Origin of the sequence: Enterobacter sp. BNK-22 (assembly GCF_048684805.1) — a bacterium.
GTDB classification, from domain to species: domain Bacteria; phylum Pseudomonadota; class Gammaproteobacteria; order Enterobacterales; family Enterobacteriaceae; genus Enterobacter; species Enterobacter quasiroggenkampii.
The window spans coordinates 2,404,536-2,461,221 of the sequence record NZ_JBLQTT010000001.1 but is presented as its reverse complement, the minus strand read 5'-3'; the positions used below and the strand labels follow the sequence as shown (position 1 = coordinate 2,461,221).

Annotated in this window: 52 protein-coding genes, 1 tRNA gene and 1 pseudogene (1 of these 54 running past the window's edge); 26 read left to right on the top strand and 28 right to left on the bottom strand. The window is 56.1% G+C overall.

The window, feature by feature from the left end; genetic code table 11:
* Positions 1-101, top strand: the 3' portion of a protein-coding gene (gene hemH / locus ACMGGE_RS11660) for a ferrochelatase (protein WP_032646187.1). 862 nt of this gene lie to the left of the window's left edge; 101 of the gene's 963 nt are visible here — the last part of the coding sequence; its start codon lies beyond the left edge, outside the window; it ends in the stop codon at positions 99-101.
* A 62-nt stretch (positions 102-163) separates the two neighbouring features.
* A complete protein-coding gene (locus tag ACMGGE_RS11655) occupies positions 164-1,468 on the top strand; it encodes an inosine/guanosine kinase (protein WP_047716279.1) in 1,305 nt (434 codons plus the stop codon).
* A gap of 92 nt (positions 1,469-1,560) precedes the next feature.
* On the opposite strand, the gene ybaL is transcribed toward ACMGGE_RS11655, so the two are convergent.
* A complete protein-coding gene (gene ybaL, locus ACMGGE_RS11650) occupies positions 1,561-3,237 on the bottom strand; it encodes a YbaL family putative K(+) efflux transporter (RefSeq protein ID WP_045909744.1) in 1,677 nt (558 codons plus the stop codon).
* Positions 3,238-3,467: 230 nt separating this feature from the next.
* Positions 3,468-4,676 carry an MFS transporter gene (locus tag ACMGGE_RS11645; protein WP_021241625.1) on the bottom strand — a complete coding sequence of 403 codons (1,209 nt, stop codon included), beginning with the start codon at positions 4,674-4,676 and terminating at the stop codon, positions 3,468-3,470.
* A gap of 161 nt (positions 4,677-4,837) precedes the next feature.
* Here ACMGGE_RS11645 and ushA point away from each other — a divergent pair, with 161 nt between their 5' ends.
* A complete protein-coding gene (gene ushA / locus ACMGGE_RS11640; protein WP_196364935.1) occupies positions 4,838-6,490 on the top strand; it encodes a bifunctional UDP-sugar hydrolase/5'-nucleotidase UshA in 1,653 nt (550 codons plus the stop codon).
* Positions 6,491-6,580: 90 nt separating this feature from the next.
* Here the strand turns inward: ushA and ybaK are convergent, their stop codons facing one another.
* The 3 genes from ybaK to copA form a co-directional block, all read right to left on the bottom strand.
* The gene (gene ybaK, locus ACMGGE_RS11635) at positions 6,581-7,060 is read right to left on the bottom strand and encodes a Cys-tRNA(Pro)/Cys-tRNA(Cys) deacylase YbaK (RefSeq protein ID WP_059311188.1); all 480 of its coding nucleotides are present in this window, start codon (positions 7,058-7,060) and stop codon (positions 6,581-6,583) included.
* A 199-nt stretch (positions 7,061-7,259) separates the two neighbouring features.
* Complete coding sequence (locus tag ACMGGE_RS11630; protein WP_111967311.1) at positions 7,260-8,054, bottom strand: TraB/GumN family protein; 795 nt, start codon at positions 8,052-8,054, stop codon at positions 7,260-7,262.
* Positions 8,055-8,104: 50 nt separating this feature from the next.
* A complete protein-coding gene (gene copA / locus ACMGGE_RS11625; RefSeq protein WP_420293779.1) occupies positions 8,105-10,603 on the bottom strand; it encodes a copper-exporting P-type ATPase CopA in 2,499 nt (832 codons plus the stop codon).
* Between the two features lie 108 nt (positions 10,604-10,711).
* On the opposite strand from copA, the gene cueR reads away from it, so the two are divergent.
* Positions 10,712-11,122, top strand: a complete 411-nt coding sequence (gene cueR, locus ACMGGE_RS11620) for a Cu(I)-responsive transcriptional regulator (RefSeq protein WP_045909739.1) — start codon at positions 10,712-10,714, stop codon at positions 11,120-11,122.
* Here the strand turns inward: cueR and ACMGGE_RS11615 are convergent.
* From ACMGGE_RS11615 to ACMGGE_RS11605, 3 genes are read right to left on the bottom strand one after another with little or no spacing between them, the layout of a single operon-like run.
* Positions 11,119-11,571 (bottom strand): NfeD family protein, encoded by a 453-nt coding sequence (locus ACMGGE_RS11615; protein WP_048225940.1) that lies wholly within the window; start codon positions 11,569-11,571, stop codon positions 11,119-11,121. The genes cueR and ACMGGE_RS11615 overlap by 4 nt on opposite strands.
* A complete protein-coding gene (locus ACMGGE_RS11610) occupies positions 11,568-12,482 on the bottom strand; it encodes an SPFH domain-containing protein (protein WP_008499312.1) in 915 nt (304 codons plus the stop codon). The genes ACMGGE_RS11615 and ACMGGE_RS11610 overlap by 4 nt, the downstream gene beginning before the upstream one ends.
* Positions 12,483-12,526: 44 nt before the next feature.
* On the bottom strand, positions 12,527-13,378 hold the full coding sequence (locus tag ACMGGE_RS11605; protein ID WP_045909737.1) for a hypothetical protein: 852 nt from the start codon (positions 13,376-13,378) through the stop codon (positions 12,527-12,529).
* Between the two features lie 143 nt (positions 13,379-13,521).
* Here ACMGGE_RS11605 and fetA point away from each other — a divergent pair, with 143 nt between their 5' ends.
* Positions 13,522-14,193: an iron efflux ABC transporter ATP-binding subunit FetA gene (fetA, locus tag ACMGGE_RS11600; protein ID WP_048030129.1), complete on the top strand. Its 672-nt coding sequence runs from the start codon at positions 13,522-13,524 to the stop codon at positions 14,191-14,193.
* The gene (fetB, locus tag ACMGGE_RS11595; protein WP_023617520.1) at positions 14,186-14,968 is read left to right on the top strand and encodes an iron efflux ABC transporter permease subunit FetB; all 783 of its coding nucleotides are present in this window, start codon (positions 14,186-14,188) and stop codon (positions 14,966-14,968) included. Before fetA ends, fetB begins: the two co-directional genes overlap by 8 nt.
* 87 nt (positions 14,969-15,055) lie before the next feature.
* Here fetB and ACMGGE_RS11590 read toward each other — a convergent pair whose 3' ends face one another.
* Genes ACMGGE_RS11590 through tesA form a run of 3 tightly spaced genes read right to left on the bottom strand, consistent with a single transcriptional unit; the run spans position 15,056 to position 17,391 of the window.
* Complete coding sequence (locus ACMGGE_RS11590; RefSeq protein ID WP_023293125.1) at positions 15,056-15,910, bottom strand: co-chaperone YbbN; 855 nt, start codon at positions 15,908-15,910, stop codon at positions 15,056-15,058.
* A 58-nt stretch (positions 15,911-15,968) separates the two neighbouring features.
* Positions 15,969-16,739, bottom strand: coding sequence for an SDR family oxidoreductase (locus ACMGGE_RS11585; protein WP_023617270.1), 771 nt, complete (start codon positions 16,737-16,739; stop codon positions 15,969-15,971).
* A gap of 28 nt (positions 16,740-16,767) precedes the next feature.
* Positions 16,768-17,391, bottom strand: a complete 624-nt coding sequence (gene tesA, locus ACMGGE_RS11580) for a multifunctional acyl-CoA thioesterase I/protease I/lysophospholipase L1 (protein ID WP_028015818.1) — start codon at positions 17,389-17,391, stop codon at positions 16,768-16,770.
* Here tesA and ybbA point away from each other — a divergent pair.
* The 3 genes from ybbA to ACMGGE_RS11565 all read left to right on the top strand — a co-directional run bounded on the left by ybbA (position 17,362) and on the right by ACMGGE_RS11565 (position 21,788).
* Positions 17,362-18,048, top strand: a complete 687-nt coding sequence (gene ybbA, locus ACMGGE_RS11575; protein ID WP_008499319.1) for a putative ABC transporter ATP-binding protein YbbA — start codon at positions 17,362-17,364, stop codon at positions 18,046-18,048. The two genes, tesA and ybbA, sit on opposite strands and share 30 nt — an antisense overlap.
* A complete protein-coding gene (gene ybbP / locus ACMGGE_RS11570) occupies positions 18,045-20,459 on the top strand; it encodes a putative ABC transporter permease subunit YbbP (protein WP_420293778.1) in 2,415 nt (804 codons plus the stop codon). The genes ybbA and ybbP overlap by 4 nt, the downstream gene beginning before the upstream one ends.
* Positions 20,460-20,642: 183 nt before the next feature.
* Positions 20,643-21,788, top strand: coding sequence for a porin (locus ACMGGE_RS11565; protein WP_048030137.1), 1,146 nt, complete (start codon positions 20,643-20,645; stop codon positions 21,786-21,788).
* Between the two features lie 90 nt (positions 21,789-21,878).
* Here the strand turns inward: ACMGGE_RS11565 and mnmH are convergent, their stop codons facing one another.
* The 6 genes and pseudogenes from mnmH to ppiB form a co-directional block, all read right to left on the bottom strand.
* Positions 21,879-22,949 carry a tRNA 2-selenouridine(34) synthase MnmH gene (gene mnmH, locus ACMGGE_RS11560; RefSeq protein WP_262822757.1) on the bottom strand — a complete coding sequence of 357 codons (1,071 nt, stop codon included), beginning with the start codon at positions 22,947-22,949 and terminating at the stop codon, positions 21,879-21,881.
* A gap of 85 nt (positions 22,950-23,034) precedes the next feature.
* Positions 23,035-24,102, bottom strand: a complete 1,068-nt coding sequence (purK, locus tag ACMGGE_RS11555; RefSeq protein ID WP_048030139.1) for a 5-(carboxyamino)imidazole ribonucleotide synthase — start codon at positions 24,100-24,102, stop codon at positions 23,035-23,037.
* Positions 24,099-24,608 (bottom strand): 5-(carboxyamino)imidazole ribonucleotide mutase, encoded by a 510-nt coding sequence (gene purE, locus ACMGGE_RS11550; RefSeq protein WP_420293777.1) that lies wholly within the window; start codon positions 24,606-24,608, stop codon positions 24,099-24,101. The genes purK and purE overlap by 4 nt, the downstream gene beginning before the upstream one ends.
* A 171-nt stretch (positions 24,609-24,779) precedes the next feature.
* Positions 24,780-24,989, bottom strand: a complete 210-nt coding sequence (locus tag ACMGGE_RS11545) for a YdgH/BhsA/McbA-like domain containing protein (RefSeq protein ID WP_008499325.1) — start codon at positions 24,987-24,989, stop codon at positions 24,780-24,782.
* 137 nt (positions 24,990-25,126) lie between these two features.
* Positions 25,127-25,848, bottom strand: a pseudogene (gene lpxH / locus ACMGGE_RS11540) (UDP-2,3-diacylglucosamine diphosphatase).
* 3 nt (positions 25,849-25,851) lie between these two features.
* Positions 25,852-26,346, bottom strand: coding sequence for a peptidylprolyl isomerase B (ppiB, locus tag ACMGGE_RS11535; RefSeq protein WP_008499327.1), 495 nt, complete (start codon positions 26,344-26,346; stop codon positions 25,852-25,854).
* A gap of 174 nt (positions 26,347-26,520) precedes the next feature.
* On the opposite strand from ppiB, the gene cysS reads away from it, so the two are divergent.
* Entirely contained in the window at positions 26,521-27,906 is a 1,386-nt protein-coding gene (cysS, locus tag ACMGGE_RS11530) for a cysteine--tRNA ligase (RefSeq protein ID WP_045909729.1), read from the top strand.
* Positions 27,907-27,993: 87 nt separating this feature from the next.
* Here cysS and ACMGGE_RS11525 read toward each other — a convergent pair whose 3' ends face one another.
* The 5 genes from ACMGGE_RS11525 to folD form a co-directional block, all read right to left on the bottom strand.
* On the bottom strand, positions 27,994-28,515 hold the full coding sequence (locus ACMGGE_RS11525; protein WP_023326825.1) for a metal-dependent hydrolase: 522 nt from the start codon (positions 28,513-28,515) through the stop codon (positions 27,994-27,996).
* 73 nt (positions 28,516-28,588) lie between these two features.
* On the bottom strand, positions 28,589-29,605 hold the full coding sequence (malI, locus tag ACMGGE_RS11520; protein WP_395299854.1) for a Mal regulon transcriptional regulator MalI: 1,017 nt from the start codon (positions 29,603-29,605) through the stop codon (positions 28,589-28,591).
* Positions 29,606-29,688: 83 nt separating this feature from the next.
* Positions 29,689-31,188, bottom strand: a complete 1,500-nt coding sequence (locus tag ACMGGE_RS11515) for a PTS transporter subunit EIIC (RefSeq protein ID WP_045909726.1) — start codon at positions 31,186-31,188, stop codon at positions 29,689-29,691.
* A 285-nt stretch (positions 31,189-31,473) separates the two neighbouring features.
* Positions 31,474-31,686 carry a ribosome-associated protein YbcJ gene (gene ybcJ, locus ACMGGE_RS11510; RefSeq protein WP_028012224.1) on the bottom strand — a complete coding sequence of 71 codons (213 nt, stop codon included), beginning with the start codon at positions 31,684-31,686 and terminating at the stop codon, positions 31,474-31,476.
* 1 nt (position 31,687) lies between these two features.
* Positions 31,688-32,554, bottom strand: coding sequence for a bifunctional methylenetetrahydrofolate dehydrogenase/methenyltetrahydrofolate cyclohydrolase FolD (gene folD, locus ACMGGE_RS11505; protein WP_008499332.1), 867 nt, complete (start codon positions 32,552-32,554; stop codon positions 31,688-31,690).
* A 310-nt stretch (positions 32,555-32,864) separates the two neighbouring features.
* Here folD and fimA point away from each other — a divergent pair, with 310 nt between their 5' ends.
* The 6 genes from fimA (at position 32,865) to sfmF (ending at position 38,876) form a co-directional block, all read left to right on the top strand.
* Entirely contained in the window at positions 32,865-33,428 is a 564-nt protein-coding gene (gene fimA, locus ACMGGE_RS11500; RefSeq protein WP_008499333.1) for a type 1 fimbrial major subunit FimA, read from the top strand.
* 68 nt (positions 33,429-33,496) lie between these two features.
* Positions 33,497-34,042: a type 1 fimbrial protein subunit FimI gene (gene fimI / locus ACMGGE_RS11495; protein ID WP_023310642.1), complete on the top strand. Its 546-nt coding sequence runs from the start codon at positions 33,497-33,499 to the stop codon at positions 34,040-34,042.
* A 34-nt stretch (positions 34,043-34,076) separates the two neighbouring features.
* Entirely contained in the window at positions 34,077-34,769 is a 693-nt protein-coding gene (gene fimC / locus ACMGGE_RS11490) for a type 1 fimbria chaperone FimC (protein WP_048030144.1), read from the top strand.
* A gap of 14 nt (positions 34,770-34,783) precedes the next feature.
* The gene (locus ACMGGE_RS11485; RefSeq protein WP_126534553.1) at positions 34,784-37,345 is read left to right on the top strand and encodes a fimbrial biogenesis usher protein; all 2,562 of its coding nucleotides are present in this window, start codon (positions 34,784-34,786) and stop codon (positions 37,343-37,345) included.
* A complete protein-coding gene (gene fimH, locus ACMGGE_RS11480; protein WP_045909723.1) occupies positions 37,338-38,345 on the top strand; it encodes a type 1 fimbria D-mannose specific adhesin FimH in 1,008 nt (335 codons plus the stop codon). Before ACMGGE_RS11485 ends, fimH begins: the two co-directional genes overlap by 8 nt.
* 9 nt (positions 38,346-38,354) lie before the next feature.
* The gene (sfmF, locus tag ACMGGE_RS11475) at positions 38,355-38,876 is read left to right on the top strand and encodes a fimbria assembly protein (protein WP_420293776.1); all 522 of its coding nucleotides are present in this window, start codon (positions 38,355-38,357) and stop codon (positions 38,874-38,876) included.
* Between the two features lie 51 nt (positions 38,877-38,927).
* Here the strand turns inward: sfmF and fimZ are convergent, their stop codons facing one another.
* The 3 genes from fimZ to ACMGGE_RS11460 all read right to left on the bottom strand — a co-directional run bounded on the left by fimZ (position 38,928) and on the right by ACMGGE_RS11460 (position 41,812).
* Entirely contained in the window at positions 38,928-39,560 is a 633-nt protein-coding gene (gene fimZ / locus ACMGGE_RS11470) for a fimbria biosynthesis transcriptional regulator FimZ (RefSeq protein WP_008499339.1), read from the bottom strand.
* An 800-nt stretch (positions 39,561-40,360) separates the two neighbouring features.
* On the bottom strand, positions 40,361-41,089 hold the full coding sequence (locus ACMGGE_RS11465; protein ID WP_045909721.1) for a helix-turn-helix transcriptional regulator: 729 nt from the start codon (positions 41,087-41,089) through the stop codon (positions 40,361-40,363).
* Between the two features lie 24 nt (positions 41,090-41,113).
* Entirely contained in the window at positions 41,114-41,812 is a 699-nt protein-coding gene (locus tag ACMGGE_RS11460) for an EAL domain-containing protein (protein WP_420293775.1), read from the bottom strand.
* Positions 41,813-42,090: 278 nt separating this feature from the next.
* Here ACMGGE_RS11460 and ACMGGE_RS11455 point away from each other — a divergent pair.
* The 6 genes from ACMGGE_RS11455 to yahO all read left to right on the top strand — a co-directional run bounded on the left by ACMGGE_RS11455 (position 42,091) and on the right by yahO (position 47,533).
* Positions 42,091-42,167 (top strand) — tRNA-Arg (locus ACMGGE_RS11455).
* A 102-nt stretch (positions 42,168-42,269) separates the two neighbouring features.
* Complete coding sequence (locus tag ACMGGE_RS11450; RefSeq protein ID WP_229225384.1) at positions 42,270-43,100, top strand: CPBP family intramembrane glutamic endopeptidase; 831 nt, start codon at positions 42,270-42,272, stop codon at positions 43,098-43,100.
* A 358-nt stretch (positions 43,101-43,458) separates the two neighbouring features.
* Complete coding sequence (locus ACMGGE_RS11445) at positions 43,459-44,475, top strand: iron ABC transporter substrate-binding protein (protein WP_048026887.1); 1,017 nt, start codon at positions 43,459-43,461, stop codon at positions 44,473-44,475.
* Positions 44,476-44,500: 25 nt separating this feature from the next.
* Positions 44,501-46,075 carry an ABC transporter permease gene (locus ACMGGE_RS11440; protein WP_181575563.1) on the top strand — a complete coding sequence of 525 codons (1,575 nt, stop codon included), beginning with the start codon at positions 44,501-44,503 and terminating at the stop codon, positions 46,073-46,075.
* 1 nt (position 46,076) lies between these two features.
* Positions 46,077-47,108 carry an ABC transporter ATP-binding protein gene (locus tag ACMGGE_RS11435; protein WP_196364922.1) on the top strand — a complete coding sequence of 344 codons (1,032 nt, stop codon included), beginning with the start codon at positions 46,077-46,079 and terminating at the stop codon, positions 47,106-47,108.
* A 149-nt stretch (positions 47,109-47,257) separates the two neighbouring features.
* Positions 47,258-47,533, top strand: coding sequence for a DUF1471 family periplasmic protein YahO (gene yahO / locus ACMGGE_RS11430; protein WP_021241596.1), 276 nt, complete (start codon positions 47,258-47,260; stop codon positions 47,531-47,533).
* Between the two features lie 2 nt (positions 47,534-47,535).
* Here yahO and ACMGGE_RS11425 read toward each other — a convergent pair whose 3' ends face one another.
* The 3 genes from ACMGGE_RS11425 to ACMGGE_RS11415 form a co-directional block, all read right to left on the bottom strand.
* Positions 47,536-48,399: an EAL domain-containing protein gene (locus ACMGGE_RS11425; protein ID WP_048225979.1), complete on the bottom strand. Its 864-nt coding sequence runs from the start codon at positions 48,397-48,399 to the stop codon at positions 47,536-47,538.
* A gap of 53 nt (positions 48,400-48,452) precedes the next feature.
* A complete protein-coding gene (locus ACMGGE_RS11420; protein ID WP_420293774.1) occupies positions 48,453-50,390 on the bottom strand; it encodes a methyl-accepting chemotaxis protein in 1,938 nt (645 codons plus the stop codon).
* 129 nt (positions 50,391-50,519) lie between these two features.
* Positions 50,520-50,960, bottom strand: a complete 441-nt coding sequence (locus ACMGGE_RS11415; protein WP_045416609.1) for a winged helix-turn-helix domain-containing protein — start codon at positions 50,958-50,960, stop codon at positions 50,520-50,522.
* Between the two features lie 569 nt (positions 50,961-51,529).
* Here ACMGGE_RS11415 and ACMGGE_RS11410 point away from each other — a divergent pair.
* From ACMGGE_RS11410 to pheP, 4 genes are all read left to right on the top strand, one after another.
* Complete coding sequence (locus ACMGGE_RS11410; RefSeq protein ID WP_167214585.1) at positions 51,530-52,321, top strand: winged helix-turn-helix domain-containing protein; 792 nt, start codon at positions 51,530-51,532, stop codon at positions 52,319-52,321.
* Positions 52,308-52,772: a hypothetical protein gene (locus tag ACMGGE_RS11405; protein WP_048026892.1), complete on the top strand. Its 465-nt coding sequence runs from the start codon at positions 52,308-52,310 to the stop codon at positions 52,770-52,772. The genes ACMGGE_RS11410 and ACMGGE_RS11405 overlap by 14 nt, the downstream gene beginning before the upstream one ends.
* 166 nt (positions 52,773-52,938) lie before the next feature.
* Entirely contained in the window at positions 52,939-55,122 is a 2,184-nt protein-coding gene (locus ACMGGE_RS11400; RefSeq protein WP_420293773.1) for a TonB-dependent receptor, read from the top strand.
* A gap of 103 nt (positions 55,123-55,225) precedes the next feature.
* Entirely contained in the window at positions 55,226-56,614 is a 1,389-nt protein-coding gene (gene pheP, locus ACMGGE_RS11395) for a phenylalanine transporter (RefSeq protein ID WP_045909674.1), read from the top strand.
* Positions 56,615-56,686 lie beyond the last annotated feature (72 nt).

Genomic DNA, 56,686 nt, shown 5'->3' with positions numbered 1-56,686 from the left:
TCCTGGAGGCTGGCGGCGAAAAGTACGAATACATTCCGGCGCTTAACGACTCGCCTGAGCATATCGACATGATGGTCTCGCTGGTGACGAACAGCCGCTGATCGCACTCCGGGTCGGGTTTGTGCTACCATTCCCGGCCCATATTCTTCGTACAGTTCAGACCATGAAATTTCCCGGTAAACGCAAATCCAAACACTACTTCCCCGTCGATGCCCGCGATCCGCTCCTGCAGCAAATCCAGCCAGAAAATGAAACCAGCGCGGCGTGGGTCGTCGGTATCGATCAGACGCTGGTGGACATTGAAGCCAAAGTGGATGATGCGTTTGTCGCCCGTTACGGTCTGAGCGCCGGACATTCGCTGGTGATTGAAGACGACGTTGCCGAAGCGCTGTACCAGGAGCTGGTGCGCGAAAACCTGATTACCCATCAGTTCGCCGGTGGCACCATCGGCAATACCATGCATAACTACTCCGTGCTGGCCGACGACCGTTCGGTACTGCTCGGCGTGATGTGCAGCAACATTGAAATTGGCGGCTACGCTTACCGCTATCTGTGCAACACCTCCAGCCGTACCGATCTGAACTATCTTCAGGGCGTCGACGGCCCGATTGGCCGCTGCTTTACGCTGATCGGCGAATCCGGCGAGCGGACCTTTGCCATCAGTCCTGGGCATATGAACAAGCTGCGCGCGGAAAGCATTCCCGAAGAGGTGATTGCGGGCGCCTCGGCGCTGGTGCTGACCTCCTACCTGGTGCGATGCAAGCCGGGCGAGCCGATGCCGGAAGCGACCATGAAGGCGATTGAGTACGCGAAGAAGTACGACGTGCCGGTCGTTCTGACGCTGGGCACCAAATTCGTGATTGCCGATAACCCAGAGTGGTGGCAGGCGTTCCTGAAAGAGCACGTCTCGATTCTGGCGATGAACGAAGAGGAGGCCGAAGCGCTGACCGGTGAAAGCGATCCGCTGCTGGCGTCCGATAAAGCGCTGGACTGGGTGGATCTGGTGCTCTGCACCGCGGGCCCTGTCGGACTGTATATGGCCGGCTTCACGGAGGAAGAGAGCAAACGCAAAACCCAGCATCCGCTGCTGCCCGGCGCGATTGCCGAGTTTAACCAGTACGAGTTCAGCCGCGGCATGCGTTACAAGGATTGCGTGAATCCGCTGCGTATTTATTCTCACATCGCCCCCTACATGGGCGGTCCGGAGAAGATCATGAACACCAACGGCGCAGGCGACGGCGCCCTGGCCGCGCTGCTGCACGACATTACCGCCAATGCCTACCACAAAACCAACGTGCCGAATTCCAGCAAGCATAAGTTCAGCTGGCTGACCTATTCGTCGCTGGCGCAGGTGTGCAAGTACGCCAACCGCGTAAGCTATCAGGTGCTGAACCAGCACTCACCGCGCTTAACGCGTGGCCTGCCGGAACGGGAAGACAGCCTCGAAGAGGCGTATTGGGATCGGTAAATGTAAAAAGGCAACGTAAGTTGCCTTTTTTAATGTTTGTTCCCTCTCCCCGTGGGAGAGGGCCAGGGTGAGGGCATCAGGCCGCACCAAACCTACCCCGTCACCGCCTCTTCAACCGGCGGTTTCTCCAGTAGCGTCAGCATGGTGTTAGCAATCTCGCGCTCGCCCATCACCACCTTATCTGCACCGCGCTCGGTAATGTACTCCACCTCGTCGTCATAGTGCGCCCGGGCGATAATCTCAATCGTTGGGCACTTCGCGCGCGCGGAAGCCACAATCTCACCCGCTTCATAGCCGTTGGGTATGGTGAGCAGCAGCCAGCGGGCGCAGTCCAGATGCGCCAGATTCATGATCTCTTCGTTCGCCGCGTTGCCCAGCACCGCGCGAATACCGCGCTCGCGCAGCTCGTCGACGCGGGTGCGTGAGGTTTCAATCACCACCAGCGGAATACCCTGCGCCATCAGCTTCTCGCCGAGCAGGCTGCCCACGCGGCCAAAGCCGACCAGCAGGGCGTGATTGCAAATATCCACCGGGATCTGCTTCTCTTCTTCGATGGCCTCTTCGAGCGTCTGCTCTTCCAGCGTTTCGGTTTTGTCGAGGTATTTTTCCAGCAGGGCAAACAGGACCGGGTTCAGCATAATCGACAGGATCGCCCCCGCCAGCACCAGGTTTTGTCCCGCCTGCGGCAGCAGGTTCAGGGCCATGCCCAGACCGGCCAGAATAAAGGCGAACTCGCCAATCTGCGCCAGGCTGGCGGCAATGGTCAGCGCCGTCCGCGGGGAGTGACCGAACATTCGCACCAGGAAGAAGGCGGCGAGCGACTTACCAAAAATAATGATCGCCAGCGTGCCCAGCACGGCCAGCGGCTGCTGGATCAGCACCAGCGGGTCAAACAGCATCCCGACGGAGACGAAGAACAGCACGGCAAACGCATCGCGCAGCGGCAGCGTATCGTGCGCCGCACGGTGGCTCAGCTCGGATTCGTTCAGCACCATCCCGGCGAAGAACGCGCCCAGGGCAAAGGAGACATCAAACAGCTCAACGGCACCAAAGGCGATGCCCAGCGCCAGCGCCAGCACGGAGAGGGTGAACAGCTCGCGGGAGCCGGTCGCCGCGCTGCGGGACATGATCCACGGTACCAGACGGCGGCCCACCAGCATCATGATGGCGATAAACGCCACCACTTTACCGATGGTGATGCTCATATCCAGCGCCAGCGAGGCGAAGCCGACGTTGTCTTTTTCCATCATCCCGGCGACGGCGGGCAGCAGCACCAGCGTCAGGACCATGACCAGATCTTCAACAATCAGCCAGCCAATCGCGATCTGCCCGCGCTGGCTGTCAATCAGCTGTCTCTCCTCAAGCGCGCGCAGCAGCACCACGGTACTGGCGGTTGAGAGACACAGCCCAAATACGATACCGGTCATTAACGACCAGCCCAGCACGGCCGAAAGCGCCATCCCAAGCAGCGTCGCCACCCCTATCTGGGCGATCGCTCCCGGTATGGCAATCGACTTTACCGCCATCAAATCCTTCAGGGAAAAGTGCAGACCGACGCCAAACATCAGCAGAATCACGCCCAATTCCGCCAGTTCAGGGGCCAGTTTGGTATCCGCAACGAAACCTGGCGTAAACGGTCCCGCCAGCACACCTGCCAGCAGATAGCCGACAAGAGGAGAAATACGCAGTTTATTGGCAATCATGCCGAGGATAAAAGCGAGCACAAGTCCACCAACAATGGTGGTGATAAGCGGTGTGGCGTGGTGCATTCCGTCTCCTTTCGTTGTGGGTGTTCCTTTTTGGTGAAAAACCAAAAAACCGAGTAATAGTTTATGACAATTTTTACTCTTATGTTTATGAATAATTGTTGAAGTTTGAATAAAACAGCAATATGCGCGTAAAAAAGCGCATTTTGATAAATTCAGCGAGAGGAGAAAGAAGAAACCCTTATGGCATCAGGGTGTCAGGCAGCCAATGTCACACTTTGGCTGCCCGTAATTCACGCTTTGTGGCGGTTATCAGGCAGGAATATGGTCAACATCCCAAGAAGTGGCAGGAAAGCGCAGATTTTATAAACCAGGAAGATGCTGGTGTGATCCGCAACCATCCCTAACACCGCTGCACCCAGCCCGCCCATGCCGAAGGCAAAACCGAAAAAGAGTCCGGAAACCATACCGATACGGCCAGGCAGCAGCTCCTGAGCATAGACCAGAATGGCGGAAAACGCGGAAGCGAGGATAAAACCAATAATCACGGTTAAAATTCCCGTCCATTCAAGGCTGGCGTACGGCAAAATGAGGGTAAAGGGCGCCACACCGAGGATAGAGCCCCAAATGACATATTTACGCCCAATCTTATCCCCCACAGGCCCGCCAATGACCGTGCCGGCCGCAACGGCGAACAGGAAGGCAAACAGGTGAATCTGCGCATTTTGTACCGATAATCCGAATTTTTGCATCAGATAAAAGGTGTAATAGCTGCTGATGCTCGCCATATAGAAGTATTTCGAGAAAATCAGCACCAGCAGGACGGCTACCGCCAGGATAACCTTATTGCGCGGCAGGGGATTGATAACCTTCGCTTTAGGTTTTCCTTTATTGACGCGATGCTGAGCGGCATACCAGCGGCTAATCTGCGCCAGCACAATAATCGCCAGCAGCGCGGCCAGCACAAACCACGCCACGTTGCCTTTACCGTAAGGGGCAATGATTACTGCGGCCAGCAGCGGGCCGAGAGAGCTACCAAAGTTACCGCCCACCTGGAAAAGTGACTGCGCCAGGCCGTGACGACCACCGGACGCCATCCGCGCCACGCGGGAGGACTCCGGATGGAACACGGACGAGCCGGTACCCACCAGCGCGGCGGCGATCAGCACGGCTTCAAAACTCCCGGCCATGGCGAGCAGCACCAGACCGCTTAGGGTAAAGCACATGCCGATCGGCAGCGACCACGGCATCGGGTATTTATCCGTCCAGTAGCCCACCACCGGCTGCAGCAGCGAGGAAGCTAGCTGGAAGGTCAGGGTGATCATCCCGATCTGCACGAAGGTTAACGAAAACTCGGACTGCAGCAGCGGATAAATTGCCAGAATCAACGACTGGATCATGTCGTTGAGCAGGTGTGAAAGACTGATTGCACCTAAGACTTTAAAGGAGGTGCGCGACGCCGGCGCGCCCGGAACGGGCTGGGTTGATTCACTGATTGCCATAAATACCACGTTTTGTTAGCAGAAGTGCAGGGAGTAATTATTATCCGACTAACATACCCGCCTGCGACATTTGAAGAAAGTCGCAATTATGAAAACTTATTTGTCTATTCTTATTAGTCACTGTAATTTCTGCCTTTGTCTATTGGTCAGGGAGAGAGAAGATGAAGTTAATGAAGCGGGGCGTCGCGCTGGCGCTCATCGCGGCGTGGGGGCTGGTAAGCCTGCCCGCGCAGGCGTATGAAAAAGACAAAACCTATAAAATTACCATTCTGCATACCAACGACCACCACGGTCATTTCTGGCGCAGTGAATACGGCGAATATGGCCTCTCGGCACAAAAAACGCTGGTGGACGGCATTCGTAAAGAGGTCGCAGCCCAGGGCGGCAGCGTGTTGCTGCTCTCAGGCGGCGATATCAACACCGGCGTGCCGGAATCCGATTTGCAGGACGCCGAACCCGACTTTCGCGGCATGAATCTGATTGGCTACGACGCGATGGCCGTCGGTAACCATGAATTTGATAATCCGCTGACCGTACTCCGTCAGCAGGAAAAATGGGCCAAATTCCCGTTCCTCTCCGCCAATATTTACCAAAAAAGTACCGGCGAGCGCCTGTTTAAGCCGTGGGCACTGTTTAAGCGTCAGGATCTGAAGATCGCGGTCATCGGCTTAACCACCGACGATACGGCGAAAATTGGCAACCCTGAGTTCTTCACCGATATCGAATTCCGCAAACCGGCGGACGAAGCGAAGCTGGTGATTCAGGAGCTGCAGCAAAACGAAAAGCCGGACGTCATTATCGCCACCACGCACATGGGGCACTACGACAACGGTGAGCACGGCTCTAACGCGCCCGGTGACGTGGAGATGGCGCGCAGCCTGCCTGCGGGCTCGCTGGCAATGATTGTGGGTGGTCACTCACAGGATCCAGTGTGTATGGCATCCGAGAACAAAAAGCAGGTGGACTACGTCCCGGGCACACCGTGTGCGCCAGACCGTCAAAACGGTATCTGGATTGTGCAGGCGCACGAGTGGGGCAAATACGTGGGTCGGGCAGACTTTGAGTTCCGTAACGGCGAGATGAAGCTGGTTCATTATCAGCTCATTCCGGTCAACCTGAAGAAGAAAGTCACTTACCCTGACGGGAAAAGCGAGCGCGTACTTTACACGCCAGAGATCGCTGAAAACCAGCAGATGCTCTCCCTGCTGACGCCGTTCCAGAACAAAGGCAAGGCGCAGCTGGATGTGAAAATCGGTACGCTGAACGGTCGTCTGGAGGGGGACCGCAGTAAAGTTCGCTTCGTGCAGACCAACATGGGCCACCTGGTGCTCGCGGCGCAAATGGCGCGCACCGGGGCTGATTTTGGCGTAATGAGCGGCGGCGGCATTCGTGATTCCATCGAAGGCGGAAACATCACCTATAAAGACGTCCTGAAGGTGCAGCCGTTCGGTAACGTGGTGGTCTATGCCGACATGAGCGGGAAAGAGGTCATTGACTACCTGACCGCCGTGGCGCAGATGAAGCCGGATTCCGGAGCCTATCCGCAGTTTGCCAACGTGAGCTTCGTAGCGAAAGACGGCAAGCTTAACGACCTGAAGATCAAAGGCGAACCGATTGACCCGGCAAAAACCTACCGTCTGGCGACGTTAAGCTTTAACGCTACCGGCGGCGACGGCTATCCGCATATTGATAATAAACCGGGATACGTGAACACCGGCTTTATCGACGCGGAAGTGCTGAAGCAGTATATCGAGCAGAATTCGCCGATTGACGTGAATGCGTATGAGCCGAAAGGTGAGGTGAGCTGGCAGTAGTGCCGTTGTGTTGCCCGGTGGCGCTGCGCTTACCGGGCCTACGGGTGCAAAATGTAGGCCGGGTAAGGCGTAGCCGCCACCCGGCTTTTTTTACTCCCGGCGGGCAATATCCGCAAACTTCGCGTCCAGCATTTTTGCCAGATCGCCCGCGGCCAGCTCAATATCCAGCCCGCGTTTGCCGCCGGAGATAAAGATGGTCTCAAACTCCTGTGAAGGGGCATCGATCAGCGTCGGCAGGCGTTTTTTCTGCCCGAGTGGACTGATGCCGCCCACCAGGTAGCCCGTGGTGCGCTGCGCCACCATCGGATCCGCCATATCCACCTTCTTCGCCCCCAGCGCTTTGGCGACTTTCTTAAGGTCCAGCTGTCCTGCCACGGGCGTCACCGCCACGGCGAGGTGCTTCATATCGCCATTCACCGCCACCAGCAGCGTTTTATAAACCTGGTCAGCGTTCAGCCCCAGCTTACGCACCACTTCATCACCAAAGTTGGTTTCATTCGGATCGTGATCGTAGGTGTGGATCCGGAAAGAAATGTTGTTTTTTTCGAGTAATTTAACGGCGGGAGTCATAGCTATCCTTCTTACGACAGACAAATCATGCCAACAGCATACGCCTGACGTTTGTCTAAAAAATAGCACCATCTTGCGCAATAGTGTTGGCAGTGATGGTCACTTTGAGCGACAATCGGCTCAACCGAAGGTCTCCTTCGGCATAATAAAAACGATGAAATTCCTCTTTGACGGGCCAATAGAAATATTGGCCATTTTTTTATTTCAGCAACGACGGCAAGTTCCCTTCTCCGTACAAATGTAACGCCCCGACCGCCACCACGTAACGCCCCGCAGGTAAGGCATGCAACGTCTGCCGCCAGGCTTTATTGCGCGCATTCATCAGCACATCATACAGCGATTCGCTGAACGTCGACGGTAACGCCAGCCTGCCGTCCGCGGGCGGTGCATCCAGCCACCAGCCAATCATGGTCTGCAGCAGGCGCGCGTTGGTGTGCCAGTGGGTCAGTGTATCATCCAGCAACATCAGACCGTCGTCGGGAAGCTGTCGCAGGAGCGCAATCTGACTGTCCGTTCCTTCCAGCTCGATGATGGGCAAACTGCGCGCCCTTGCCGCGTTCAGCAGCTGGTAATCAATGCCGTAATCACCCCGCAGCCCCAGACGCTGCGCCTGCGTAGCCTGCAGTACCATCGCGATTTGCCACAGCGGCAGGGTGTCAATCATGGAGAGCGAGACGCCGGTTTCCTCGGCGACGCGCGTCAGTTCCGCAAGCTGGGCTTCATCCAGGCGCTCCGCCAGGGTGAGATCGCTCTCGAGCCCGGCAAACGGTGACTCCTGACCCGAAATGTCCGCCTCAACGACCAGCGCATCGGCGTGTTTCAGCAGTTTAATCAGGCCGGGAGGCAGGGGAGACATATCCTGCGTGCCCATATGGATGCTGCCAACCAGGTGCAGGTGTTGCCCGCCGGGAAGCGAAATATCCAGACCGGGCCAGGCGTAACGGCGAGGGAAAAGGGCGCGAAACGATGTTTTTATACGATGAAACAGACCCATACGCGCTCCATAAACGGAAAGGTTCATGCTAGCGCGTACGGGTACAAGGTTCAATCCTTCGGTTTAAACCGCAACAGCCGGTTGGCGTTGCTGACCACGGTGATGGAGGAGAGCGCCATCGCCGCACCCGCGACGACCGGATTAAGCAGCGTACCGGTCAGCGGCCACAAAATACCGGCAGCAATCGGGATGCCGAGCGAGTTGTAGATAAACGCCCCCAGCAGGTTCTGCTTCATGTTGCGCAGCGTAGCTTTCGAAATGGCCAGCGCATCGGCCACGCCCATCAGGCTGTGGCGCATCAGCGTGATGGCCGCGGTTTCGATGGCCACGTCACTGCCGCCGCCCATTGCGATCCCCACATCCGCCTGGGCCAGCGCCGGGGCATCGTTGATGCCGTCGCCGACCATTGCCACCTGACGGCCCTGGCGTTGCAGGTTTTTAATGGCGTCCGCTTTGCCATCCGGCAGTACGCCCGCAATCACCTCGTCAATACCGGCTTCTTTCGCGATGGCGTTGGCAGTGGTTGGGTTATCCCCGGTCAACATCACCAGACGATATCCCGCACGGTGCAGACGCTGTAAGGCATCCACGCTGTCCTGGCGAAGCGGATCGCGCACGGCCAGCAGCGCGGCGGCTTTGCCATCCACCGCCAGCAGAACCGGGGTGGCGCCCTGTGACGCCTGCGCCTTGAGCTCACTGTCCAGCGCGGCGGTATCAATGCCGTTTTCATTGAGCAATGCCTGGTTGCCCAGCAGCAGCGCGTGGCCTTCTGCTTCACCGCTCACGCCGAGCCCGCGCAGGGTGCGGAACTGATTCACCTGCGGCAGGGCAGACGCATTGGCTTTATCAAGAATGGCGCGCGCCAGCGGATGGCTGGAGCCTTGCTCCAGCGCGGCGGCAAGACGCAGCGCGTCCTCTTCCGTAATGCTCACGGTGTGGACGGCGACCACCTGCGGTTTACCTTCCGTCAGTGTGCCGGTTTTATCAAACACCAGCGTGTCCAGGGTGCTGGCCCGCTGCAGCGCGTCCGCGTCCCGCACCAGCACGCCAAATTCGGCCGCGCGGCCTACGCCGGAGATAATCGACATTGGCGTCGCCAGACCAAGGGCGCAAGGGCAGGCGATGATCAGCACCGTGGTGGCGATCACCAGGGTATACACAATCTGCGGCGCCGGGCCGAAGAAGTACCAGATCGCCGCACTCAGCAGGGCAATGCCGACCACCACCGGCACAAAAATGGCCGAGATTTTATCAGCAAGCTGGCCAATTTCTGGTTTACTGCTCTGCGCCTGGCGCACCATGCGAATAATACGCGACAGCGTCGTGTGGCTGCCGACGGCGCTGGCGGTGAACAGCACGCTGCCGTCCTGCACGACCGTACCGGCATGCACGGCGTCGCCGTCTGATTTCTGCTGAGGGATAGGCTCCCCGGTCAGCATCGCTTCATCCAGCCAGGCTTCGCCCTGGGTTATCTTGCCGTCAACGGGAACCCGGTCGCCGGTGGTCAGACGCAGCGTCATGCCGGGCTGAACCTCGGCCAGCGGAACGCTTTTTTCCCCTTCGTCCGTGACCACGCGGGCCGTCGGTGGGGTTAAATCAAGCAATCTTTCCAGCGCTTTCGAGGAGCGCTGGCGGGCGCGGGCTTCCAGCATATGGCCTAAGTTAATCAGGCCGATAATCATCGCGCTCGCTTCATAATAGAGATGCCGCGCTTCCATCGGGAACCACTGGGGCCAGACGTTCACGCTCATCGAATAGAGCCACGCCGCGCCGGTACCGAGGGCGACCAGGGTATCCATCGTCGCGGTACGATTTTTCAGGCTCTTCCAGGCGCTGGTATAGAAATGTCCGCCTGCGAACACCATCACCGCAAGGGTAATCAAACCAATCACCAGCCACAGCGTGCGGTTGTCGTCGGTGACCATCATGTTGTCGCCGAGCATGCCCCACACCATCACCGGAATACCGACCAGCAGGGCGACAATCGCCTGCCAGCGGAAGCGCTTCATGGTGGCGATAGCCGTTTCCTGCTGGCGCTCGCGGCGTTCGGCATCATCTTCGATGGCCTCCGCGCCGTAGCCCGCTTTCTCAACGGCCTGCACTAACTCTGCGGCGGAGGCGTTGCCCATTACCATCGCAGTACGCTCCGCAAGATTGACCCGTGCCTGCGCGACACCCGGTACCGCCTGCAGGGCGTTTTGTACCCGGGAGACGCAGCTGGCGCAGCTCATGCCGTTGATCAGCAGCTGTTGGCTGTCATCAATATCATCCGCTGCCGGAAGCTCAGGAGTGGCCGCTGTCAGTGCTTCCGACGGGGATGATGACTCTGCCAGCGGTTTAGCCTTTGGGTGGCTTAACTCCGCCCCGTAACCGGCCTGCTTGATGGTATCAATCAGCGCATCCGCGCTGGCGCTGCCGGTCACGGCGGCATGATCGATAGTCACGTCAGCGCTTTCCACATCAGGGCGCTGTTCCAGGCTTTCTTTAACGCGTTTGACGCAGTGGCCGCAGGAGAGACCGTCCAGCGTCAGGTCAATAGTGTGAGACATAACAAAACTCCCGTATAATATTTTGGTCAGTTGTTGACCGGAGTAACGCTTTTCACTAACTGTTATGAAGGTTAAACCTTCCATCAAGGGGAAGGTCAAGGGGGAAATGTGAATATCAGTGATGTGGCAAAAAAAACCGGCTTAACCAGCAAAGCGATTCGCTTTTATGAAGAGAAGGGGCTGGTGACGCCGCCGCTGCGCAGTGAAAACGGCTACCGTAGCTACACGCAGCTGCATCTGGATGAACTGACGCTGCTGCGCCAGGCAAGACAGGTCGGTTTTAATCTGGAAGAGTGCGGCGAGCTGGTTAACCTGTTCAACGATCCAAAGCGTCACAGCGCCGACGTGAAAAAACGCACACTGGAAAAGGTGGCCGAAATTGAACGCCACATCGTCGAGCTACAGGCGATGCGCGAACAGCTGCTGCAGCTCGCGGCGTCCTGTCCGGGGGATGACAGCGCCGACTGCCCGATTATCGATAACCTTGCCGGCTGCTGCCACCGCAAAACCCACGCTTAGCAGGCTTTTACCCGCAGGGTAATGCCCTCCACCGCGATGACCTCCACCCGCGTGCCGGCGCTGAGGTCATCGTCGGCCACCACCGGCCACGAACTGTCACCTACCCGCATGTGCCCACGTCCGTTCACCAGCGTGCTGTCGAGCGTAAAACGCTTGCCGACAATCTGCTGTCCGCGCTGGTTAAGGTGGGCGTCCACCGGTTTCTGCTCGTTAACCCGCCGGTTGAGCCAGCGCCACCACAGCCAGGCGGCCACCAGCGTCAGCACGGCAAACAGCGCGCCCTGCCACGCCCACTCCAGGGGAAGGATCCAGACCAGAAGACCGGTAATGACGGCGGCAACACCGCTCCAGAGCAGGTAGCCGTTGCCGCCCAGCATCTCCGCCGCCAGCAATAAGCCGCCGAGGCTTAGCCAGAAGGCATGAGGATGTGCAACGATCAGCTCAATCATTTTTTACGCTCGTTTCCGCTGTCCTTGATCAGTTCGGCTATGCCCGCGATAGAGCCCATCAGGCTGCTGGCATCCAGCGGCATCATCACCACTTTGCTGTTGTTCGCCGAGCCAATCTCTTTCAGCGCGTCGGTATATTTTTGCGCGACAAAGTAGTTCACGGCCTGAATATCACCGGCGGCAATCGCCTCGGACACCATTTGCGTTGCGCGGGCTTCCGCTTCGGCGGAACGCTCGCGGGCTTCCGCCTGTAAGAACGCGGACTGACGATCACCTTCCGCTTTCAGGATCTGCGACTGTTTTTCCCCTTCCGCTTTGAGGATCTCCGCCTGACGTACCCCTTCGGCTTCTAGAATATAGGCGCGCTTGGTTCGCTCGGCTTTCATCTGGGCGTTCATGGAGGCGATCAGCTCCGCCGGCGGGCGCACGTCGCGGATCTCGATGCGGGTAACTTTGATCCCCCACGGGTTGGTAGCCTCGTCAACAATGTGCAGCAGGCGGGTGTTGATGCTGTCGCGCTGGGAAAGCATCTCGTCCAGCTCCATCGAGCCGAGCACGGTACGGATGTTGGTCATCGTCAGGTTGACGATCGCCAGCTCCAGGTTGCTGACCTCATAGGCCGCTTTCGGCGCGTCAATCACCTGAATAAAGCAGACAGCGTCGATGGTGACGTTGGCGTTATCCTTGGAGATCACTTCCTGGGACGGAATGTCCAGAACCTGCTCCATCATGTTGATCTTGCGACCAATTCTGTCCATGAAGGGAACAATCAGGCTTAAGCCTGGCTGGAGTGTGTTGGTGTATCGGCCGAAACGCTCGACGGTCCACTGATAACCCTGAGGGACAATTTTGACGCCGGCGCCTACGATAACCAGCGCAACGAAAATAAGGACGGGAACAACGATAAGCATAAAAACCTCCTGTTTTGCATGCTGTGGCGAGTGAAAGTGTGTGTTTATTGCTCGTAAGTATAGGTAAAGTCAGAGATGAATCCATCACCCGCTTCAGCAATGGCTTTCGATAATCCCTGGTAGTAATTCTCCAGCCCCAGCGCTTCGATACGCTGGATCTGTTCACGAATGGGGGCGCAGAACAGAACGGCATTCCCCGCTTCAACGCGTTTGTTATTCGGTGGAAGGTCGCCCGCGATGGCTTTAAACCAGGTTCTGATGCCCTGCTTTAAATTATGCGGCGCTTTTGCCAGGTTATCCATGCCCGTCAGGATCTGCAGAGTCGGGAACTCATCAGCCAGCACGGCGGTTTTCATGCGCGCAAAGAACTGGCTGAACAGCTCGAACGAGCCCAGATCGGTGACGCGGGGCTTGGTGGTTTTACCGTTTTTATTGCCGATTTTACCTGCCGCTGACGCCGCGGCCGGAACCGCGTTCACCTTTTCCAGCTCCAGTCCGAACAGCAAATTGCAATGCGCGCGGCGCGCTTTCAGCGGGTAGGACATCAGGACGTCAATGAACTGTGTGGCTTTCACATCCGCAAGATTGTGGTTGATAAGCCACTGGGTGCGTGAAAATTCCGCCGGAGAGACGAACCAGTCCGGCACCTCATTGAAGCGTTTTGATTTGCCTTCACCGTCAAATTCAAGGAAGTGTGTTCCGTTGTCGAAGGCGAAATAGCAATTTTTGAAGCTGCCGATCGTGGTGTTCACGATGAGTGCCTTCTTAACAAAGTCCACCACCTCTGCACCTATCACAAAACGCGTGAGCTCCGACGATTTGATGACTTCCATTAATGTTTCGACATCAGGAACACCAGGCTTCAGGGAGGGAAACTCATAAAAGATATGTGCCATGTCGCATACTTCCTGTAGTGATGAAGGTGACAATTTGCAAACAAAAAGTTTAACACTTGCTTCAGCGTGAGGCTATTCGCGCTGTGCGGGCGAAAGGATTATGCTACAGGCGGTTATTACACGAAGCGGTCAATGGAAGCGCGATGAACGATAAAAGAAACGTATTACTGCTCAGGGATGTCGGATTTCGAGTCGGGGAAAACACGATCCTGCAGCACGTCGGGTTTAGCCTGTCGCCGGGCGAGTTTAAATTAATCACGGGTCCCTCAGGCTGTGGTAAAAGCACGCTGCTGAAGATTGTGGCGTCACTCCTCAGCCCGACGGAGGGCGCCATTCTGTTTGAAGGCGAGGATATCGCCTCGCTTTCTCCGGAAAGCTATCGCCAGCAGGTCTCGTACTGCGTGCAAACGCCCGTGCTTTTTGGCGATACGGTCTATGACAACCTGATTTTCCCGTGGCAAATCCGCAATAAAACGCCGGAGCCGGAAAAGTTTATCCAGGATCTGGCCCGCTTTGGCCTGGCGCAGGAGACGCTGAGCAAATCCATCAACGCGCTGTCGGGCGGCGAAAAGCAGCGGGTCTCGCTGATCCGCAACCTGCAGTTTTTACCGAAGGTGTTGTTGCTGGACGAAATTACCAGCGCGCTCGATGACGTCAACAAGCGCAACGTTAACGAGATTATTCATCGTTACGCCCGTGAGCAAAATATTGCCGTGCTGTGGGTGACGCACGACGCTAACGAAATAACCCATGCGGATGACGTTATTACGCTCCAGCCGCACGGCGGGAAAATGCAGGAGGCAAACCGTGGGTGAACACAACATTACCAACGAATCGCTGGCCTTTTCGATGGTGCTGGTGCTGATTGCGATCGTGGTCAGCTACCGCGAAAAGCTGGGGCTGGAAAAAGATATCGTATGGAGTATCTGCCGCGCGGTGATTCAGCTCATCATCGTCGGCTATGTGCTGAAGTATATCTTCAACGTTAACCACGCGGTGCTGACGCTGCTGATGGTGCTCTTTATCTGCTTTAACGCGGCGTGGAATGCGCAAAAGCGCAGTAAATACATCGATAAGGCGTTTGTTTCATCGTTTATCGCGATTACCACCGGAACGGCGCTCACGCTGGCGGTGCTGGTACTTTCCGGCTCGATTGAGTTTACGCCGATGCAGGTTATCCCTATTTCCGGGATGATTGCGGGGAACGCGATGGTGGCCGTTGGGCTCTGTTATAACAACCTCGGCCAGCGTTTCAGCAGCGAACAACAGCAGCTGCAGGAGAAACTGAGCCTGGGGGCAACGCCAAAAGTGGCCTCGGCGCGGCTGATTCGCGAGAGCATTCGCTCATCGCTGATCCCTACGGTAGATTCCGCCAAAACGGTGGGGCTGGTGAGCCTGCCGGGCATGATGTCGGGGCTGATTTTTGCCGGTATCGATCCGGTAAAAGCGATTAAGTACCAGATCATGGTGACGTTTATGCTGCTTTCCACGGCAAGCCTGTCCACCATCATTGCCTGCTACCTGACCTATCGGAAGTTCTACAACGCGCGTCACCAGCTGGTGGTGACGCAGTTGAAAAAGGTGCGGTGATTGTGCCGGGCGGCACTGCGTTTGCCCGGCCTACGATTCGTGCTTTTGTAGGCCCGGTAAGGTGAAGCCGTCACCGGGCAAAGTGCATCAATACAACAACGCGTAAAGCTGACGGCGATATTTCGACGCCAGCGCGTCTCCGGTGCCCAGCGCGGCCAGGATCTCCTGGAACATCTTGCGCGCCTGACCGTCTGCGGCGGCTAAATCTTTTTGCAGATGGCTGAAGAGCAGCTCAAGCGCCTCTTCGTTACGCCCCACCTGATGCAGTTGCAGCGCCAGCTGGCTTGCCAGCGCGGCGTCCGCCGGGTTGTCGGCAACCTGCTGCTGCAGCTGCTGAATCTCCGGGGTATCCGCCGCCTGCTTAAGCAGCTCAATTTGTGCAACCAGCCCCTGATAGCGGGTGTCCTGATCCTGCAGCGGAACCGTCTTGAGTACGGCTTCCGCGTCTTCTGAGCGGTGCAGGGCGATCTGCGTTTCCGCCAGCAGCAGGCCAATCTGACTGTTCTGTTTTGACAGCTGCCATGCCTCTTTGAGCAGCGGCAGCGCCTCGTCGTATTTGCCTTCCTGCATCAGCGCCATGCCTTCCTGCGCTTTCAGCTCTTCTTCGCGCGGCAGCACTTTATCCAGCAGGGCACGGATTGCCTCTTCCGGCTGTGGCCCCTGGAAGCCATCAACAGGCTGGCCGTTCTGGAACAGATAGACGGTAGGAATGGCGCGCAGACCAAACTGAGACGCGACCATCGGCTCGGCGTCACAATCCAGCTTCGCGAGAATGAACTGACCGTTGTACTGGGCGGCAAGGCTTTCCAGCACCGGCGTCAGCTGCAGACAGTGTTGGCTACGTTCAGACCAGAAGTAGAACAGGACCGGTTTGGTCATCGACTGTTCAAGCGTCTGTTGCAGGTTAGCTTCTGTGATATTGACGATATTCTGTACGGACATGCGGCTTTCTCTTTTGTCGGTTTGTTCTTTACATGGGGTTGCGCGTCGGCGCTTCAACTCAACCGTGTAAAATTTTGTCCATTATCCGGCCCGGCAGCAGGCGTTTTAACCAGCCGACGGCATGGGTGACCAGCGTCACCGGATAGCGCATTTTGGGATGTTCACTCTCAAAAGCATGGCGCACTTTGGCCACCACCGCCTCTGGCCCGAGGGTAAAACGTGCGGCGATGCCGGGGTTCTCGACCGGTTTATCCGCCTGCGTCTGGTTTACGTTTTCGGTAAAGCGGGTGCGGATCGGGCCGGGTTCAATCAGGCTGACCTTGATACCGCTGTGGCGTAACTCCATGCGCAGGGCGTCGGACCAGGCCTCAAGCGCATATTTGCTGGCGGCGTAGGCGCCGCGGCCCGGGGTGGAAATTAGCCCCATCACCGACGACGTCATCACGATGCGCCCTTCACCGTGCGGCAGCATCGCGGGGAGCAGACGCATGGTGAGCTGATGCACGCCGAAGAAGTTGGTCGAAAACTGCTTCTCCAGCGTTTCGCGGGAGAGGGTGTCCAGCGGGCCATACACGCCGTAGCCGGCATTATTAAACAGGCCGTACAGACGATTACCGGTCAGTGCGATCACCTCATCGGCGGCGCGCTCAACGCTCTCCGGCGAGTCCATATCCAGCAGCACGCCGGTAAAGCCCAGACCGTTCATGCGTTCGACATCGTCGGGTTTGCGGCAGGCCGCCAGAACCCGAAACCCCTGGCGCTTTAATTCGAGCGCGCTTTCCAGGCCGATTCCGCTAGAACATCCTGTAATTAAGACCGATTTTTGCATAACTTTACCTGTCAGGATCTCCGCTTAATCAGGAGTCATGTTTAACTAAAGGAGCCAGCCGCGTTGCCATCCAGTCGGCAATAAACGGCTGCGCATCGCGATTGGGGTGGATCCCGTCGTCTTGCATCCACTGGGGTTTGAGATAGACCTCTTCCATGAAAAATGGCAGCAGCGGAATATCAAACTCTTTGGCAAGCTTGGGGTAGATCGCGCTAAAGGCCTCATTATACCGACGACCGTAGTTGGCGGGCAGGCGAATTTGCATCAGCAGCGGCTGGGCGTTTGCCGCCCTGATGTCCTGCAAAATGGTGCGCAGTGTATTCTCCGTTTGCTGAGGCTGGAAACCGCGCAGGCCATCATTACCGCCAAGCTCAACCAGCACCCACCGTGGCTGATGCTGTTTGAGCAGCGCAGGCAGGCGCGACAGCCCCTGCTGCGAGGTGTCGCCGCTGATGCTGGCGTTGATTACAGCCGTTTTGCTCTGCCATTTGTCATTAAGCAGAGCGGGCCAGGCCGCGCTGGCCGCCATGCGATAGCCAGCGCTCAGGCTGTCGCCGAGAACCAGTAACGTGTCCGCTGCCGCCGCGCGGAAAGTCATCAGAATCAAAAACAGGAAGGGCAAATGCCAGCGGAAAACAGTGTTGAAGTTCATCATCTTAAGAAGTCCGTCGGTCAGGGGGAGCACGAGCTTTCCATCCTTACCGGAGTTGAACTCGTTGTCAAACGCGCTGAAACCATTGCGCTGATTGGCGAATCCGGTTCCGGTAAGTCCACGCTGCTGGCGATTTTAGCCGGTCTGGACGACGGCAGCAGCGGTGAGGTCCACCTTGTCGGGCAGCCGCTGCATCAGCTTGATGAAGAGGCGCGGGCCGCGCTGCGCGCGCGTCACGTTGGTTTTGTCTTTCAGTCCTTTATGCTGATCCCGACCCTGAACGCACTGGAGAACGTCGAGCTCCCGGCGCTGCTGCGCGGTGAAAATAGCCGTGAAAGCCGCGCTCACGCGAAGGCGCTGCTGGAACAGCTCGGTCTGGGGAAACGTCTCGACCATCTTCCCGCCCAGCTTTCCGGCGGTGAGCAGCAGCGCGTGGCGCTGGCCCGCGCGTTTAACGGCCGCCCTGAGGTGCTGTTTGCCGATGAGCCTACCGGCAACCTTGACCGTAAAACCGGCGACAGGATTGCCGACCTGCTGTTTTCGCTCAACCGCGAGCACGGCACTACGCTTATCCTCGTGACCCACGATCCGCAGCTCGCGGCGCGCTGCGACCGTCGCCTGCGGCTGGTCAACGGTGTTCTGCAGGAGGAAGCATGATTACCCGCTGGTTCTGGCGCGAGTGGCGCTCGCCCTCGCTGCTGATTGTCTGGCTGGCGCTCAGCCTGGCGGTGGCCTGCGTGCTGGCGCTCGGCAGCGTCAGCGACCGCATGGAAAAAGGGCTCAGCCAGCAGAGCCGGGAGTTTATGGCGGGGGACAGGGCGCTGGAAAGCTCCCGCCCCGTGCCGCCGGGCTGGATTGAAGCAGCGCGCAAAGAAGGGCTGAAGGTGGGGGAGCAGCTCACCTTCCAGACCATGACCTTCGCGGGCGACACGCCGCAGCTGGCGAGCGTCAAGGCCGTCGATAATATCTACCCGATGTACGGTGACTTGCAGACCCGCCCGCCGGGATTAAAGCCGACGCCCGGTACGGTGCTGCTGGCATCGCGTCTGATGGCGCTGCTGAACCTGAAACCCGGCGACAGTATCGACGTCGGTGACGCTACCCTCAGGATTGCCGGGGAAGTGGTGCAGGAGCCCGACGGCGGATTTAACCCGTTCCAGCTTGCGCCGCGTCTGCTGATGAACACCGCGGATGTCGCGGCCACCCATGCGGTACAGCCGGGCAGCCGCGTTACCTGGCGCTATAAATTTGGCGGCACGCCCGCCCAGCTTGACGCGTATGAAAAATGGCTTCTGCCGCAGCTCAAACCGGAACATCGCTGGTACGGGCTGGAGCAGGACGAGGGGGCACTCGGTAAATCTCTGGAGCGCTCTCAGCAGTTCCTGCTGCTGTCGGCCCTGTTGACCCTGCTGCTGGCGGTGGCGGCGGTGGCCGTGGCGATGGGGCACTACTGCCGCAGCCGCTACGACCTGGTGGCGATCCTCAAAACCCTGGGGGCGGGGCGGGCGCAGCTGCGCAAGCTGATCGTCGGCCAGTGGCTGATGCTGCTGGTCCTGTCGGCGCTGACCGGCGGAATAATGGGGCTGCTGTTTGAAAAACTGCTGATGGTGATGCTAAAACCGGTGCTCCCGGCCGCATTGCCGCCGGCCAGCCTCTGGCCGTGGCTGTGGGCGATGGGCGTGATGACGGTGATCTCGGTGCTGGTGGGGCTCCGGCCTTACCGCCTGCTGCTCGCCACGCAGCCGCTGCGCGTGCTTCGCAACGATGTCGTGGCGAACGTCTGGCCGCTGAAGTTCTACCTTCCGGTGATTATTGCGGTGGCGGTGGGGCTGCTGGCGTGGCTGATGGGCGGCAGCACGCTGCTGTGGGCGGTGCTGGCCGGGGCGGTTGTGCTGGCGCTGCTGTGCGGCGTGCTGGGCTGGATACTGCTTAACCTCCTGAAAAGGGTGACGGTAAAATCCCTGCCCGTGCGCCTGGCGGTCAACCGTCTGCTGCACCAGCCCTGGTCTACGCTCAGCCAGCTGTCGGCGTTCTCGCTGTCGTTTATGCTGCTGGCACTGCTGCTGGTGCTGCGCGGCGATCTGCTCGATCGCTGGCAGCAGCAGCTTCCGCCGGAAAGCCCGAACTATTTCCTGATCAATATCGCCCCTGAGCAGGTTACGCCGCTGAAGGGCTTCCTGGCGGAGCATCACATCATCCCCGAGTCGTTCTATCCCATCGTTCGCGCGCGTCTGACGCAGATCAACGGGCAGCCAACGGAGGGGAACAAGGACGAGTCGCTTAACCGCGAGCTGAACCTCACCTGGCAGGAGAAACGCCCTGACCACAACCCGATAACCGCCGGCACCTGGCCGCCGAAAGTGGGAGAGGTGTCGATGGAGGAGGGGCTGGCGACGCGCTTGAACGTGAAGCTGGGAGACAGCGTTACCTTCACAGGGGATACCCAGGATTTCACCGCGAAAGTGACCAGCCTGCGTAAAGTGGACTGGGAAAGCCTGCGGCCCAACTTCTTCTTTATCTTCCCGCCGGGGGCGCTGGACGGGCAGCCCCAGAGCTGGCTGACCAGCTTCCGCTGGGAAAACGGCAACGGCATGCTGACCCAGCTTAACCGGGAGTTTCCAACGGTCAGCCTGCTGGATATTGGGGCGATCCTGAAGCAGGTGGGGCAGGTGCTGGAGCAGGTGAGCCGCGCGCTGGAGGTCATGGTGGTGCTGGTGACGATCTGCGGCGTGCTGTTGCTGCTGGCCCAGGTGCAGGTGGGCATGCGCCAGCGCCATCAGGAGCTGGTGGTATACCGCACGCTGGGGGCCGGTAAGCGGCTGCTGCGAATGACGCTCTGGAGCGAGTTTGCGCTGCTGGGGCTGGTGGCCGGTCTGGTGGCCGCCATTGGCGCAGAGACGGCGCTGGCGGTGCTGCAGACAAAGGTCTTCGACTTCCCGTGGGAGCCTGACTGGCGTCTTTGGTTGATCCTGCCTCTGTGCGGCGCTGCGCTACTTTCTCTCTGCGGAGGCTGGCTCGGCACGCGGCTGTTAAAGGGCAAAGCCCTGTTCCGTCAGTTTGCGAGTTGATTTAGTATGGTGATAATTACGCACCGGATTTTTATGCCGGTGCGTAGTGTTTAAATAGCACAAAGTGATAATACCCACTCATTTAGTAGCACAAAACATTAAAAACCCAACCACACAGCCCGATTATTTCCAGTTAATATTCACCCGCTAAATATTTAGCAGCGTGTCTATTAAGGAAAAATAATGACTATAAAAAAATCAGCGCTGGCGGCAACGATCGGCGCGGCAGTGGCATTAACGACCTTCGCTTCTCAGGCGGAAATCACCGTTCTTAAGCAGGATCCTCAGGCGGGTAACCCGCTGAGCCGCCTGAACTTCACCGTTGGCGGCAGTATTCGTCCTCAGTTCCAGAACATGACCGGCGACGACGGTAAAAACAGCTACAAGCGTAACGGCTTTGACGGCGGCACCCGCTTCCGTTTCGCTGCAGATTACTACCTGTTTGATGACATCAGCTGGATCAGCTACTACGAGCTGGGTGTGAACATTCCTGCGCAGTTTAACTGGGATCACCACTACGCCGAAGGCGCACACGACACCACGCGTCGTATGCTCTACACCGGTCTGAAGAGCGACACCTGGGGTACGCTGACCTTCGGTCAACAGAACAGCGTTTACTATGATGTGGTGGGCGCGAAAACCGATATCTGGGACTACGACATGATCGCTCAGGCGCCAGGTAACGGGATCAACGGCGACTACGACGGTTCTTACCGTTCACGCCAGATGCTGAAATATAAGAAAACCGTGGGCGATGCTGATATTTATGCATCCTACCTGTTTGAAGACAGTGAATACCTGCCGGGCAACGGCCTGCGCTACAAGCGTAAAGGCGGCGGTTCACTGGGCCTGGATTACCACCTGACTACCGACCTGACCTGGGGCGCCGCGTGGAACTACACCCGCGCCGACATGCGTAACCCGGACAACGGCGACAGCAAAACCTACGACCAGAATATCCTCGGTACCGCGCTGAGCTGGACCCCGGACAACTGGACCTTCTCCGCAGGCGGCGGCTGGTACCAGAACTTCCTGACCACCAAAAAAGTGTCTGTTAACGATTACTTTGCGGGCGACGCGTGGGGTATTGAGTACTTCGCAGGTTATAAATTCCCAATCGGTCAGTATGCGGTTAAATCCATCCAGCCTTACTTCATGGGTGACCGCATTGAGTACGTGAACGGCCGTAACTACCAGCGCATCGACAACGGCGTGGGTATTAGCTTCCAGCTGGATTACGGTTTCCGCGTGGATTACGAACACGTGTTCACCTCCAGCACCGACAACCTGGGCGACATGAACCTGGTGCGTCTGCGTTACGACTTCTAAGCCGTCTGTTCCCCGGTGGCGCTGCGCTTACCGGGGCTACAACAGTACGCGTAGGCCGGGTAAGGCGTAGCCGCCACCCGGCTTTATTTTTCAGCGATCAAGCCACTCAGCAATTTCTTCGTACGTCCCGCGATACACAATCTTTTCCGCCTTTTTCTCCAGCTGATAGCCGTACATTGGGTCGTAATAGTCCTTCAGGAGCGGCGCAAGCCAGCTGAAGTGCGCGTCCGTGCGGCCAGATCGTTGCTGTTCCAACAGCGCGGAATCTAACAGCGCGGTAAATTCCGCAAAGCGCTGCAGCCCCAAGCGGCGACGAATGGCGAACAGGCCGTGATGCAGGTACTGGCTGTATTCTTTCCAGCCTGCTTCCTCGCCGTAGGCGGCAGAAAAATCCGCCCACATATGGTCGAAATACTCTTCGCGCAGGCGTTCAAGACGGATCTCAAACGGATCCTCTACCACCACGATAGGGGCTTCAACCATGCGGTCGCGCAGGCAGGCTGGCAGGTGGTTAGAGCCAATCATCCGACCTTCATCTTCCAGTACCCAGCGCGCGGCGTCTTTTTTCAATAGCTCAACCGCAAGGTGATTTTCAAAGCTGGCCTGGGAAAGCTGCGGCGTCAGCGTGCGACCAAACGATGAACCGCGATGGTGTGCCAGTCCTTCCAGATCGATACCCTGTGCATGCTGCTTCACCAGCAGGGTTTTACCGTTCCCGGTACAGCCGCCAATAAGCACCATCGGCTTTTGCGACTGCTCAATGGTCACCTGAATTGCCGTCTGGCGCAGGGCCTTATAGCCACCGCGGATCAGCGGGTAGTCGATACCCGCCTCTTTCAGCCAGGCCTGCGAGATATGCGAGCGCTGGCCGCCGCGCGCGCAGCAGAGAAAGCCCGCAGGATGGGCAAGGCTGGCTTCGCGCCAGGCGTTGATGCGGGCCTCACGCGTGTCGCCGCTCACCAGGCGATGGCCGAGCGCCAGCGCGGCGTCTGGTCCCTGACGTTTATAACAGGTGCCGACGGCGGCGCGCTCGTCATCATTCATTAAAGGCAGGTTGACTGCCGCTGGCATCGCGCCCTGGGCAAATTCGATCGGCGCGCGAACGTCGATTAAAGGGGTATCGGACGCGAGGATCGCGCGATAGTCCATTCCATCGTTCATGGTTATTCCAGAAGAAAGCTAAGCAGCAATGGGCGGGAATTGTACGCCGGGGAAAGAGGAGGTCAACTCCCCGGCGGAGGGATAACTATTTAAGCTTTGACTGTGCCCAGACAATACCGCTCGCGTATTCCGGCGGCAGGAGCGGGATCATGGCTTCCAGCGTGGCGCTCAGACGGCCCGTGTCGCTGTCGTTGAGGTTCAGGTGGCCAACCTTACGACCCGGACGAACCTCTTTGTCATACCAGTGCAGATGCACCAGCGGCAGCTTCAGCCAGTCGTAGTTCAGATCGGTTCCGATCAGGTTGATCATCACCGACGGGCTGTTCACCACCGGCTGCGGCAGCGGCAGGTCGGTAATCGCGCGCAGGTGCAGCTCGAACTGGCTGATGGAGGCGCCGTTTTGCGTCCAGTGGCCGCTGTTGTGCACGCGCGGTGCCAGCTCGTTGATCAGCAGACCAGACGGGGTGATAAAGCACTCCATCGCCATCACACCCACGTACCCGAGCTCGTGCATGATGGCAGAGAGCATCTCTTCCGCCTGCGCCTGGTGGTCAGCATTGGCCTGCGGGAAGGCCACGCTGGTGCGCAGAATGCCGTCCTGATGGAGGTTATGCGTCAGCGGATAAAACACGGTATGTCCGTCATGACCGCGCGCGCCAACCAGCGACACTTCACCGCTAAAGTTGATGCCCTGCTCAACAATGCACTCGCCGTAGCAATCATCCGGCAGCTCGGCGGTATCGCCTGCGCGCAGGCGCCACTGGCCGCGGCCGTCGTAGCCACCTACGCGGCGCTTCACGATCGCCAGCTCGCCCAGCATGGCGAAGACGTCGTTCCACTCGCTTTTATCAGACAGGAGCTGCCACGGTGCGGTTGCGAGACCCAGCTTGTCGAAAAGCTGCTTTTGCGTCAGACGGTCGGCAATGATCGGGAACACGTCGCGGTTAACGAAGGCGTTATGACGCGCCAGCTCGCGGGTCAGGGCGGTCTCCGGCCAGCGTTCGATCTCAGCGGTAATGACGCTCTGGTGGAACGGTACCGCTTCCGGCTCGGCGTCCAGGCCGACGGGCCAGACGGAAATCGCCAGCGGTTCGCCAGCCTGACGCAGCATGCGGCCTAGCTGGCCGTTACCGAGAACGCAAACCTGCTTCATGCGGCACCCCGCGGGTCTGGATTGTCCAGCACCTCGTCGGTCTGGGCTTTACGCCACGCCGCCAGACGCTGCTGTAAGTCTTTATCGTGCGTCGCCAGGATCTGCGCGGCCAGCAGGGCGGCATTGGCGGCACCCGCTTTACCAATCGCCAGCGTGCCGACGGGAATGCCACGCGGCATCTGAACGATGGAGTAGAGGCTGTCCACACCGCTTAACGCGGCGCTTTGTACCGGGACGCCCAGCACCGGCACCAGGGTTTTGGCGGCAATCATGCCCGGCAGATGTGCTGCGCCGCCCGCACCGGCAATGATCACCTCATAACCGTTCTCTTCGGCGCTTTCGGCGAAGCTAAACAGTTTGTCCGGTGTACGGTGCGCGGAGACCACTTCAACGTGGTGCGGAACATTCAGGATGTCAAAGATTTCGGCGGCGAACTGCATGGTAGCCCAGTCGCTTTTGGACCCCATCACGATGGCGACACGCGCCGGATTATTGCGGGAAGACATGCGTCTTAAAACTCCTGTGGTGCGAAACACACTGCTTTCGAGGGCACAGAGAATAGCATGTTATACGGGCAAGGAAAACGGTTGCGCGGTTAAATCTTGAGCCGTTGTTGCCATCAATTCATAACAAAACAGACCGCATTCTGGCGGTCTGTTTTTGTCGAAGGGCAATCATTATTTCGTCAGTTCTGCGGTCATATAGACGCGGTTGTCGACCTTCGCGCTGGTGATTTTGTAAGACGCGCCCTGTTCAGCAGCCTGTGCAGCGATTTTCGCTTCTGCGCGGTCAAGGGTAGAGGCGGTTGCACTCACGCTCTGCGCGAAAGAACCGAAAGAAACCAGGGAGAGAGCCGCAACTGCAACGAAAGTTTTGATGGATTTCATGGTCGTATTCCTTAAGTTTTTTGTCTGGGATAGGGCGTGTTGCCCTGATGTGATAAATAATAGGCCGACCACGGGCTGATTAAAATCGAAACAATTTGCCGTTATTGTTCAAAAAAATAGAATGATATGAAGAGGGCTTAAAACGGAAACGCGATCAGCTCCACACCCTCAGGCGTGACTTTGACCATAGAGCCTTCGGTGTGCCAGGCACCCAACACCACGCGGTGTGCGGACTGGCCGTTGGCGATAAGGGAATGCACGTCAGGACGATGGGTATGACCGTGGATGAGCCACTGAACGTCATGCTTTTCCATCACCCGCACGACCGCCTGTGGATTGACGTCCATGATGGTCATGGATTTGCTGCTGTTGGCGGCTTTACTGCCTGCGCGCATTCTGGCGGCGATGCGGTTGCGGATAAACAGCGGCAGGGCAAGGAACACCTTCTGGATCCACGGGGTGTGGACTTTGGCGCGAAACGCCAGGTAGCCGGTATCGTCGGTGCAGAGCGTGTCGCCGTGCATGATCAGCACCTTGCGGCCGTAGAGGTTGAGCACCTGTTCTTCCGGCAGCAGCGTCATGCCGCTTTCACGGGCGTAGCGCTTGCCGATCAGGAAATCACGGTTGCCGTGAATGAAGTAGCAGGGGACGCCGGAATCCACCAGCGCGTGAATGGCGGCGGCCATTTCACGGTGCAGCGGGTTAGGATCATCGTCGCCAATCCAGGCTTCAAAGAGGTCGCCCAGGATGTACAGCGCATCGGCGCTTTTCGCTTCACCGCGTAAAAAACGCAGAAAACCGGCGGTTATCGCCGGTTCTCTGTTTGCAGATGAAGATCCGCAATAAAGAGTGTCGCCACCAATTACTCGCTGACGGTCACGCTTGTAATCACAACGTCTTCTTTTGGAACGTCCTGGTGCATACCGCTGCGGCCAGTAGAGACGGCTTTGATCTTGTCAACCACGTCCATACCTTCAACCACTTCTGCGAATACGCAGTAGCCCCAACCCTGCAGGCTTTCGCCGGAGAAGTTCAGGAAGTCGTTGTCCGCCACGTTAATGAAAAACTGTGCAGTAGCAGAGTGAGGCGCCTGAGTACGTGCCATCGCCAGCGTGCCGCGGGTGTTTTTCAGGCCGTTGTTCGCTTCGTTCTTGATCGGCTCTTTAGTGGCTTTCTGGTTCATGCCAGGTTCGAAACCGCCGCCCTGGATCATAAAACCGTTGATCACGCGGTGGAAAATGGTGTTGTTGTAGAAACCTTCGCGGCAGTAGTCCAGGAAGTTTTTAACTGTTTCAGGCGCTTTGTCATCAAAGGTTTTGATTACGATATCGCCATGATTAGTGTGGAAAGTAACCATTTTTGCATCCTGTTCCGTTATTGTGGTACGTCGACCCGCCTTCGGGTCATCTATAGGGGCTTGTTATAGCATAACCACAGGATGCGATCACCTTGCATTGTGTGCTGCTTCGGGTTTGAATTACGGGTAGAATAGCCGGTTTTCAACCACACACGTGTTTACATGGAATCTTCGATGTTAAAAATCTTTAATACAATGACGCGCCAAAAAGAGGAATTTAAACCTATCCATGCCGGGGAAGTCGGCATGTACGTGTGTGGTATTACGGTTTACGATCTCTGTCACATTGGCCATGGCCGTACCTTTGTCGCCTTCGACGTGGTGTCACGCTACCTGCGTTTTCTGGGGTACAATCTGAAATACGTGCGCAACATCACCGACATCGACGATAAGATCATCAAGCGCGCGAATGAAAATGGCGAAAGCTTTGTCGCGCTGGTGGATCGCATGATCGCTGAGATGCACAAAGACTTCGACGCCCTGAATATTCTGCGTCCGGACAGCGAGCCGCGCGCGACCCACCATATTCACGAAATCATCGAGATCACTGAAAAGCTGATCGCCCGCGGTCATGCGTATGTTGCCGACAACGGCGATGTGATGTTCTCCGTGCCGACGGACCCAACCTACGGTGCGCTTTCCCGTCAGGATCTGGATCAGCTCCAGGCCGGTGCCCGTGTCGACGTGGTTGACGTGAAGCGTAACCCGATGGACTTCGTGCTGTGGAAGATGTCCAAAGAGGGTGAGCCAAGCTGGCCATCCCCGTGGGGCGAAGGCCGTCCGGGCTGGCACATTGAATGTTCTGCGATGAACTGCAAGCAGCTGGGCAAGCACTTCGACATTCACGGCGGCGGCTCAGACCTGATGTTCCCGCACCACGAAAACGAAATCGCGCAGTCCACCTGCGCCCACGGCGGCGAGTACGTGAATTACTGGATGCACTCCGGGATGGTAATGGTTGACCGCGAGAAGATGTCGAAATCGCTGGGTAACTTCTTTACCGTGCGCGACGTGCTGAAATACTACGACGCGGAAACCGTGCGCTACTTCCTGATGTCCGGCCACTATCGCAGCCAGCTGAACTACAGCGAAGAGAACCTGAAGCAGGCGCGCTCGGCGCTGGAGCGTCTCTACACCGCGCTGCGCGGAACCGACAAGTCTGTTCCGGCGGCAGGCGGCGAAGCGTTCGAAGCGCGCTTTGTTGAGGTGATGAACGACGACTTCAACACCCCGGAAGCCTACTCCGTGCTGTTCGACATGGCGCGCGAAGTGAACCGCCTGAAGTCAGAAGATATGGCCGCGGCGAATGCGCTGGCGTCCCATCTGCGTAAGCTCTCTGCCGTGCTTGGCCTGCTGGAGCAGGAGCCGGACGCGTTCCTGCAGAGCGGTGCGCAGGCGGATGACGGTGAAGTGGCGGAAATTGAAGCGTTGATCAAAGCGCGTCTGGAAGCGCGTCAGGCGAAGGACTGGGCGGCGGCAGATGCGGCGCGTAACCGTCTGACCGAGATGGGTATTATTCTGGAAGACGGCCCACAGGGCACCACCTGGCGCCGTAAGTAAGTCTGTAACGCCCGGAGGCGCTCACGCTTGCCGGGCCTACAGGCAAAAGTAGGCCGGGTAAGGCGCAGCCGCCACCCGGCTTTTTTTTTACCTTCTTTTCCACCACAACATTCCCATCAGCACGACCCCCGGCAGCCACACCCACAGCAGTTCTGAAATAATCACCTGATGCCCGTACGGCGTGGTATAGCGTGAGAGCGCAAACGGCGCGACCTTAATCACCTGCCACGGCGCAAAGAAGCGTTCATCCGACCACGGCCACAGCCAGCCGACGCCTTTCCCGCCTGTGGTAATCGAATCCAGCAGGCTGTGCGACAGCAGTGACACGGTTAAAAACAGCCAGCACCGCGTCAGGCTGGCCCTGAACCACCGTCGGCCAGTCAGTACGCAAAGTATCGGCACCACGAAGGCAAACAGCAGGGAGTGGGTAAAGCCGCGATGGCCGAAAACGTTGCCATACGCGACGCCGAACTTAAACGCCAGCACGTCGGCGTCCGGCAGCATGGCGAGAACAATGCCGGCAAACAGCAGGCGGGGTGGGATAACTTTTGTCCCCAGGCCTAAGCCCAGGCAAAGCGGAACAGCAGCGTGTGTAATGACGGTAGGCATTGTGATTATCCATGGCAAATCATGGAAATATAGCAGTCATTCCACGCTAAAAAACCTGTGCGAAATTCTGATTTTACGCCGACTCGCGTGCGATAAGCTGCCCGGAAAGCGTAATGCGCTGGGTTTGCAGCGTCGGCTCCTTCAGCGTGCGAATAATCAGCCCGGCCGCCTGACGCCCCGTCTCTTCGCTGGCGGACGAAACGTAGGTAAACGAGGGCGAGGTGAGGTTAACGTGGAGCATATCTTCGAAACCGACCAGAGCGACCTGCTGCGTCAGAAACACATCTTTACCCACCGTACGCCCGACTTGATGAATACCGGAGATGGAGCCGATCATGGCATCCGGCGAGTGGCAGAGCAGGGCGGTGATGGTATTGTTTTTTTCCAGCAGCTGGCGGGTCGCGAAACCCGCGGCCAGCGTGTCATCGCTGCAGGCCGGAGAGTATTCATCGCGCCAGACCAGCCCGTTTTGCGTCATCGCGCTGCGAAAACCGAGCAGGCGCTGTTCGCGGATAAGGCAGCCTTCGCGTCCGCCAATGTAGGCGATATTACGATGACCGCGCTCGATAAGATAACGCACCGCCAGACTGGCCGCCTGTCGGTTATCGCGCATCACCAGATTGCATTTTTCATCCAGCAGCGACTGCGAGACCACCACCAGCGGCAGCGGGCAGTGGCGAATCTTTTCCGGGAGGGTGGCGGTGCGGGTATCCGAGGCCAGATAAATCACCCCTGCGACGCCCTGCTGCTTAAACGACAGCAGGCAGCGCTCAAGATGGTCATGGTCGTTCTGGGGCTGACCGAGAAAAACCATATACCCCTGTTTTTCAAGATCCTGAACGATGCTCGCCATCACCTTGATGGAGAAACTGTCGCTAAAGTCACGGAGGATCAGGCCAATCAGGTTGGAGGTATTGGCGCGAAGGTTGGCAGCGGCAACGTTATGAACATAGCCCAGGGTATTGATGGCAGCGTTGACCTTCTCGATCGTTGCCTCTGAGATTTTCCCTTTCTGGCGCAGCACCAGCGAGACGGTGGAAACCGACACGCCCGCGTGCTTCGCGACATCAATAATGCTGACTTTCTTCAAAACCGCTCCCTGAAATTTACCGATTATCAGCCAGATAAAACACGTCTCCCAGCGTACAGGAGACGTGTCGTTCAGGCATCTTATTATTTGCCGATCATGGTGGACATGGTCTGGGCGATAAACTGTGCTCTGGCACCGAAAATCACCTGAATACCGTTGTCGCCGACAAACACCACGCCGCGCGCGCCGAGCCCGTTCAGGCCGTCTTTATCCACCGCCTCGCTTTTTGTGACTTCCAGGCGAAGACGAGTGATACAGGCGCCGACGGAGTCGATGTTATGCGCGCCGCCCAGCAGGGTGATGATCTCGGTCGCGAGTTCGGAATCCGATTTCTCATCCGCGTTGGCGGTTACTTCAGTGCGGCCCGGCGTTTTCACGTCGAAACGACGGATCACAAAGCGGAACGTGAAGTAATAAATCAGGCCCATTGGAATGCCGATGATAATGGCGCTCAGGAAGTGGGTCTGGTAGCCGTTAAACGACGGCAGGATCCCGAATGACAGATAGTCGATAAAGCCCGCAGAGAACGACTTGGCGATATGCGCATGCAGCAGGTACATGGTCATGTAGGCCAGGCCCGCCATGATGGCGTTAAAGACGTACAGAATCGGTGCCACGAAGATAAAGGTAAACTCAACCGGTTCGGTGATCCCCGTCAGGAAGCAGGTGAGCGCCGCAGAGAACAGAATACCGGCCGCGATTTTTTTATTCTTCGTATGGGCTTCGTGATACATCGCCAGGCACGCCGCAGGCAGCGCGAACAGCATCAACGGGAATTCACCCTGCATGAACTTGCCGGCGTTCTGGTAGGTGTCGCTGCTGAAGGATTTCACCCCTTCTTCCAGCATCTTGAACCAGATGGTCTGGTCGCCGTGGATCACCTGGCCTGCCTGGGTGGTGTAATCCCCAAACGAATACCAGAACGACGGATACCAGATATGGTGCAGACCGAGCGGGATCAGCGCGCGTTCCACCAGACCGAAGATAAAGGTCGAGGCCGCCTGATTATCGCCGTTAACGACCACGGAGAGGGCGTCTATACCGGCCTGGATATGCTGCCAGACATACGGCAGCAGCAGCCCCATCAGGAACGAGAGGAACGCCGTTGCAATCGCCACAAAGCGCTTGCCGGAGAAGAAGCCCAGGAATTCCGGAAGCTGCATGGTGTGGAAGCGGTTGTAGCACCAGGCCGCGAGAATACCGCAGATCAGGCCGCCAAAGACGCCCATCTGCAGCGTCGGAATGCCCACTACCATGGCGTATTTCCCGCCCTGGGAGGCCATTTCCGGCGTGATGCTCAGCACGGTGCTGATGGTGATATTGGTGACAAACACCGAGACCGCCGCGGACAGCGCGGCAATACCGGATTCTGACGCCAGGCCCACGGCAGAACCAATGGCAAACAGCATCGGCAGGTTATCAAAAATAACCCCGCCCGCGTTCATCATCAGCGGCAGATGGAACTTATCGCCAAAGGCCAGCAGCAGGCCCGCAGCGGGAAGCAGTGAAATTGGCAGCATTAAGGCGCGACCAATCATCGATAACTTAGACAGCGATTTAACAAACCCTGATATCAGACTCATGCTGATTTCCCCCGAGTAGCGCTTTTTTTGGCGCTGTTATTGTAAGTAGAACGTTTTAGTAGAACGTTCTACTTATCGTGGGCAAAGAGTGAAAAACGCGCAACTGAATTTTCGCTTTTCAACAGATGAAATAGTGATTATTTGAAGTGGATCGATAAATAACCGTGATGGGTGTGAGGGGATGGTGAGAGACATTGCCGGGTGGCGGCTTCGCCTTACCCGGCCTGGAAACGGCGTTCGGACTGTTCCCTCTCCCCGTTGGGGAGAGGGTTAGGGTGAGGGGACTCAGGCCGTAACGGTTACGCTCTGGCCTTCAAAGCTCACGGTCTGCCCCGCGACAATCTTGCAGCGCTTGCGGGTTTCCACCACGCCGTCGACTTTTACCTGCCCGTCGGCGATGACGATTTTCGCCTGCGCACCGCTTTCGCTCCAGCCTTCCAGCTTGAGCAGATCGCACAACTCAACGTGCGGGTGTTTGCCTAATGAAAATGTGGCCATCTTACGCGTCCTCTACGTCGTGATATTCTTCGCATGCCTGCAGGGTATTCTGAATCAGCGTTGCGACGGTCATCGGGCCTACGCCGCCCGGTACTGGGGTAATGTAAGAGGCACGCGCGGCGGCATCTTCATACACCACGTCGCCGACCACTTTGCCGTTTTCCAGACGGTTAATCCCGACGTCCACGACAATCGCACCCTCTTTAATCCACTCGCCCGGAATAAAGCCCGGCTTACCGACCGCGACGATCAGCAGATCGGCGTTCTCAACGTGGTGGCGCAGGTTTTTGGTGAAGCGGTGGGTAACGGTGGTGGTGCAGCCGGCCAGCAGCAGCTCCATGCTCATCGGACGGCCCACGATGTTGGACGCGCCAATGACCACGGCGTTCAGGCCGTAAGTATCGATGTTATAACGCTCCAGCAGCGTCACAATACCGCGCGGCGTGCACGGACGCAGACGCGGCGCACGCTGGCACAGGCGGCCCACGTTGTACGGATGGAAACCGTCCACGTCTTTATCCGGTGCGATACGCTCCAGCACCTTCACGTTGTCGATACCGGCGGGCAGCGGCAGCTGAACCAGAATACCGTCGATCTCTTTATCGGCATTCAGAGTGTCAATAAGTTCCAGCAGTTCTGCTTCGCTGGTGGTTTCCGGCAAATCGTAAGAGCGGGAGACGAAGCCGACCTCTTCACACGCTTTGCGCTTGCTGCCGACATAAATTTGCGATGCCGGGTTACTGCCAACCAGCACAACGGCCAGCCCGGGGGCGCGTTTTCCGGCGGCTTTACGCGCCTTCACTTTTTCCGCGACCTCAGAGCGCACCTGCTGCGCAATCGTTTTACCGTCAATAATCTTTGCTGCCATCAGAGAGAAGATTCCGTCTGTAACGTTCGAAAAGGGGGGATGCGTGTATTTTGTCAGAAGCGAGCCTCGCTGTCAGTCACCCTTTGCGCGTTTTTATCAGCAAGCCGCAAAAACCCTTCTTAAGGGATGGTCAATTTCTTAGGCGGGATTAGGATGTGACCTGGCGAAATGGCAGCGTTTTGACATATTTAAAAATCGCCTCCTGAGCTACTTTGTCTCCTCCGAAATAAGCTTTCAATTCATCAATTGAACGTATTTCTTATTCCCGATTATTCGCGGGAAGGGTTATTTACATTTTAAAGGAATAGACATGAAACTCAGCAACATTGCTTCTACTGTTATTGCAACTTTGGCCCTGGTTGCGGGTGCCGCAAATGCAGCAGATCCTGCTGCCCCGGTTTCCGTAAATGGCGGTACCGTACATTTTAAAGGTGAGCTGGTTAATGCGGCTTGTTCAGTAAATACTGATTCTTCCGAGCAGACCGTTAATCTGGGTCAGTATCGCACCGCGAAATTCACCAAAGTGGGCGACACCACCTCTAATATTCCGTTCAACATTGAACTGAACGATTGCGATCCGCTGGTCGCCAAAACCGCAGCCGTTGCGTTCACCGGTCAGATCGACCCAACCGACAAAACCCTGCTGGCCGTCACCTCCGGCAGCAACGACAACACCGCGAAAGGCGTGGGTATCGAGATCCTCGACAGCAAATCCAGCGTTCTGACCCCAGACGGTGCGACCTTCTCTGCTGCGCAGACGCTGATCGAAGGGACAAACACCCTGAAGTTCACCGCGCGTTATAAATCAACGGCTGCGACTACCGAGCCAGGCCAGGCGAACGCTGACGCCACCTTCGTAATGAAATACGAATAATTCCTCCGCACAGGGATGTTCAGGCCTCAGGGACGAGGCCCGTCATACGCTATTGCCAGGAACGAAGGATGACAAGGACAGGAACACTACTGCTGTTAACCCTTGCGATGGCTTGCCCGGCATCGGCGCATACCGTGGTGATTGAAGGCGGCAAGGTTCATCTCCGGGGTGAACTGGTGAACGGCGGCTGCGCCGTGGCGCCCGACAGCCAGAATATGCGCATCGATATGGGGCAGTACCGAACCAACTCATTTTCCGGCGTGGGCAGTTTTTCCACGGTGAATGTGCCGTTCACCGTGCGGTTGCTGGACTGCAGCGTTGATGTTTCGCGCACCGTGGGGATCCAGTTTCAGGGCGTCACACCCGCAGAGGATCCGCAGGTCTTTCTGGCGACATCGCGGCCAGGTGAAACGCCTGTCAGCAGCGGCGTTGGGCTGGCGCTCTTTGACGAGCAGCAGCGTCAGATTATCCCGAATGCCACGGCCGTCAGCTGGCTGCCGATCGATACCCGCGAGCTGGCGTTCCATTTTAGCGCCCGCTATCGGGCTATTTCCGAACACCTCGAGCCAGGCAAAATTCAGTCGGATGTCTGGTTTACGTTGATTTATCCATAACACCTGCGAACACATTATTAAAGGTACGGTTGTGATGAATACCCTAATTAAACCAGGACTTTTTTTATCGTTTATTTTAATGATGGTTTCTGCATGCGCGAATGCATCCGGCGGTATTGCGCTGGGAGCCACCCGCGTTATTTATCCCGCAGAGGCGAAGCAAACGTCGCTGGCAATCACCAACAGCAATAAACAGGAACGCTATTTAATTAACGCGTGGATCGAAAATGCAAACGGGCAAAAAGAAAAAACGTTTGCCGTCACGCCGCCCCTGTTTGTTAGCGAGCCGGACAGTGAAAACACGCTGCGCATTATTTACGCCGGGCCTGCGCTGCCTGCCGACCGTGAATCGCTGTTTTACATGAATGTGAAAGCGATCCCGTCAGTGAACAAAGCTAAAACGGAAAACAATAACGTGCTGCAGCTGGCTATCCTCTCGCGCATCAAGCTGTTTGTGCGCCCGAACAACCTGGCGATGCAGCCGGAAGAGGCGCTTTCCCAGCTGCGGTTTGAGCGCGCCGGCAACCATCTCAAAGTCAGCAACGCATCCCCGTACTACATCACCCTCGTCAATCTTAAGCTGGGCGGTCAGACGCTGGATAACCTGATGGTTGCGCCGAAAAGCGCGGCTCAGCAGGTGCTGCCAGCCGGTGCCAGCGGCACGCTCTCCTGGCAGAGCGTGAATGACTACGGTGCCATCACGCCGGCGCGTAGCGTCAACCTGTGAGCAGAGTCAGGGCGATGAAAAACCACCAGAGACGTTACTGCCCGGTTGCGCTGGCGCTGATGGCTGCGCTCTGGCCACAGGCTGGCTGGAGCGAAAGCTATTTCAACCCGGCCTTTTTGTCCGACGACACCGCCAGCGTGGCGGATTTGTCGCGTTTTGAACAAGGACACCAGCAGGCACCCGGCGTTTATCGCGTGGATATCTGGCGTAACGATGAATTTATCGGAACTCAGGACGTGCGTTTTGAGCAGGCTGAGAACACGCCGCCGGTGGCGGGCGGGCTATCGCCGTGTATTACGCGGGCGATGCTCGACCGCTTTGGCGTCAACGTTGCGGCGTTTCCCGAGCTGGCTCAGGTCCAGGGCGAGACCTGCGTCCCGTTGACCACGGCCATTCCCGGCAGCGAAACGGTATTTAACTTTGCCTCACAGCGTTTGAACGTCAGCCTGCCGCAGGTGGCCTTGCAGAACAGCGCCCGGGGCTACATTCCGCCTGAACAGTGGGATGAGGGCATTCCCGCCGCGCTGCTGAACTACAGCTTCTCCGGCAACCGGGGCAGCGAAGACGACAGCTATTATCTCAACCTGCAGAGCGGGCTGAACTATGGCGCCTGGCGCTTGCGTAACAACGGCGCCTGGCGATACACGCAGACCAACGGGCAGCGGCACAGCGAGTGGCAGAATATTGGCACCTGGGCGCAGCGCACCGTGATCCCGCTGAAAAGCGAACTGGTCCTGGGCGACAGCAATACCGGCAATGACGTCTTCGACAGCATGGGGTTCCGCGGCGGACGGCTCTTCTCGTCTGACAGCATGTATCCGGACAGCCTGCAGGGCTACGCGCCCACCGTGCGCGGGATCGCCCGTACGCCCGCCAAAGTGGTGGTCCGTCAGAATGGCTACGTGATCTATCAAAGCTATGTGCAGCCGGGCGCCTTTGCGATTACCGATCTCAACCCCACCTCTTCAAGCGGTGACCTGGAAGTGACGGTAGAAGAGAAAGACGGTACCCAGCAACGCTATACCGTGCCGTACTCCACCGTGCCGCTTCTGCAGCGCGAAGGGCGCTGGAAGTATGACCTCGTCGCGGGGGATTACCGCAGCGGTAACCGCGATCAGGACACGCCGTTCTTCACCCAGGGCACCCTGATTACCGGACTTGCCAACGGCTTTACGCTCTACGGCGGAACGCAGCTGGCCTCACGCTATACCGCGGTCGCCGTCGGGGCCGGAAAAAACCTGGGCGACTGGGGCGCGGTTTCGCTCGATATCACCCACGCCCGCAGCCAGCTCGCGGACGACAGCAAGCATGAAGGACAGTCCCTGCGCTTCCTCTATGCGAAATCCCTTAACGGCTTCGGCACCAACTTCCAGCTGCTGGGCTACCGCTACTCCACAAAAGGATTTTACACCCTGGACGATGTGGCCTGGCGCTCAATGGAAGGCTATCAGTATGCCGACAGCCAGGATAATGACGGCGTGCCGGACGTGCAGAGTTATCACAACCTGACGTGGAATAAAAAAGGCCGCTTCCAGCTCAACGTATCTCAGTCTCTGGGGGACTACGGCTCGATCTATATCTCCGGCAGCGAGCAGACCTACTGGGGAACCGACGAGTCGAACCTCTGGTACCAGCTGGGCTACGCGGGGGGCGTGAAGGGGATCAACTACTCCGTTTCGTGGTCGTGGAACAAATCCGTCGGGATCGACGGCACCGACCGGATCGCGTCGTTTAACGTCTCCGTGCCGTTCAGTATCTTTACTCGCCAGGGCTATCGCCGGGACAGCGCGATTGACCGCGCCTATGCCACGGCTTCCGCCAGCCGGAACAGCGATGGCGACACGAGCTGGCAAACCGGCGTCAGCGGCACGCTGCTGGAGGACCGCAACCTGAACTACAGCGTGACCCAGGGACACACCAGCACCAACGGCGCAAGCGGAAGCGCCAGCGCCAACTGGCAGGCGACCTACGGCACGTTGGGCGTGGGCTACAACTACAGCGACGATCAGCACGATCTTAACTGGCAGCTCTCCGGCGGGGTCGTCGGCCATGCCGACGGCGTGACCTTCAGCCAGCCGCTGGGCGACACCAACGTGCTGATCAAAGCCCCGGGGGCATCCGGCGTCAGCGTCGAAAACCAGACCGGCGTAAGAACCGACTGGCGAGGCTACGCGGTAATGCCGTATGCCACCGTCTACCGCTATAACCGCGTGGCGCTGGATACCAACACCATGAGCAACAACACCGACATCGAAAACAACGTGAGCAGCGTGGTACCGACCAAAGGCGCGCTGGTGCGCGCCAGCTTTGATACTCGCATTGGCGTGCGCGCCCTGCTGACGGTGATGCGCGGTAACCAGCCCGTGCCGTTCGGCGCGGTGGTCCGTGAGACCCGGAGCGGTGTCACCAGCATGGTGGGGGATGACGGGCAAATTTACCTGAGCGGGCTGCCGCTGGAAGGCGAACTGCTGATCCAGTGGGGCGATGGGGCGCAGTCCCAGTGTCGCGCGCCATACAGCTTGCCTGAAAAGAGCCTGCAACAGGCAATCACACTGAAGGGGATTCGCTGTGAATAAAACCCACATCTTTGCCTTGTCGCTTCTGGCGTTACTGCCTGCGACAAACGCATTCGCTACCGTGTGCGTCAATGAAAAGGGCGTGCCGACGGAGGTGCATTACGACCTGACGGATAAATTCAATAGCTCGAATAACCAGATTGGACAGGTCGTGACGCTCAGCGAGAAGTCGCAGTGGGTAGGGGTGAATGCCGTCTGCCCGAAGGGCACCGTCGGGAATACCACCAAGCGTAGCTATGTGACCGACTACCCGGTCACGGGAACGAGCGATGGCTATCAGTATCTGAAGCTTAACGACTATCTGGACGGGGCCATGAAAATCACGGACAGCTATGCTGGCGTGTTTTATCCGCCCAAAAACTATATCCAGATGGGGAGCCACCCTAACGTCTCGAAAAACAAACCGTTTGGCGTGCAGGACTCCAGCCTTGTCTTCCGCCTTAAGGTGACCCGGCGTTTTATTAACATGGTCGTGATCCCGCGCGCCACCATGTTCCGCGTTTACGTCACCACCACCTCTTCCGATCCGCTCACCACGCCGGTCTATACCATCAGCTACAGCGGTACCATCCAGGTGCCGCAAAGCTGCGCCATCAATGCCGGTAACGTGGTGGAGTTTGATTTCGGTGACATTGGCGCCTCCCTGTTCAGCAAGGCGGGTGTAGGTAACAAACCGGAGGGCGTCTCATCGCAAAGCAAAACCATCGCGATCAAATGCACCAACGTGGAGGCGAACGCCATGCTGACGATGCGCGTTGAGGCGGAAAAAGTCTCTGATAATGTGCTGGTGTCGGATAACCCGGACGTCGGGTTTATCATCGCTAACGAGAGCGGAGCGCCGCTGACGCCTAACAACCTGACAAGCAAAATTCCGTTCCGCCTCGATGATAGCGCGCAGGCGCAGGTGGGGATCCGGGTCTGGCCGGTGAGCGTGACGGGCAATAAGCCAGCGGAAGGGCGTTTTACCTCGCGCGGGTACCTGCGTGTGGATTACGACTAAGGAGCCGATATGCGAAACGGGATCCGTTTTATCACCGTGGCGCTTTTTGCGCTTTGCACACAGGCTCAGGCGGACACCGCGCTGGGCGAAATTAACATTCGGCTCTACGGCAACATTGTCGATTTTACCTGCGTTGCCGAGGGGAGCGACAGCGACAAGAACGTTACGCTGGGCACCTGGCCCACGAAACAGCTCAGCACGACCGGGAGCCGCACGCAGCCCATGCCGTTTACGCTGAAGCTGACCGGCTGTCCGCCGGGGGCGGCGTCCATTACGTTTTCGGGCAAAGCCGACGGGAGCAATAACGGATTGCTGGCGCTGAACGACGCCAGTACAGCGAGCCGTGTTGCGGTAGAGATCAGGGATGCGGATAAAACGCGTCTGGCTCTCCAGCAGGCCAGCCAGCCGGTCTCGGTTGATGCGCAGGGGAATGCAACATTGTCGTTTTATGCCAATTATATTGCCACTGCAGATAACCCTCAGCCCGGACGAGCCGATGCGGATGCCACCTTTATGATTAACTATAATTAGCACTGACCGCACTCCCTGCAGCTCAGATAAGCTGCAGGGAGTGAATTCAGGTTAAAGCAGCTCGTGCGCTTTGGCGTAATCAATTAATTCCACGATGCTTTGCACACCCAGCTTGGAATAAATATTGGATTTATGCGCACTAATGGTTTTGTTGCTTAATAGTAGCTGTTCAGCAATTTCCTTATTGGATAATCCATTCGCCAGATACCGTAATACCGTGACCTCGCGATTCGATAATGGCATATCGACAGCCATCCCTTTCCCTGAACCCAAATGGTTTATAAAGTTCAGCGTTTCCGACGGGAAAAAGGAATAGCCCATCAGGATCATTTCTACGGCGTTGTAGATCTCACCCAAATCTTTACGTTTACTGACGAAGCCATTTGCCCCGGCGCGAATAGCGCGACCCGCGTAAAATAACTCTGATTTAGACGAGAGGAACAGAACCTTAATGTCTTTGTTTAAGTTTCTGATTCTCTTAAGTAAAGCGAAAGCATCCGTGCCCGTGAGTTCAATGTCAAGGATCACCAGATCGATAGGGTGATTACGGATACAGTCAAGAACTTCATGGCTATCGCCAGACTTGAGCTTGACTGTGATATTCTTATTTTTCTGTAGCAGGACTTCTATCGACATTCTGACGATAGGATGTTCGTCCATAATGATAACGGATGCCGGTTTCATTTTTAATGCCTCAGATTGTTAAAAGCGTTATGCAGAGTTTGGTAAAACTCTCGAAATGCCGGAAGGATATAATGTGCAGATCCCTATACCGTAGTATTTCCCTGGAAAGAGCGAAAGCATCCTTGTTTACGTAATGAAAAGAACTATGCCTCAGCGCGGTCATCTCATTTGGCTGGTGTTGGCAAAAAGGTTTTTCTTATTCAGATTTGGTACGCATCTTATTATACAGGGTAAGTTTTTTCCGAAAACCCTGTAAATTAATATCCGCTTATGGGTTTGTATTATCTTCTGGATCTGAATCGCTATTTTTTTAAATTTAGCGGAAATATCCTGTTATCTCATTTACCGCATATTTTCATCTTTATGTAATAACAAAAAATAACACATATCTCTTTATGTTGATCAATTGTTAACAAAAATACGCATCATTCTGGGGGACAAACCCACGCTGATGAGGACAACAATTGCCCTCGCAGGCCGTCAGACCTTCATCTGAAAGCGCGCAGGTTGACCCGAAGGCCCACATCTCATGCACAGGAGAACATGCTATCCGCTTCGCTTTTTCCTCCTGAGCGTTCCCGCTAACCTGCTTGTTTTTACATCATTATCATCTTGTTAACGCTGTCTGCATTCACTTAACGGATGGAGGAAAGTGCTGCCGTTCGTTCAATTTGTGGCATTTCGCAAGGTTCGCGGCCATAAATTAGGAATAGTTATAATTTCGACTTTATTGTTAAAAATTAACATTTTTGAAACACAAATGGTAAGTAAATTCCTAAAGCGCTTTAGGAAATAAGGGGTTAGGACGTGAGTGTAAACGTGCAGTCTGAGAGGTTATTAAGAAGGTGAAGTAATTCCTGCCGATGACTCAGCCCCAGTTTCACCAGGATGCAGCTGAGACGATAGATAATGCGGCTATAGGGACGATTCTGCATAAGGGCAATCTGACGTAACGTCTTGCCCCGGGAAAGTTCCTGCAGGATCGGCCATTCGTTGCGGGAAAACCAGTCTTTGTCGGAGCCCTGTGGGGGGCGAGTATCCAGCAGGCTGTGCTGGAGTGCTGCGGCGTTCATCTGGCGTTCGAGCACATGAAAAGGACCCGCCGCTTTGCAGAAGAGGCGAGTGTCGTAATTATCGGCCCGGACTAACAGCCAGGGCGTAAGGAAAGGCGGAAACAGGCTGTGGCGTCTCAACTGATCCAGTTTCTCCAGAAGCCCCGTGGACCGGCTTTCAATATCCACGACCAGACGGGCAGAGGGCCACTGCGTCTGCGCGACAAGGGCGTCATCCAGCGTGGCGTAGTCACAGCAACTGCTCAGCGGGAACTGCCCGTTGAGAAAACCGGTGCGCAGATAGTGATCCTCCGTCACCAGAAGGATAAACGGGGCGTCTGTTTTGCGGGGCTGGCTGATGGACTGGCTCAAGAATTCGAGCCGGTCGAAAAAGGGGGGGGCAAAAGGTGAGCGCGTAAATCCCAGTGCATCACTTCCTGTACGCCGCCGCCGGTAACGGCGCACTGTCATTCGCATGGTCTCCCTCCTGGAAATGGCGTTTTAATCCTCCGGCCATGTCCAGGACGGCCAGTAATATCCCTGGCCGAAGTCTGCGCCTGCCTGCAGTGCCCAGGTACGATCGCGTTCAGTCTCAATACCTTCGATAAGCACTTTCCCGGCAAGCTGAAAGCAAAGGAAAACCAGGTGCCTCAGCGCAGGGGTATCGCGTAAACGCCAGAATGCTTCCTTATCTATTTTGATGCCGCTTAACGGGAGTCGACAGGATAAAAACGACTGCACTAAGACGTCATCGATGTCATCCAGCCAGATTGCGTGCCCCTGTCTGCTCAGTTGCTGCAGATTCTGAACCACAAGCTGCTTGCGCGCGACAGACAGCGCCAAAAAAGCCGCAGGGTCGACAAACTCAATATTGAGCGGCACGCAGGGGAGTCTGATAAGACGCTGAAAGGACGCAGGCTCTGTCAGGACAGTTATCGGCAGATTAATAAAAAGGTTATGACCGTGCGGCGTATTTTTTAACGTGGCAAGCTGCGCTTCAAGCAGCGTTATCGACCACTCAGCGGACCGATCGCAAAAAAAGTCCTCACTGTGCCGCGTGTCGGCCAGAACGCTAAGGACCTCGACGCCAACCTGGCGCAAGGAGGTAAGGGCGACGATGGGCTCAAGCTTAATGCCGACGATGTCCTGAGATAGGTACTGTAACCGGGGGGGCGTATCGATCAGGTTTTGCGCTGTCACTCCATTGTCCTGTTGTCTGTCAGCCTCCAGGCGGCCGGGATACCTGCCTCTAGTGTGACGAGCTGACGTACAGGAAAACAGCAGGCGTTACTTAAATGCAACTAAGCCTTTTCGCAGCGCTAAATTTTACGGTAAAACGGGGATAAATGTTGAGAAAATAGCCGTATTTACAATCGGCTAGCGGTAATTGCCCCTGAAAACGGAAAAGGCATTGACTCACCTGCCATTGACCGTATAATTCTTCGCGTTTCACCGCCGCGAAGTACACGCTTCTCAGTGCGCCCTTAGCTCAGTTGGATAGAGCAACGGCCTTCTAAGCCGTAGGTCGTAGGTTCGAATCCTACAGGGCGTGCCATTTCATTTCATAGAGTTACGCCTCACTCACATCCTCCTGATTTCCGTTGTGGGACATATTTGGGACATCGACCCTAAAATTTATCGGTCATGAAGGACATTTATGTGGTATCTACTCGCAATTTCGCTTGCCGCACTTTCCCTTAATAAAAGCCTGGCTTACCTGCTGCTGGGATTAACGGCATTTCTCGGCTGGAAACAGAGCATTCTTGACGCCCCGGCGCTGCTGGTTATTGCATCAATCGTTATTGGCTGGTCTGTTGTTGAATGGCTACGTAATAAAGATGATAAATATACTTATCTGATTGAAGGCCTGTGCGTGGTCATCGCCGTTGCCCTGGTTATGCATGTGCTCCCGGGCTTCCATAATCCCAAAGTGCTTGATGCTGTCGTCGTTGGTCCGCAAAGCATACCGTTCAGTATGTACTTTAATATGGACAAGGCGGTGGTGCCGTTCTTTTTAATTACGTGCATGCCAACGCTATTCGTAGCAAAACCCCTCTATAAAATTGGCAAGCTCAGCTGGGGAATATTGGTACTTGCGGTACCCGCGCTGTTACTTCTGGCTGTGGCGTTGGGCGGGCTGAGAATTGAACCACATGCGCCAGAATGGTTCGCGCAATTTGCCCTTGCGAATATTTTCTTCGTCTCTTTGGCCGAGGAAGCCCTGTTCAGAGGCTATCTGCAGCAGCGCTTGTCCCGGATCGTTCACCCTGTCGTGGCGTTGTTGATTGCCTCAGTCATCTTTGGGCTGATGCATTATAGCGGCGGTTTACTACTGATTATTTTTGCCAGCCTCGCCGGCATTATTTACGGCCTGGCGTGGATGTGGAGCGGCAGGCTCTGGGTTGCAACGTTATTCCATTTTGGGCTGAATTGCGTGCATTTATTGTTCTTCACCTATCCTGTGTATGCCCCTCATACGGCTATGTAATGCTTTTTAAATGAGTAGCCTAATAAATTTAGCTACCTCCGGATAAGCATAAAAAGCCCCCGCAATATCGGGGCTTTTTTATATCTGCCGGAAGCGCGAATAACAGATTTACCTTCGCGCCATAATGAATAGAAGGCTAATGAATTTCGTTGTTGGCAGGCTTAAGGTTTTCTTAATCTAGAAATTATCTCGCATTAAAATTTGGATTTTTATCATTACAAAATCTGCTAAAAAGAAATTTTACACTTTTACGCGTAAACTGGATTGATACTAATTATCATTAGCGTTGTTGTATGCTTTAATCCTGTCCCACAAAGCTATGAGTGGTTACTCCCGTTGGTCTATTAAGGATATGTTCATGAATTCTCGCCTGCTGTCCTGCTTCTCGCTTGCCTTGTTGTCTTCATCCCTTTTCCTTTCCACACAATCGGTTGCCGCCGATAACAACGACGGTATCGTTGTCTATAACGCGCAGCATGAAAACCTGGTGAAGTCGTGGGTTGACGGTTTTACCAAAGAAACCGGGATTAAAGTGACTTTGCGTAATGGTGATGACAGCGAGCTGGGTAACCAGCTGGTTCAGGAAGGCAGCGCATCGCCGGCAGACGTATTCCTGACGGAAAACTCGCCATCCATGGTGCTGGTGGATAACGCCAACCTGTTTGCACCGCTGGATGCCGACACTCTGAAGCAGGTACCGGCAGAGTATCGTCCGGCGCACGGCCGCTGGATCGGCATTGCCGCCCGCAGCACCGTATTCGTCTATAACCCGGCGAAGCTGAGCGAACAGCAGCTGCCTAAATCGCTGATGGATCTGGCGAAACCCGAGTGGAAAGGCCGCTGGGCGGCATCTCCTTCAGGCGCCGATTTCCAGGCCATCGTGAGCGCGATGCTGGCCCTGAAAGGCGAAAAAGCCACCCTGGAATGGCTCAAGGCGATGAAAGCCAACTTCGTTGCCTATAAAGGTAACAGCACGGTGATGAAAGCGGTCAATGCTGGTCAGATTGATGGCGGGGTGATTTATCACTACTACCGCTTTGTCGATCAGTCCAAAACCGGTGAAAACAGCAAAAACACCCAGCTCTACTACTTCAAGCACCAGGATCCGGGCGCGTTCGTAAGCCTTTCCGGCGGTGGCGTGCTGGCGTCCAGCAAACACAAAGCGCAGGCGCAGGCCTTCATCAAATACATTACCGGCAAAGAAGGTCAGGAAAGTCTGCGTACCAACAACGCCTTTGAATACGCCGTGGGTGTGAACGCGGCCTCCAACCCGAAACTGGTTCCGCTGAAAGATCTTGATGCGCCGAAAGTTGAACCTTCAACGCTCAACAGTAAGAAAGTTATCGAGCTGATGACCCAAGCCGGTCTGCTGTGATCACTGAGAGTGAAGTGAACGTCTTATGTCTGGTCTGAGTCTCGACATCGGAAAAAACAGAGTGCAGGAGCCTGCCCGCAGGCGTCCTGCACTGCCGATGGTTGCGTTAGCTGTCTTGTTTTCATTACTGGCGCTTCTGCCTTTGGGTTTTATCATTGCCATTGGCATTGAGACGGGCTGGGAAACGATAAAGGCGCTGGTGTTTCGCCCGCGTGTGGCTGAGCTGCTCAGCAACACGCTGTGGCTGACGGCCCTGGCGGTTCCGCTGTGTATCGTGACGGGCGTGGCGATAGCCTGGCTCACAGAGCGCACGCAGCTTGCCGGGCGAGGGATCTGGTCTGCACTGGCGGTCGCCCCGCTGGCGATCCCCGCGTTTGTGCAAAGCTATGCCTGGGTGAGCGTTGTTCCGTCCATGCACGGGCTCTCCGCGGGCGTGTTTCTCTCCGTTCTGGCCTACTATCCCTTTATCTATATGCCGGTTGCGGCGGTGCTGCGCCGCCTTGACCCGACGCTCGAAGATGTGGCCGCATCGCTCGGCACCCCGCCGTGGCGGGTCTTTTTCCGCGTGGTTCTGCCACAGCTCAAGCTGGCTATCTGCGGCGGCGCGCTGCTGGTGGCGCTGCACCTGCTGGCGGAATATGGCCTGTACGTGATGATCCGCTTTGATACCTTCACCACGGCAATTTATGACCAGTTTCAGTCTACCTTCAGCGGCCCGGCGGCAAACATGCTAGCGGGCGTGCTGGCGTTATGCTGCCTGGCTATCTTAGTGCTGGAAGGCGTGACGCGTGGAAAGGCACGCTACGCGCGCATTGGCGCCGGTGCCGCGCGCGAACAGAAACGCTGGCCGCTGAAGCCTGCGGCTGCCGCGCTGGGGCAACTGTTTTTCATCGTGCTGATCGTGCTGGCGCTGGGCGTGCCGTTAGTTGTCCTGTGTCGCTGGATTTGGCTCGGCGGTGTGGAAAACTGGATAAGCGCCGATCTCTGGCATTCGCTGCGCCAGACGCTGATGCTCGGCGTGGGCGGCGCGCTGCTGACGACGACGTGCGTGATCCCCATTGCGTGGCTCGGTATCCGCTATCCGCACCGTATCTTCCGGATGCTGGAAGGGTGCATCTATATCACCAGTTCGCTGCCGGGCATTGTCACGGCGCTGGCCCTGGTCACCGTCACCATTCACTACGCCCGTCCCATTTACCAGACGGAAATAACCCTGTTCCTTGCCTATCTGCTGATGTTTATGCCCCGTGCGCTTATCAACCTGCGGGCGGGAATTGCGCAGGCACCGGTTGAGCTGGAAAACGTGGCGCGCAGCCTTGGCAGCACGCCCGCGAAGGCGCTCTGGAGCGTCACGATGCGGCTGGCCGCGCCGGGTGCGGCGGCGGGAGCCGCGCTGGTTTTCCTCGGCGTCAGCAACGAGTTGACCGCCACGCTGTTGCTCTCTCCCCTGGGCACGCGCACGCTCTCCACCGGATTCTGGGCGCTGACCAGCGAGATTGATTATGTGGCAGCGGCACCTTACGCGATGCTGATGATCCTGATTTCCCTCCCGCTGACCGCCATTCTCTATATGCAGTCGAAGAAAATTGCAGGGCTATGACATGCTTGAATTAACCGCCATTTCTAAATCGTTTGCTGATGTGCAGGTGCTCGACAGCTTAAACCTGAGCGTTGCGCCGGGGAGCAGAACGGCCATTGTCGGGCCGTCGGGGTCGGGTAAAACCACGCTGCTGCGTATTCTTGCCGGGTTTGAGACGCCCGACACTGGACGTATTGTCATGCAGGGGAGAACGCTGTTTGATGAAAACCGTTTTGTCCCTGCCCACCAGCGCGGGATCGGTTTTGTGCCGCAGGAGGGCGCGCTGTTCCCGCATCTCAACGTGGCAGACAACATTGCCTGGGGGCTGGACGGGACCCGCCACGAGAAGCGCCAGCGCGTTGAGGCGCTGATGGAGATGGTCTCGCTGGACAGGCAGCTCGCCACGCACTGGCCCCACGAGATTTCCGGCGGACAGCAGCAGCGCGTGGCCCTCGCCCGTGCGCTGGCCCAGCGTCCTTCACTGATGCTGCTGGATGAGCCGTTCTCGGCGCTGGATACCGGCCTGCGCGCGATGACGCGTAAGGCAACGGCCGATCTGCTGGCCGAAGCGGGCGTGGCCTCGATTCTGGTCACCCACGACCAGAACGAAGCGTTGTCTTTTGCCACGCAGGTTGCCGTCATGCGTTCCGGACGTTTCACGCAGGTCGGGACGCCTTATGAGGTTTATACCCGTCCCGTTGACGAAGAGACGGCACTGTTTCTTGGTGATGCGCTAATCCTGCCTGCGCAGCTCACCGCGGGCTACGCCCTGTGCGCCCTGGGTGAGGTGCCCACGGACAACGCGCAGGCGACCGGGCAGGGCAGAGTGATGCTGCGCCCGGAGCAGCTGAGCGTGACGGCATGTGCCTCACATGAAAGTCCAATCTCCATTCTTGATGTGGATTTTACCGGCCACCTGTCGACGCTCACCCTCGGGCTCGCCGGGCAGCACGAGCCCGTGACCCTGAAGACCGTCAGCCAGCCAGGATGGAACCCGGGCACGGCGGTACGCATTGATATTGCTGGTGCCGCGCGTGTATTCGACTATTCTTAATATTCGTTAATAATTTCATGCAATGGGTTGTTATAAAAGAATTTTCCCGAAAGAATGGCATTTCCTGAGATTCTCTACCATGCTCATAAAACCTCACCATAATGCGTGAGGTTTTTCGTAGTTGCTGATTAATCTCAAGGAAAAAGGTTATGAAAAAGACGACTGCTATTTTGTTGGGAACGGCGTTACTGTTTACGACCAATGCTTTTGCTGCCCAACTGCTGACTAAAAACGAGTTCAAGAAAGTCGAGTCTCAGTATCAAAAAATCGGTACGGTAAGCACTTCAAATGAAGTATCGGTTGATGATGCAAAAAAAGAACTGATTGAGAAAGCCGATAAGCAAGGCGCGGATGTCCTGGTGCTCACCTCAGGGAACACCAACAATAAAATTCACGGTACGGCCAATATCTACAAGAAAAAATAACGTCATTGCAGCCACCCCGTGTTCGGGGTGGTTGTTCGCTCTCCCAGGTTAACTATTCTGACGAGTTCATCGGCCTGAACTGGACGACAGAAATAGTAGCCCTGTAAGAAATCACACTCATTAAGCCGTAAATAGTCCGCCTGATGTTGGGTTTCGACACCTTCTGCGATGATCCGCAGATGCATCTTTTTTGCAAGTTCAATCAGACTCTCCATGAGCCGAAGATCGCCATGCTCTCCGATCTGGCTGACAAACAGCCTGTCAATTTTGATGTACTCAGGATCCAGGGCGTGGATGTAGGCAAGATTTGAATACCCCGTTCCAAAATCGTCCAGCGCAATAGAAATAGGGGAGCGCCGTAATGCTGCAAACCACTCGCTTAATTGCGGCGTGACATGCAGCGGGTGCTTTTCGGTAATCTCAATTATCAGCTGCACGTGGCGGGTAGCAAGCTTTTGTAAAAGCGCCACGGTATCCGATTCAAAACGAGGATCGAGACAGTTCGAGGGACTCAGGTTGAGGCTGATGTAAAGTCCCTCAGGAAAAAGATGGATCCGGTGCTGGAGATCGTTAATAACCTGCAGGATTAGATGATGTGTCAGCATAGCAATGAGGTTGTGCTTCTCCGCAAGGGGAATGAAGGTGTCCGGCGCGACGTTACCGTAAAGCGGGTGCTTCCATCTGGCGAGCACTTCAATACCTGCCATCAGCCCCGTCTGGCTGTCGTAGAAGGGCTGATAAACCGGCACGATTTGGTGCTGAGCAATGGCGTCAATTAGCGTTCTTGCCGTTACGTGATAAAAATACGGCGTCAGCAGGGATCGGATGCCTGAGAGCAATGTCGGGTGGCGTTTTATCGTTGTCATTCTCGTGTGTTCTTTAACGTACGGTAGCCCCGGAGGCTACCGTACGGCGGTCATCAGAATTTGACCCAGTCATCCTGGTCGTGGCTCGTGGGACGTTTTATCGCAACAACGGTGGTGCTGCTCGCGTTGTTTGGTCGGCGTTTTTCAGTGCGGGCGGCACTTTCCTTTGATACGCGGAAAATCGATACCACTTTTTCCAGCTGTACGGCCTGATCCTCCAGCGAGCTGGCCGCAGCCGAAGACTCTTCCACCAGGGCGGCGTTCTGCTGGGTAGTGGTATCCATTTCAGCCATCGCCTGTGCAATCTGGGAAATACCGCGGCTCTGTTCTTCGGTAGCGGCAGCAATTTCATTCATGATGTCGCGTACCTGCGCGACAGATGTTTCGATTTTCGTCATCGCATCGCCGGCGCTTTCAACCAGATTAAATCCGGTGTCAACGTGCAACACGGACTCGTTAATCAGGTTTTCAATCTCCTTCGCCGACTGCGCGCTACGTTGGGCAAGCGTACGGACTTCCGCGGCGACCACGGCGAAACCTTTGCCCTGATCGCCCGCGCGGGCAGCTTCAACGGCGGCGTTCAGTGCCAGAATGTTGGTCTGGAAGGCAATGCTGTTAATCACGGTGGTAATCTCTGAAATACGGTGCGAGCTGCTGCGCACGTTTTTCATGGTATCGATCACCTGCAGTGAAATCTGGCTGCCTTCGGTGGCGTTTTGCGCGGCTTCGTCGGCTAACTGTCTGGCGTGAGAGGCGTTCTCCGCGTTCAACGCAACGGTAGAGGTCAACTCTTCCATGCTGGCAGCGGTTTCGACAACGGCTGCAGACTGCTGCTCGGTTCGCGCCGACAGATCCATATTGCCAGCCGCAATTTCAGTTGAGGAACGAGCAACGCTCTCCACGCCATCGCGGACATCATTAATGATGTTCTTAAGATTGACGTTCATGGTGGCGACAGCCTGCATCAACATTCCGGGCTCATCGCGGCGCGTACTGGTCAGCGTACTGGTCAGGTCGCCGCTGGCGATCTGTTCTGCTACGCGCAGGGTCTCATTCAGCGGCCGGGTGATAGAAAGAGTAATACCCATTGCCATAAGGATACCGAGCGCGATCCCAATGGCAGCAACGACGGCCATTTGTATCTGTACGCTATCAACCGTATCGGCAACTTTTTTCTGCTGTAAATTAAACAGCGTCTGGATGGCCTGCGTCAGCATCATCGCCTTTCCGGTAAGGGTATCGGACAGGGTGGTCTGCAGCGTCCAGACGAGCTTATAATTCGGTAGCGCTTCGGCTACGTTATTCATCGTGTCGAGGCCAGACTGCAGCCACTTTTTTTGGTCTTCAGACGCAACGGTGAGCAACTGCCCTGTGTAAGACCTCGCTGTCTCCAGACGCGTCAGGATCCCCTTGCTTAGCGCATCCGTAGGGTGCTGCTTATACAGGGTGACCTGCGAATCAATGTCGCTCATAATAAACGCGATCTGAGCGGCGATAAGCGAATGCTGGAGATCAAGGGTACCGCTTTGGCTTAGTTGTGACGCCCGTTCTGAGTTATCGCACAGCCCCTGGGTGTCCAGTTTTTGTTCGCTGAGTTTCTTTTCAGAAAGCGATTGGGTAAACGGGACCAGCGTGGCTACGTAGCTCGTTACCGCATTCGCCGTATCGTCGAGCGCTTTTTTCCCCTCCGGCGACCAGCTGAGCGTTTTCATTTCAGACACAATACTCTGCATGCGCTGGGTACCCGCATTGGTCTGGTCGAGATACTTTTGATCAAGCGTATATTGAAAATTGGTTCGCCCCAGGCGGACCTGTGACAGCGCGTTAAACAGGTCGGTTGTATGTCCGTTCTTTTCAACTTTATCCTGAATACTACTCAGGCCAAACAGCCCGGAACCCAGAATAATAATCGTCACGAGCAGGACGGTAAAAAAGCCAAAGAATAATTTCTTACTCACTTTTAAATCGGTAAAGCGGTTAATTATGCTCATATTGAATTCCAGCGTCAGCGAAAGCTAACTTACAGTGCTTTAAAATCATTAACGTAAAAATTGTTTTGAAAATAAGAGAAAAAAAAGCCCCTTGCACGCCAGTGCTCAGGGCAAACACCTGAATTGACATCACTCACTCAGGGTATCTGTCTTCTCCTCTTTTTTAACGGAATGAGTCGGGAGTTCACTCATTCTGTAATAAACGGGGATTACATCCGGGTTATTAATGATGTAACCGCGCCCTTTAATATTGTGAATAAAGTCGTCGTTAAGGCCTAAAAGCTTCAATTTATTCTTGAGATTGTGCAGAACCTGCCATAATCGCTGTGTGGAAGGACTCAGGTTGTGTGCCTCCCAGATTTCTTCAAACAGTTCTTCTTTTGAAATAGGCTCTTTTCGGCCATTTATCATCAAATAAAGAAAAAGTCGCAGCATCGTTTCATTGAAATAGATTGACGCGAAAGCGATGCTGTTATCAGTAAGGCTACCAGTGAGTCGGTACAGCCTTCGATTGGCAATATCGAAATGAATGTCATCACCGATCATAAATCCGTATAGACGATAACCCATAACTAAAACCCATATAAATGAAGACGAACACGCATCACTACATATAAGCGCTGAGATAATCCATACCGTTTGTAGGGTGGATTATATGGCTGCTATCAATACTTTCCAATACACATCCCTGTGCGCTATAAGAAACCGGTTCAACATCACTCGCTCATGGTTTATTAGTCGATTTAAGTCATACATAAAGGATAAAATTCCAGTATTTCTTATTTATCTTTGTTATTGTTCTAAATTTCTGTGATTGAACGGTGACTCAACATTAAACCGTGAATTTCAAGAAAATTTCAGTTTTTCACTCTGAATGTTCCGCACGACCTGAAGCCTCATGAAGGGGCATCTGGTGAAGGTCAGGTTAGGATTTTTCAATAAAAAAGAGGAGTGAAGTTAAATGATTTATACTGATTAAGCGGAGGTCGCAGCAGGGGGAAAAAAGGATGTGAAAGCGAGATTTGTTTGTAAGTGATTGATAAATATTGATTAAAATCTTAATCAGACAAAGTCAACGGACGCGAAAACATAACAATGATGAATGCATTTTACTTTTGTCTTCTGGTCGCAGGCGCGCCATGAAGCCCGTTTTCCTGATCAATCACGTGGTGCTTTTCGAGCCGGACAAGCGTCAGCTTTGTCAACGGGGTAGTTACCCCGAACGCGCTGTTGTTTTGCATGGTCCCGTTAGTGAGTGTCTGCAACAGCTGCTTGAACACAACGGTGAGGTGCTGTCGCAGCGTTATCTCTTTGCTGCTGTCTGGGAAAAGCAAGGTGCGGTCGTCACGACTAATGCCCTTTATCAGACTATCGCGTCTATCCGTAAAGCGCTAAAGACGGCGGGGCTGACAGAAAATATCGTGCAGACTATTCCAAAAGAGGGGTTTAAGTCGGTTGCGCATATTCAGACGGGGTCACTCGACGATTTTATTACGCCCGCAGTCTTAGAGACTGTCTCGACGTTGCCCGAGGCACAGCGCACATCTCCACCTTCGGTTAATCACGGGCTTCATTTTTTCCATGGTAAAATGGTGTGGGGCCTGGCCGGATTATTATTTATTGCTTCTTGCCTGGCTCTTATCCATGAAATTAACGCTCAGGGCACCGGACTTGAAGACTATCTTTCCATTGGCAACGTTAACGGCTGTGAAGTCTATTCGTCCTGGCATGATAAAACGAAAAGTGAGCGTATTTTTGCTGCCCTGGAAAAACGTTATCCCATTCACTGTCCTCCTGGGGGGACGGCTCTGATGACGCTAAATCATTTTCAGAATGGTATTTCAGTGCTCGTGTGCGACAGGCTACCCGACGCCGCCGGTGCGCGCTGTGATTCGATTATGTATCTGGAGCAATATCATGAAAATAGATAGCCAGACTGTGCGCTGGGGGATCGTTATCCTGGCTATTGCTGCGCCTATACTTTATGCCGCCCGGCTTCATTATCAGCGAAATAATTTTACCTGCGAGAGTCATTTAACGATAGTCGAGGGCGATTCGACGGTCGATTCTCTCATGTCTTTTTCATTTCAACATGGTTCAGGCGTCTACGACTCAACCGGTGAATATAGTCCGCCAGGACAGCCCACCGTTACCATCAGCAACAAGATTAACTTCAAATATTGGTATGAAGAAGGAAGGGTCATATTGGTTTCCGACGAAACGAATGCCTTGCCCAAAAAAGACGAACCCTTTCGCCATTATATTCCCGATTTTTTCTATTATCGCGACCGCGGTATCAGCCTTGGCATTGTTCAGGTGAACGCCTCCGGCTATCTGTTTAGCTTCGGAAATTCCCCTGCGTTTTACTGTTCGAAAAGCTGAAAGAGAATGCCTCCTTCTTCTTGATCCGTTTTCTCGCTTGAAGTTTACGCATGCTAATACTTGAATCATCAAAGATAATGCGTATAGTTCTCATTTGCATTGCTATCAATACATTCTAAGGCCCGACAACGGGTCATTTTTGCGCGCACTTTCAAATGAGTTAACGATGAACAACACCAACATACACAAAACGCTGCTGGCGCTCGCCGTTGGCGCGGTAATACATTCCGCCTTCGCGGCGGACGATCAAAAAGAAGATACCCTCGTCGTGCAGGCTAAGCCTGCCAGCGAGTTCAAACCCGGTGGCGATCGGCTGGTACCGGCCTTCCTCGACGGACAGGTGGCAAACGGCGGACGGATGGGGATGCTGGGCCAGCAGAACGCCATGGACGTACCGTTCAACATCATCAGCTACACCTCAAAGCTGGTGGAAGATCAGCAGGCGAAAACTATTGCTGACGTAGTCGCCAACGATGCGGGCGTGCAGTTCGTTCAGGGTTTCGGCAACAGCGCGGAAACCTACCGTATCCGTGGTCTGAAGTTCGACGGTGACGACATGACCTTTGGCGGTCTGTCCGGCGTGCTGCCGCGGCAGGTGGTGGATACGCAGATGGTTGAGCGCATTGAGATCTTCAAAGGGGCAAACGCCCTGATGAACGGCGCGGCGAGCTCCGGCGTGGGCGGGATGATCAACCTTGAGCCAAAACACGCGGGCGAACTTCCGCAGGCGAAAGTGGGCGTCGACTACACTTCCGATTCTCAAATTGGCACCACGCTGGATGCGGGCCGTCGCTACGGCGACAACGACCAGTTTGGCGCGCGGGTGAACCTGGTGCACCGCGAAGGGGAAACCGGCATACCGAACGATCGCCGCCGCACCACGCTGCTCTCTACCGGCCTGGATTACAGCGGTGACCGCTTCCGCACCTCGCTGGATCTGGGCTATCAGAAGAAAACCTTCCACGGCAGCCCAACCAGCGTCAACATTTCGGCGGTGGATTTCGTGCCCGAACCGCCAAAAAACGATCGCAACTTCTCGCAGAAGTGGGCCTACAGCAATATCGAAAACGAGTTCGGGATGTGGCGCAGCGATTACGACATCACCGACGGCTGGACCGCCTATACCGGCCTGGGCGCGCAGCACGCGCACGAGGAAGGGATCTACAGCGCGCCGAAGCTGGTGGATAAAAGCGGTAAGGCAACGGTCAGCCGCCTTGATACCAACCGCATCAGCGATTCCGTCAGCGGCATGGCGGGCATTCGCGGTAACTTTGATACCGGTTTTATCTCGCACAAGGTCAACGTTGGCTATTCGGCGATGACCAAAAACGAAAAAATCGCGTGGAAAATGTCGGCGACGAAGGATAACCCGACGACCAACATCTACCACAACACCGGCGTGGATATGCCGGACAGCAGCAACTTCAACGGATCTGGCGGAAAGTACAGCGACCCGCTGACCAGCGGACGCACCCGTACCCAAGGCTGGCTGTTGAGCGATACCCTGGGCGTGCTGGACGACAAACTGCTGTTCACCGCTGGCGCACGCCACCAGAAAGTGGTCATTCGCGGGTATAACAAAATTACCGGTGCGGAAAACGCGGCAGACGGCTTCGACGGCAGCCGCTGGATGCCAACCTACGGCGTGGTCTACAAGCCGTGGGAGGAAATCTCCCTCTATGCTAACCATACCGAAGCGCTGCAGCCGGGCAAAACCGCGCCTAATACCGCCACCAACTACGGCCAGAGCACCGGTATCGTTCACTCTAAGCAGAACGAAGTGGGCGTAAAGGCGGACTTTGGCCGCGTAGGCGGATCGCTTGCGCTGTTTGAAATCAAGATGCCGTCGGCGATCCTCGGCAGTAACAATCACTACGGCCTGGACGCTGAACAGCGTAACCGCGGCGTGGAGCTGAACATTTTCGGCGAACCCATGCTCGGGATGCGCCTCAACGCCAGCGCCACCTGGCTGCAGGCCGAGCTGACCAAAACCAAAAATGGTGTCAATCAGGGTAACGATGCGATCGGTATTCCGAACTTTTACGCCGTATTGGGTGCAGAGTATGACATCAAGCCGATTGATGGCCTGACGGCGACCGCCCGCGTCAACCACTCCGGTGCGCAGTACGCTGACCTGGCAAACACCAAAAAGCTGGACAGCTACACCACGCTGGATCTGGGGATGCGCTATCGCTTCGCGGTGAACCACAATGCAAACCAGATGACGGTGCGCGCGGGCATCGACAACGTGACCAATGAAAACTACTGGGCCAGCGTGGACGATTCCGGTACCTACATCACGCAGGGCGAACCGCGTACCTTTAAGATCGCGGTTGGCTACGAATTCTAAGCGTTCCATCTCGTTATCCGGGGCAGGGATGCCCCAATCCCTTGCTACCTCCAGCATGAAGTGTTAAAACGTGCCCCTTCTAAAAAAGAGACAGGGGTAGGACGTGAAAGACGCGTCATCCGCTTCAGGCCATGGTAGCGCCGAAGCCTCGTCGGATCAGAATCCGACGCTGCAACGTGGTTTGCAAAATCGACATATTCAGTTAATTGCCCTTGGCGGCGCAATCGGTACCGGGCTCTTTCTCGGCATCGGCCCCGCTATTCAGATGGCGGGCCCGGCGGTGCTGCTGGGTTACGGTATCGCCGGGATTATTGCCTTCCTGATCATGCGCCAGCTTGGCGAGATGGTTGTCGAAGAGCCGGTGTCTGGCTCCTTCGCGCACTTTGCTTATAAATACTGGGGCCCGTTTGCCGGCTTCCTGTCCGGCTGGAACTACTGGGTGATGTTCGTGCTGGTGGGGATGGCGGAGCTGACCGCCGCAGGCATCTATATGCAGTACTGGCTGCCGGATGTCCCGACGTGGATCTGGGCGGCGGCCTTCTTCATCATTATTAACGCCGTTAACCTCGTCAACGTCCGCCTGTATGGCGAAACCGAGTTCTGGTTTGCGCTGATCAAGGTGCTGGCGATTATCGGCATGATCGGCTTTGGCCTGTGGCTGCTGTTCTCAGGCCACGGCGGCGAGCGCGCCACGATCGACAACCTGTGGCAGCACGGCGGCTTCCTCGCCACTGGCTGGAAAGGGCTGATCCTCTCTCTGGCGGTGATCATGTTCTCCTTCGGCGGACTGGAGCTGATTGGCATTACCGCTGCTGAAGCGCGCGACCCGCATAAAAGCATTCCAAAAGCGGTTAACCAGGTGGTGTACAGGATTCTGCTGTTCTACATCGGCTCGCTGGTGGTGCTGCTGGCGCTCTATCCTTGGGTAGAAGTGAAGTCCGACAGCAGCCCGTTCGTGATGATTTTCCACGATCTGAACAGCAATGTGGTCGCCTCTGCGCTGAACTTCGTCATTCTGGTGGCATCGCTGTCGGTCTATAACAGCGGCGTATACTCCAACAGCCGTATGCTGTTTGGCCTCTCCGTTCAGGGCAACGCACCGCGCTTCTTAACCCGCGTCAGCCGTCGCGGCGTGCCGGTGAACTCCTTGTTACTGTCAGGTGCCATCACGTCGCTTGTGGTGCTGATCAACTACCTCCTGCCGAAAGAGGCCTTTGGCCTGCTGATGGCGCTGGTTGTCGCCACGCTGCTGCTGAACTGGATCATGATCTGCCTGGCGCACCTGCGATTCCGTGCCGCGATGCGCCGCAAGGGGCGCGAAACGCAGTTCAAAGCGCTGCTTTACCCGGCGGGGAACTACCTCTGTATCGCTTTCCTGGGGCTGATTCTGGTACTGATGTGCACCATGGATGAGATGCGCCTCTCGGCGATGCTGCTGCCGGTGTGGGTGGTGTTCCTGTTTATTGCTTTTAAGCTCTCGCGCAAAAAGTAGCGCGGTTTTCTCCCTCTCCCTGTGGGAGAGGGCACCAGACCACACTTGCCTTCATGCCCGGTGGCGCTTCGC

What these genes read in the sequence shown, in the direction of transcription:
- ACMGGE_RS11655 (WP_047716279.1), top strand. Translation starts at nt 164, where the DNA reads ATGAAATTTCCCGGTAAACGCAAATCCAAACACTACTTCCCCGTCGAT.
- purE (WP_420293777.1), bottom strand. Translation starts at nt 24,608, where the DNA reads ATGTCTTCCCGCAATAATCCGGCGCGTGTCGCCATCGTGATGGGGTCC.
- ACMGGE_RS11630 (WP_111967311.1), bottom strand. Translation starts at nt 8,054, where the DNA reads ATGGGTCTGTTTCATCGTATAAAAACATCGTTTCGCGCCCTTTTCCCT.
- ACMGGE_RS11525 (WP_023326825.1), bottom strand. Translation starts at nt 28,515, where the DNA reads ATGCCTACCGTCATTACACACGCTGCTGTTCCGCTTTGCCTGGGCTTA.
- cysS (WP_045909729.1), top strand. Translation starts at nt 26,521, where the DNA reads ATGTTAAAAATCTTTAATACAATGACGCGCCAAAAAGAGGAATTTAAA.
- ACMGGE_RS11610 (WP_008499312.1), bottom strand. Translation starts at nt 12,482, where the DNA reads ATGCTTATCGTTGTTCCCGTCCTTATTTTCGTTGCGCTGGTTATCGTA.
- ACMGGE_RS11440 (WP_181575563.1), top strand. Translation starts at nt 44,501, where the DNA reads ATGTCTGGTCTGAGTCTCGACATCGGAAAAAACAGAGTGCAGGAGCCT.
- ACMGGE_RS11590 (WP_023293125.1), bottom strand. Translation starts at nt 15,910, where the DNA reads ATGTCCGTACAGAATATCGTCAATATCACAGAAGCTAACCTGCAACAG.
- sfmF (WP_420293776.1), top strand. Translation starts at nt 38,355, where the DNA reads ATGCGAAACGGGATCCGTTTTATCACCGTGGCGCTTTTTGCGCTTTGC.
- fimZ (WP_008499339.1), bottom strand. Translation starts at nt 39,560, where the DNA reads ATGAAACCGGCATCCGTTATCATTATGGACGAACATCCTATCGTCAGA.
- ACMGGE_RS11465 (WP_045909721.1), bottom strand. Translation starts at nt 41,089, where the DNA reads ATGCGAATGACAGTGCGCCGTTACCGGCGGCGGCGTACAGGAAGTGAT.
- ushA (WP_196364935.1), top strand. Translation starts at nt 4,838, where the DNA reads ATGAAGTTAATGAAGCGGGGCGTCGCGCTGGCGCTCATCGCGGCGTGG.
- ybaL (WP_045909744.1), bottom strand. Translation starts at nt 3,237, where the DNA reads ATGCACCACGCCACACCGCTTATCACCACCATTGTTGGTGGACTTGTG.
- ybbA (WP_008499319.1), top strand. Translation starts at nt 17,362, where the DNA reads ATGCCAGCGGAAAACAGTGTTGAAGTTCATCATCTTAAGAAGTCCGTC.
- fetA (WP_048030129.1), top strand. Translation starts at nt 13,522, where the DNA reads ATGAACGATAAAAGAAACGTATTACTGCTCAGGGATGTCGGATTTCGA.
- ACMGGE_RS11425 (WP_048225979.1), bottom strand. Translation starts at nt 48,399, where the DNA reads ATGACAACGATAAAACGCCACCCGACATTGCTCTCAGGCATCCGATCC.
- folD (WP_008499332.1), bottom strand. Translation starts at nt 32,554, where the DNA reads ATGGCAGCAAAGATTATTGACGGTAAAACGATTGCGCAGCAGGTGCGC.
- purK (WP_048030139.1), bottom strand. Translation starts at nt 24,102, where the DNA reads ATGAAGCAGGTTTGCGTTCTCGGTAACGGCCAGCTAGGCCGCATGCTG.
- fimA (WP_008499333.1), top strand. Translation starts at nt 32,865, where the DNA reads ATGAAACTCAGCAACATTGCTTCTACTGTTATTGCAACTTTGGCCCTG.
- ACMGGE_RS11420 (WP_420293774.1), bottom strand. Translation starts at nt 50,390, where the DNA reads ATGAGCATAATTAACCGCTTTACCGATTTAAAAGTGAGTAAGAAATTA.
- ACMGGE_RS11645 (WP_021241625.1), bottom strand. Translation starts at nt 4,676, where the DNA reads ATGGCAATCAGTGAATCAACCCAGCCCGTTCCGGGCGCGCCGGCGTCG.
- yahO (WP_021241596.1), top strand. Translation starts at nt 47,258, where the DNA reads ATGAAAAAGACGACTGCTATTTTGTTGGGAACGGCGTTACTGTTTACG.
- ybbP (WP_420293778.1), top strand. Translation starts at nt 18,045, where the DNA reads ATGATTACCCGCTGGTTCTGGCGCGAGTGGCGCTCGCCCTCGCTGCTG.
- ACMGGE_RS11445 (WP_048026887.1), top strand. Translation starts at nt 43,459, where the DNA reads ATGAATTCTCGCCTGCTGTCCTGCTTCTCGCTTGCCTTGTTGTCTTCA.
- ACMGGE_RS11565 (WP_048030137.1), top strand. Translation starts at nt 20,643, where the DNA reads ATGACTATAAAAAAATCAGCGCTGGCGGCAACGATCGGCGCGGCAGTG.
- ACMGGE_RS11450 (WP_229225384.1), top strand. Translation starts at nt 42,270, where the DNA reads ATGTGGTATCTACTCGCAATTTCGCTTGCCGCACTTTCCCTTAATAAA.
- ACMGGE_RS11605 (WP_045909737.1), bottom strand. Translation starts at nt 13,378, where the DNA reads ATGGCACATATCTTTTATGAGTTTCCCTCCCTGAAGCCTGGTGTTCCT.
- ppiB (WP_008499327.1), bottom strand. Translation starts at nt 26,346, where the DNA reads ATGGTTACTTTCCACACTAATCATGGCGATATCGTAATCAAAACCTTT.
- ACMGGE_RS11400 (WP_420293773.1), top strand. Translation starts at nt 52,939, where the DNA reads ATGAACAACACCAACATACACAAAACGCTGCTGGCGCTCGCCGTTGGC.
- copA (WP_420293779.1), bottom strand. Translation starts at nt 10,603, where the DNA reads ATGTCTCACACTATTGACCTGACGCTGGACGGTCTCTCCTGCGGCCAC.
- ACMGGE_RS11615 (WP_048225940.1), bottom strand. Translation starts at nt 11,571, where the DNA reads ATGATTGAGCTGATCGTTGCACATCCTCATGCCTTCTGGCTAAGCCTC.
- ybcJ (WP_028012224.1), bottom strand. Translation starts at nt 31,686, where the DNA reads ATGGCCACATTTTCATTAGGCAAACACCCGCACGTTGAGTTGTGCGAT.
- ACMGGE_RS11415 (WP_045416609.1), bottom strand. Translation starts at nt 50,960, where the DNA reads ATGGGTTATCGTCTATACGGATTTATGATCGGTGATGACATTCATTTC.
- ACMGGE_RS11515 (WP_045909726.1), bottom strand. Translation starts at nt 31,188, where the DNA reads ATGAGTCTGATATCAGGGTTTGTTAAATCGCTGTCTAAGTTATCGATG.
- ACMGGE_RS11410 (WP_167214585.1), top strand. Translation starts at nt 51,530, where the DNA reads ATGAAGCCCGTTTTCCTGATCAATCACGTGGTGCTTTTCGAGCCGGAC.
- mnmH (WP_262822757.1), bottom strand. Translation starts at nt 22,949, where the DNA reads ATGAACGATGGAATGGACTATCGCGCGATCCTCGCGTCCGATACCCCT.
- fimC (WP_048030144.1), top strand. Translation starts at nt 34,077, where the DNA reads ATGAATACCCTAATTAAACCAGGACTTTTTTTATCGTTTATTTTAATG.
- ACMGGE_RS11585 (WP_023617270.1), bottom strand. Translation starts at nt 16,739, where the DNA reads ATGCAAAAATCGGTCTTAATTACAGGATGTTCTAGCGGAATCGGCCTG.
- ACMGGE_RS11405 (WP_048026892.1), top strand. Translation starts at nt 52,308, where the DNA reads ATGAAAATAGATAGCCAGACTGTGCGCTGGGGGATCGTTATCCTGGCT.
- ACMGGE_RS11485 (WP_126534553.1), top strand. Translation starts at nt 34,784, where the DNA reads ATGAAAAACCACCAGAGACGTTACTGCCCGGTTGCGCTGGCGCTGATG.
- ACMGGE_RS11435 (WP_196364922.1), top strand. Translation starts at nt 46,077, where the DNA reads ATGCTTGAATTAACCGCCATTTCTAAATCGTTTGCTGATGTGCAGGTG.
- ybaK (WP_059311188.1), bottom strand. Translation starts at nt 7,060, where the DNA reads ATGACTCCCGCCGTTAAATTACTCGAAAAAAACAACATTTCTTTCCGG.
- tesA (WP_028015818.1), bottom strand. Translation starts at nt 17,391, where the DNA reads ATGAACTTCAACACTGTTTTCCGCTGGCATTTGCCCTTCCTGTTTTTG.
- ACMGGE_RS11545 (WP_008499325.1), bottom strand. Translation starts at nt 24,989, where the DNA reads ATGAAATCCATCAAAACTTTCGTTGCAGTTGCGGCTCTCTCCCTGGTT.
- fimI (WP_023310642.1), top strand. Translation starts at nt 33,497, where the DNA reads ATGACAAGGACAGGAACACTACTGCTGTTAACCCTTGCGATGGCTTGC.